This window comes from Niveispirillum sp. FG148 (assembly GCF_057809655.1).
This window is the reverse complement of record NZ_JBMDKJ010000037.1, coordinates 1-57,309: the sequence shown is the minus strand read 5'-3', so window position 1 is coordinate 57,309 and position 57,309 is coordinate 1. Positions and strand designations below refer to the sequence as shown.

At 65.3% G+C, this 57,309-nt stretch carries 46 protein-coding genes and 1 riboswitch; of the genes, 28 read left to right on the top strand and 18 right to left on the bottom strand.

Annotated features, from left to right (window positions below; all coding sequences use genetic code 11):
• The first annotated feature begins 805 nt into the window (after nt 1-805).
• Genes ACODTW_RS25210 through ACODTW_RS25200 form a run of 3 tightly spaced genes read left to right on the top strand, consistent with a single transcriptional unit; the run spans nt 806 to nt 1,593 of the window.
• Nucleotides 806-1,009: a hypothetical protein gene (locus ACODTW_RS25210; RefSeq protein ID WP_488948899.1), complete on the top strand. Its 204-nt coding sequence runs from the start codon at nt 806-808 to the stop codon at nt 1,007-1,009.
• 56 nt (nt 1,010-1,065) lie between these two features.
• Nucleotides 1,066-1,278: a hypothetical protein gene (locus ACODTW_RS25205; RefSeq protein ID WP_488948898.1), complete on the top strand. Its 213-nt coding sequence runs from the start codon at nt 1,066-1,068 to the stop codon at nt 1,276-1,278.
• Between the two features lie 21 nt (nt 1,279-1,299).
• Nucleotides 1,300-1,593 carry a Fic family protein gene (locus ACODTW_RS25200; RefSeq protein WP_488948897.1) on the top strand — a complete coding sequence of 98 codons (294 nt, stop codon included), beginning with the start codon at nt 1,300-1,302 and terminating at the stop codon, nt 1,591-1,593.
• 2 nt (nt 1,594-1,595) lie between these two features.
• On the opposite strand, the gene ACODTW_RS25195 is transcribed toward ACODTW_RS25200, so the two are convergent.
• Entirely contained in the window at nt 1,596-2,084 is a 489-nt protein-coding gene (locus tag ACODTW_RS25195; RefSeq protein ID WP_488948896.1) for an Lrp/AsnC ligand binding domain-containing protein, read from the bottom strand.
• A gap of 132 nt (nt 2,085-2,216) precedes the next feature.
• On the opposite strand from ACODTW_RS25195, the gene putA reads away from it, so the two are divergent.
• Nucleotides 2,217-5,345: a bifunctional proline dehydrogenase/L-glutamate gamma-semialdehyde dehydrogenase PutA gene (gene putA, locus ACODTW_RS25190; RefSeq protein ID WP_488948895.1), complete on the top strand. Its 3,129-nt coding sequence runs from the start codon at nt 2,217-2,219 to the stop codon at nt 5,343-5,345.
• A gap of 275 nt (nt 5,346-5,620) precedes the next feature.
• Complete coding sequence (locus ACODTW_RS25185) at nt 5,621-6,343, top strand: response regulator (protein ID WP_488948894.1); 723 nt, start codon at nt 5,621-5,623, stop codon at nt 6,341-6,343.
• Here the strand turns inward: ACODTW_RS25185 and ACODTW_RS25180 are convergent.
• Complete coding sequence (locus ACODTW_RS25180; protein ID WP_488948893.1) at nt 6,334-7,803, bottom strand: Hpt domain-containing response regulator; 1,470 nt, start codon at nt 7,801-7,803, stop codon at nt 6,334-6,336. The two genes, ACODTW_RS25185 and ACODTW_RS25180, sit on opposite strands and share 10 nt — an antisense overlap.
• A 202-nt stretch (nt 7,804-8,005) precedes the next feature.
• Here ACODTW_RS25180 and ACODTW_RS25175 point away from each other — a divergent pair, with 202 nt between their 5' ends.
• Both ACODTW_RS25175 and ACODTW_RS25170 read left to right on the top strand, forming a co-directional pair.
• Complete coding sequence (locus ACODTW_RS25175) at nt 8,006-8,926, top strand: peptidoglycan-binding domain-containing protein (protein ID WP_488948892.1); 921 nt, start codon at nt 8,006-8,008, stop codon at nt 8,924-8,926.
• 238 nt (nt 8,927-9,164) lie between these two features.
• Nucleotides 9,165-10,229, top strand: coding sequence for a Glu/Leu/Phe/Val family dehydrogenase (locus ACODTW_RS25170; protein ID WP_488948891.1), 1,065 nt, complete (start codon nt 9,165-9,167; stop codon nt 10,227-10,229).
• Nucleotides 10,230-10,514: 285 nt separating this feature from the next.
• Here the strand turns inward: ACODTW_RS25170 and ACODTW_RS25165 are convergent, their stop codons facing one another.
• The 3 genes from ACODTW_RS25165 to ACODTW_RS25155 form a co-directional block, all read right to left on the bottom strand.
• Nucleotides 10,515-12,068: a SpoVR family protein gene (locus ACODTW_RS25165; protein ID WP_488948890.1), complete on the bottom strand. Its 1,554-nt coding sequence runs from the start codon at nt 12,066-12,068 to the stop codon at nt 10,515-10,517.
• Nucleotides 12,065-13,387 carry a YeaH/YhbH family protein gene (locus ACODTW_RS25160; RefSeq protein ID WP_488948889.1) on the bottom strand — a complete coding sequence of 441 codons (1,323 nt, stop codon included), beginning with the start codon at nt 13,385-13,387 and terminating at the stop codon, nt 12,065-12,067. Before ACODTW_RS25160 ends, ACODTW_RS25165 begins: the two co-directional genes overlap by 4 nt.
• A 182-nt stretch (nt 13,388-13,569) precedes the next feature.
• Entirely contained in the window at nt 13,570-15,519 is a 1,950-nt protein-coding gene (locus ACODTW_RS25155) for a PrkA family serine protein kinase (RefSeq protein WP_488948888.1), read from the bottom strand.
• Between the two features lie 1,085 nt (nt 15,520-16,604).
• On the opposite strand from ACODTW_RS25155, the gene ACODTW_RS25150 reads away from it, so the two are divergent.
• Nucleotides 16,605-16,799 carry a hypothetical protein gene (locus ACODTW_RS25150; protein ID WP_488948887.1) on the top strand — a complete coding sequence of 65 codons (195 nt, stop codon included), beginning with the start codon at nt 16,605-16,607 and terminating at the stop codon, nt 16,797-16,799.
• A gap of 278 nt (nt 16,800-17,077) precedes the next feature.
• Nucleotides 17,078-19,105 carry a putative bifunctional diguanylate cyclase/phosphodiesterase gene (locus ACODTW_RS25145; RefSeq protein ID WP_488948886.1) on the top strand — a complete coding sequence of 676 codons (2,028 nt, stop codon included), beginning with the start codon at nt 17,078-17,080 and terminating at the stop codon, nt 19,103-19,105.
• A gap of 95 nt (nt 19,106-19,200) precedes the next feature.
• On the opposite strand, the gene ACODTW_RS25140 is transcribed toward ACODTW_RS25145, so the two are convergent.
• On the bottom strand, nt 19,201-19,728 hold the full coding sequence (locus ACODTW_RS25140) for a hypothetical protein (RefSeq protein WP_488948885.1): 528 nt from the start codon (nt 19,726-19,728) through the stop codon (nt 19,201-19,203).
• Between the two features lie 181 nt (nt 19,729-19,909).
• Here ACODTW_RS25140 and ACODTW_RS25135 point away from each other — a divergent pair, with 181 nt between their 5' ends.
• From ACODTW_RS25135 to ACODTW_RS25125, 3 genes are all read left to right on the top strand, one after another.
• The gene (locus tag ACODTW_RS25135; protein WP_488948884.1) at nt 19,910-20,296 is read left to right on the top strand and encodes a dihydroneopterin aldolase; all 387 of its coding nucleotides are present in this window, start codon (nt 19,910-19,912) and stop codon (nt 20,294-20,296) included.
• A gap of 237 nt (nt 20,297-20,533) precedes the next feature.
• Nucleotides 20,534-21,001, top strand: a complete 468-nt coding sequence (locus ACODTW_RS25130) for a hypothetical protein (RefSeq protein ID WP_488948883.1) — start codon at nt 20,534-20,536, stop codon at nt 20,999-21,001.
• A 12-nt stretch (nt 21,002-21,013) separates the two neighbouring features.
• Complete coding sequence (locus tag ACODTW_RS25125) at nt 21,014-21,571, top strand: hypothetical protein (protein ID WP_488948882.1); 558 nt, start codon at nt 21,014-21,016, stop codon at nt 21,569-21,571.
• Between the two features lie 48 nt (nt 21,572-21,619).
• On the opposite strand, the gene ACODTW_RS25120 is transcribed toward ACODTW_RS25125, so the two are convergent.
• Nucleotides 21,620-22,864 (bottom strand): threonine ammonia-lyase, encoded by a 1,245-nt coding sequence (locus ACODTW_RS25120; protein ID WP_488948881.1) that lies wholly within the window; start codon nt 22,862-22,864, stop codon nt 21,620-21,622.
• A 133-nt stretch (nt 22,865-22,997) separates the two neighbouring features.
• Nucleotides 22,998-26,615 (bottom strand): hydantoinase B/oxoprolinase family protein, encoded by a 3,618-nt coding sequence (locus ACODTW_RS25115; RefSeq protein ID WP_488948880.1) that lies wholly within the window; start codon nt 26,613-26,615, stop codon nt 22,998-23,000.
• Nucleotides 26,616-26,827: 212 nt separating this feature from the next.
• On the opposite strand from ACODTW_RS25115, the gene ACODTW_RS25110 reads away from it, so the two are divergent.
• Genes ACODTW_RS25110 through ACODTW_RS25095 form a run of 4 tightly spaced genes read left to right on the top strand, consistent with a single transcriptional unit; the run spans nt 26,828 to nt 30,667 of the window.
• Complete coding sequence (locus ACODTW_RS25110; RefSeq protein WP_488948879.1) at nt 26,828-27,628, top strand: LytTR family DNA-binding domain-containing protein; 801 nt, start codon at nt 26,828-26,830, stop codon at nt 27,626-27,628.
• 42 nt (nt 27,629-27,670) lie between these two features.
• On the top strand, nt 27,671-29,077 hold the full coding sequence (locus tag ACODTW_RS25105) for an amidohydrolase family protein (RefSeq protein WP_488948878.1): 1,407 nt from the start codon (nt 27,671-27,673) through the stop codon (nt 29,075-29,077).
• The gene (locus tag ACODTW_RS25100) at nt 29,070-30,227 is read left to right on the top strand and encodes a dipeptidase (protein ID WP_488948877.1); all 1,158 of its coding nucleotides are present in this window, start codon (nt 29,070-29,072) and stop codon (nt 30,225-30,227) included. The genes ACODTW_RS25105 and ACODTW_RS25100 overlap by 8 nt, the downstream gene beginning before the upstream one ends.
• A 2-nt stretch (nt 30,228-30,229) precedes the next feature.
• Nucleotides 30,230-30,667, top strand: coding sequence for a RidA family protein (locus tag ACODTW_RS25095; protein ID WP_488948876.1), 438 nt, complete (start codon nt 30,230-30,232; stop codon nt 30,665-30,667).
• 381 nt (nt 30,668-31,048) lie between these two features.
• Here the strand turns inward: ACODTW_RS25095 and ACODTW_RS25090 are convergent, their stop codons facing one another.
• The 3 genes from ACODTW_RS25090 to ACODTW_RS25080 form a co-directional block, all read right to left on the bottom strand.
• Nucleotides 31,049-31,432 carry a hypothetical protein gene (locus ACODTW_RS25090; RefSeq protein WP_488948875.1) on the bottom strand — a complete coding sequence of 128 codons (384 nt, stop codon included), beginning with the start codon at nt 31,430-31,432 and terminating at the stop codon, nt 31,049-31,051.
• A 214-nt stretch (nt 31,433-31,646) separates the two neighbouring features.
• Nucleotides 31,647-32,180 (bottom strand): GNAT family N-acetyltransferase, encoded by a 534-nt coding sequence (locus ACODTW_RS25085; protein ID WP_488948874.1) that lies wholly within the window; start codon nt 32,178-32,180, stop codon nt 31,647-31,649.
• Nucleotides 32,181-32,185: 5 nt separating this feature from the next.
• On the bottom strand, nt 32,186-33,220 hold the full coding sequence (locus tag ACODTW_RS25080; protein ID WP_488948873.1) for an NUDIX hydrolase: 1,035 nt from the start codon (nt 33,218-33,220) through the stop codon (nt 32,186-32,188).
• Nucleotides 33,221-33,474: 254 nt separating this feature from the next.
• On the opposite strand from ACODTW_RS25080, the gene ACODTW_RS25075 reads away from it, so the two are divergent.
• The gene (locus ACODTW_RS25075) at nt 33,475-38,325 is read left to right on the top strand and encodes an NAD-glutamate dehydrogenase (protein ID WP_488948872.1); all 4,851 of its coding nucleotides are present in this window, start codon (nt 33,475-33,477) and stop codon (nt 38,323-38,325) included.
• A 238-nt stretch (nt 38,326-38,563) separates the two neighbouring features.
• Here the strand turns inward: ACODTW_RS25075 and ACODTW_RS25070 are convergent, their stop codons facing one another.
• Nucleotides 38,564-38,953, bottom strand: coding sequence for a YbaN family protein (locus tag ACODTW_RS25070; protein ID WP_488948871.1), 390 nt, complete (start codon nt 38,951-38,953; stop codon nt 38,564-38,566).
• A 150-nt stretch (nt 38,954-39,103) separates the two neighbouring features.
• On the opposite strand from ACODTW_RS25070, the gene ACODTW_RS25065 reads away from it, so the two are divergent.
• A complete protein-coding gene (locus ACODTW_RS25065) occupies nt 39,104-39,475 on the top strand; it encodes an ArsR/SmtB family transcription factor (protein ID WP_488948870.1) in 372 nt (123 codons plus the stop codon).
• On the top strand, nt 39,453-40,370 hold the full coding sequence (locus tag ACODTW_RS25060; protein ID WP_488948869.1) for an SRPBCC domain-containing protein: 918 nt from the start codon (nt 39,453-39,455) through the stop codon (nt 40,368-40,370). Before ACODTW_RS25065 ends, ACODTW_RS25060 begins: the two co-directional genes overlap by 23 nt.
• A gap of 60 nt (nt 40,371-40,430) precedes the next feature.
• Here the strand turns inward: ACODTW_RS25060 and ACODTW_RS25055 are convergent, their stop codons facing one another.
• Complete coding sequence (locus tag ACODTW_RS25055) at nt 40,431-41,942, bottom strand: UbiD family decarboxylase (protein WP_488948868.1); 1,512 nt, start codon at nt 41,940-41,942, stop codon at nt 40,431-40,433.
• Between the two features lie 207 nt (nt 41,943-42,149).
• On the opposite strand from ACODTW_RS25055, the gene ACODTW_RS25050 reads away from it, so the two are divergent.
• Together ACODTW_RS25050 and ACODTW_RS25045 are read left to right on the top strand one after the other, a co-directional pair.
• Entirely contained in the window at nt 42,150-43,148 is a 999-nt protein-coding gene (locus tag ACODTW_RS25050; RefSeq protein WP_488948867.1) for a sodium-dependent bicarbonate transport family permease, read from the top strand.
• Nucleotides 43,149-44,036: a LysR substrate-binding domain-containing protein gene (locus tag ACODTW_RS25045; RefSeq protein ID WP_488948866.1), complete on the top strand. Its 888-nt coding sequence runs from the start codon at nt 43,149-43,151 to the stop codon at nt 44,034-44,036.
• A 39-nt stretch (nt 44,037-44,075) separates the two neighbouring features.
• Here ACODTW_RS25045 and ACODTW_RS25040 read toward each other — a convergent pair whose 3' ends face one another.
• A complete protein-coding gene (locus tag ACODTW_RS25040; RefSeq protein WP_488948865.1) occupies nt 44,076-44,756 on the bottom strand; it encodes a class I SAM-dependent methyltransferase in 681 nt (226 codons plus the stop codon).
• Nucleotides 44,731-45,780 carry a 4-hydroxybenzoate octaprenyltransferase gene (gene ubiA / locus ACODTW_RS25035; protein WP_488948864.1) on the bottom strand — a complete coding sequence of 350 codons (1,050 nt, stop codon included), beginning with the start codon at nt 45,778-45,780 and terminating at the stop codon, nt 44,731-44,733. Before ubiA ends, ACODTW_RS25040 begins: the two co-directional genes overlap by 26 nt.
• A gap of 211 nt (nt 45,781-45,991) precedes the next feature.
• Here ubiA and ACODTW_RS25030 point away from each other — a divergent pair, with 211 nt between their 5' ends.
• Together ACODTW_RS25030 and ACODTW_RS25025 are read left to right on the top strand one after the other, a co-directional pair.
• Nucleotides 45,992-46,642: a CatA-like O-acetyltransferase gene (locus ACODTW_RS25030; protein ID WP_488948863.1), complete on the top strand. Its 651-nt coding sequence runs from the start codon at nt 45,992-45,994 to the stop codon at nt 46,640-46,642.
• A gap of 37 nt (nt 46,643-46,679) precedes the next feature.
• Nucleotides 46,680-47,843: a cystathionine gamma-synthase gene (locus ACODTW_RS25025; protein WP_488948862.1), complete on the top strand. Its 1,164-nt coding sequence runs from the start codon at nt 46,680-46,682 to the stop codon at nt 47,841-47,843.
• A 95-nt stretch (nt 47,844-47,938) separates the two neighbouring features.
• Here ACODTW_RS25025 and ACODTW_RS25020 read toward each other — a convergent pair whose 3' ends face one another.
• Both ACODTW_RS25020 and apbC read right to left on the bottom strand, forming a co-directional pair.
• On the bottom strand, nt 47,939-48,235 hold the full coding sequence (locus tag ACODTW_RS25020) for a hypothetical protein (RefSeq protein WP_488948861.1): 297 nt from the start codon (nt 48,233-48,235) through the stop codon (nt 47,939-47,941).
• A gap of 165 nt (nt 48,236-48,400) precedes the next feature.
• Entirely contained in the window at nt 48,401-49,546 is a 1,146-nt protein-coding gene (gene apbC / locus ACODTW_RS25015; protein ID WP_488948860.1) for an iron-sulfur cluster carrier protein ApbC, read from the bottom strand.
• Between the two features lie 173 nt (nt 49,547-49,719).
• Between apbC and hflK the strand changes: the two genes are divergently transcribed.
• The 4 genes from hflK (at nt 49,720) to ACODTW_RS24995 (ending at nt 53,688) form a co-directional block, all read left to right on the top strand.
• The gene (hflK, locus tag ACODTW_RS25010) at nt 49,720-50,880 is read left to right on the top strand and encodes an FtsH protease activity modulator HflK (RefSeq protein WP_488948859.1); all 1,161 of its coding nucleotides are present in this window, start codon (nt 49,720-49,722) and stop codon (nt 50,878-50,880) included.
• A gap of 12 nt (nt 50,881-50,892) precedes the next feature.
• Nucleotides 50,893-51,768 carry a protease modulator HflC gene (hflC, locus tag ACODTW_RS25005; protein WP_488948858.1) on the top strand — a complete coding sequence of 292 codons (876 nt, stop codon included), beginning with the start codon at nt 50,893-50,895 and terminating at the stop codon, nt 51,766-51,768.
• 58 nt (nt 51,769-51,826) lie between these two features.
• Nucleotides 51,827-52,012, top strand: a complete 186-nt coding sequence (locus tag ACODTW_RS25000; protein ID WP_488948857.1) for a DUF2065 domain-containing protein — start codon at nt 51,827-51,829, stop codon at nt 52,010-52,012.
• 158 nt (nt 52,013-52,170) lie between these two features.
• On the top strand, nt 52,171-53,688 hold the full coding sequence (locus ACODTW_RS24995) for a DegQ family serine endoprotease (RefSeq protein WP_488948856.1): 1,518 nt from the start codon (nt 52,171-52,173) through the stop codon (nt 53,686-53,688).
• A 9-nt stretch (nt 53,689-53,697) separates the two neighbouring features.
• Here ACODTW_RS24995 and ACODTW_RS24990 read toward each other — a convergent pair whose 3' ends face one another.
• On the bottom strand, nt 53,698-55,128 hold the full coding sequence (locus ACODTW_RS24990) for an ankyrin repeat domain-containing protein (protein WP_488948855.1): 1,431 nt from the start codon (nt 55,126-55,128) through the stop codon (nt 53,698-53,700).
• A 109-nt stretch (nt 55,129-55,237) separates the two neighbouring features.
• Nucleotides 55,238-55,366, top strand: a riboswitch (TPP riboswitch).
• A gap of 66 nt (nt 55,367-55,432) precedes the next feature.
• Between ACODTW_RS24990 and thiC the strand changes: the two genes are divergently transcribed.
• Nucleotides 55,433-57,274 carry a phosphomethylpyrimidine synthase ThiC gene (thiC, locus tag ACODTW_RS24985; protein ID WP_488948854.1) on the top strand — a complete coding sequence of 614 codons (1,842 nt, stop codon included), beginning with the start codon at nt 55,433-55,435 and terminating at the stop codon, nt 57,272-57,274.
• The last annotated feature ends 35 nt before the right edge of the window (nt 57,275-57,309 follow it).

Sequence of the window (57,309 nt, the reverse complement as noted above, 5' to 3'; positions counted from 1 at the left end):
CCTCCAGGTCTGACCCGGCGCCAGCGCTCCTACACCACGCACGGGGACGTGATCTTCATCAGACCTATTGGCGAGCACGCTAAGTCAGGTGCGCTATCTAGTCGGAATTCTAGACACAATATTTCAGTCTATCCACCCAGCACCGGAAAATATGGCCTGTTATGGGAACTCGATTCGTAATCTTCTCATTTTGGCTTGTACGGAATGCGAAGCGCAGTGGCGCGGTGTTCTCGTGGCGAATGGAGTTACCATAAAGAATCCGACCACAAATCAGTATGTCAAGCTCGCGTCCGCTATGCGTCTTTCAGAGTATGCCATAAAGCTACGTCATTGTCCGTGGCTTGACCCAGTGAGGCCTTTTAGCGATTGGAGTGCCACAGACCCAACCAAGACAATACCGTGGTATAATAGTTACCACTCCACCAAACATGACCGAGAAGGTGAATTCACCAAGGCGACACTAGGCGTCGCAATTGAGGCTGTATCAGCTTTATGGATAATGGTAGCAGCTCAGTTCGGAATCAATGGAGTACTTGAGTTTGACGACCTCAGCCGTTACTTCCAAATAGCCCAAGCTCCAAGGTGGCGCCACTCCGAAGTATATATAAATATTTATATCGGCTTTGAAGACAGCGCAGGGCCTCGCCGGTATCCATTCTAAAACTACTGCATCGCATCAAGCCCTGTGGGACTGCTGTCCCACAGTCACTCAGCTGCTGCGGTATGCCCACTTGCCACTCACAAGCAAATCCTGCCCCCGTCTGCGGGAATGGCACCCGCCGCCCCCTCGTGATAAGCTCAGGCCATGAAAGCTGACCGTCACCACCTTAAGCGCGCCGTCAAGTCCGGCCGGTTCGTTCTGACCAGCGAACGCGGGGAGAAGATCAGTGCTGTCGAGGGGTTGACCCTGTCACCCCGGATGGCGGCGGCGTTGCGGCAGGGGGCGACCCAAGGGTTGTCCGGGGACGAGCGGCGGGCACTGGTTCTGGAAACGCTGCGCCGGAAGTAGGAACCTTGCTCTATACCGCCGACAATGACCCGCTTTGGGTGCCTGGAACGTCGGTGTTGCACAACCGGCTTGGCATTACGGATCAGCGGACGTTGGACGAGGTCGAACTGGCCCTGTTTCTGATCCGCGCAGATGAACCATTGCCGGCGGGCAATCTGGATGCCGCACATTATCTGCGCATCCACCATCATCTGTTCCAGGATGTCTATGCCTGGGCCGGGCAGATACGATCGATCCGCATCGGCAAGGGCGGCAACTGGTTCTGTTAACCCGAATATATTGAAGCCGAGTTGGCGCGGGCCTTCCGGCATTACGGCGGCGCGGACCAGGTTGCCGGCCTGCCGATACACGAATTTTCCGCCCGCACCGCCCGTCTGCTGGCGGACATCAACGCCGTGCATCCGTTCCGCGAGGGCAATGGCCGCACCCAACTGGCGTTCCTGACACTGCTGGCAGCCAATGCCGGGTATGCCGTGAATAACGATGCCCTTGATCCGGATGAAGTTCTGTCCGCCATGATCGAGAGTTTCGCCGGCAGCGAGGACAGGTTATCCCGCCTGATCCTGGCGCTGCTGGCCGGCTGATCTCACCGCCCCGGCACGGGCACCACATGGGTGTTCTTCACCTCCTCCATCACCATGTAGGTGTGGGTCTGGGCCACGCCGGGGATGGAGGAGAGCTTGTCGCCCAGGAAGGCGCGGTAGGCCGCCATGTCGGCGACGCGGACCTTGATCAGATAGTCGAAACCGCCGGCCACCATGTGCGCCTCCTGGATCTCATCCACCCGGCGCACGGCGTCGGCGAAGATCTGGAAGACGTCGGGGTTGGTGCGGTCCAGCCGCACCTCGATAAACGCCGCCAGCGACCGATCCAGACGGTCGGGGTCCAGCAAGGCCACGTATTGGCGGATATAGCCGTCGCGTTCCAGGCGGCGCACCCGTTCCAGGCATGGCGTGGGCGACAGGTTGACCCGGCGGGCCAGTTCCACATTCGAGATGCGGCCATCTTCCTGCAGGATGCGCAGGATGTTCAGGTCGATGCGGTCCAGCTTCGCGGATGCGGAATCGGCGTTCATGATATCGTCCGGTAAAGTGACGCTTCGACCAGATTATATCCTGTCAAAACCCTTAATTTGGAGAAAAATCATCCAGGCTTTTTGCCATACTCCGGGCAATTCCACCGATTGCCCTGACGGAGTGATGGCCCCATGTCCACGGCCAGCCTGAATGATGTGCGCGACAGCCTGCGTGCGGCCAAGCATGCCGACGAAGTGGCGGTCGTCACCCAGCTGCTGCGCAGCCATGGTTTGAGCAATACGGAACGCACCGGCATCCATGACCGCGCCGTCGCCATTGTCGAGGCGGCCCGCCTGCGCCGCAGCGAGCTGGGCCCGCTGGATAATTTCCTGCAGGAATTCGGCCTGTCGAACAATGAGGGCATCGCCCTGATGTGCATCGCCGAATGCCTGCTGCGCATCGCCGATCCGGACACGGCCGACCGCCTGATCGCGGAGAAGATCGCGCAAGGCCAGTGGGATGCGCATCTGGGCCGCAGCGACAGCGCCTTTGTCAACGCCGCCGCCTGGGGCCTGATGCTGACGGGCAAGATCACCGATCTGGAACGCGGCGGCGAGCGCGATGCCGGCGGCTTCCTGAAGCGTCTGGTGGCGCGGTCGGGCGAAAGCGTCATCCGTACCGCCATGGGTCAGGCCATGCGCGTCATGGGCGGGCATTTCGTGCTGGGCCGCACCATCAAGGAAGCCATGGCCGAGGCGCGCAAGGCCAAGCCCGCCGGCACCGTCCATTCTTACGACATGCTGGGCGAAGGGGCCCGCACCTGGGAACAGGCCGGCCGTTACCTGGACGCCTATGTCAAGGCCATCGACGCCGTGGGGGCGGAAGCCGCGGGCCGTGGACCCATGGCCGCCCCGGGCGTGTCCATCAAGCTGTCGGCCCTGCACCCGCGCTATGTCCAGGCACAGCAGGAAGATGTCATGGCCAGGCTGGTGCCGGCCGTGAAGGGGCTGGCGCTGCAGGCCAAGCGCTGGGACATCAACCTGACCATCGATGCCGAGGAGGCGGACCGGCTGGAACTGTCGCAGGATATCCTGGCGGCCCTGGCCCATGACCCCGATCTGGCCGGGTGGAGCGGGCTGGGCCTGGCCATCCAGGCCTATTCCAAGCGCACGCATCTGCTGGTCGACTGGCTGGTTGATCTGGCCCGCGCCGCCGGCCGCCGCCTGATGGTGCGGCTGGTCAAGGGCGCCTATTGGGACACCGAGATCAAGATGTCCCAGATCGCCAGCCATGGCGATTATCCGGTATTCACGCGCAAGGCGGCGACGGACCTGTCCTATCTGGTCTGTGCGCGCAAGATGCTGGCGGCCAAGGACGCCATCTATCCGCAATTCGCCACCCACAATGCCTATACGATCGCGGCCATCCTGCATCTGGCCGGTGACAACCGCGATCTGGAATTCCAGCGCCTGCATGGCATGGGCGAGCTGCTGTACACGGCCGCGCGTGAGGTGCTGCCGGCCTTCCCGCGTGTGCGAATTTACGCGCCGGTGGGTACCCATGAGGATCTGCTGCCCTATCTGGTTCGCCGCCTGCTGGAAAACGGCGCCAACAGCAATTTCGTCAACGCCTATATGGACCCGGATGTGCCGGTGTCCGACGTCGTGGCCGACCCGGCCGCTTTCCTGGAGACAGAAGGCATGCTGCGCCATCCGCGCATCCCCACCCCGGCCGACATCTATGGCGCCGAACGCCCCAATTCCAAGGGCTTCGACCTGACCGCCCCCGACAAGGTCGAGGGCTTGCAGGCGCAGATGAATGCCGCCCTGACGCGCACCTGGACCGCCGGCCCCATCGTCGGCGGCCAGCAACTGGACGGCATGGCGCTGGACGTGACCGACCCGGCCAACCGCGCCCGTCATGTCGGCACCGTGGTCAATGCCGACAAGGCTGCCGTTGAACGCGCCCTGACGCTGGCCCACGCCGCCCAGCCGCTGTGGGACCGGGCCGGGGCCGACCATCGCGCATCCTGCCTGGACCGCGCCGCCGACCTGATGGAGGCGGACACGCCCGCCCTGCTGGCTTTGCTGGTGCGCGAGGCGGGCAAGACCCTGCCCGACGCCGTGGCCGAACTGCGCGAGGCCGTGGATTTCTGCCGCTATTACGCCGCCCAGGCGCGCACCGGCCTGAAGCCGGTGCTGCTGCCCGGCCCCACGGGGGAGCGTAACGAGCTGCACCTGACCGGCCGCGGTACCTTTGCCTGCATCAGCCCCTGGAACTTCCCGCTGGCCATCTTCACGGGCCAGGTGGTGGCAGCCCTGGTGACGGGCAATGCCGTCATCGCCAAGCCGGCCGAACAGACCCCGCTGATCGCGGCCGAGGCTGTGCGCATGCTGCACCGGGCCGGCGTGCCGGGTGACGTGCTGCACCTGCTGCCCGGCGATGGCGAGACGGTGGGGGCGGCGCTGGTCGCCGATGCCCGCATCGCCGGCGTCTGCTTCACCGGTTCCACGGAGACGGGCCGCGCCATCAACCGCAGCCTGGCCAACCGTGACGGCGCCATCGTCCCGCTGATTGCGGAGACGGGCGGCCAGAACTGCATGATCGTGGACAGTACCGCCCTGCTGGAACAGGTGGTGGATGATTGCGTCACGTCGGCCTTCCAGTCGGCGGGCCAGCGTTGTTCGGCCATGCGCGTCCTGTTCGCCCAGGATGAAATCGCCGACAAGCTGGCCGACATGCTGGCCGGCGCCATGGACCTGATCCGTCTGGGCGACCCGATGGATGTGGCCACCGATGTCGGCCCTGTCATCGATGATGCCGCCCGCGACATCCTGATTGCCCATGCCAGCCGCATGGACGGGGAGGCCCGCCTGATCAAGGCCGTGACCGTGCCCGACGCGGTGCAGAACGGCACCTTCTTCGGCCCCCGCCTGTACGAGATTGACGGCCTGTCGCGCCTGAAGCGCGAAGTGTTCGGCCCCATCCTGCATATGGTGCGCTTCAAGGCGGCCGATCTGGACAAGGTGGCGGCAGAGATCGCGGCCACCGGCTATGGCCTGACCTTCGGCGTGCATAGCCGCCTGGAAGGCCGCGCCCAGAACCTGTTCAAGGCGCTGCCCGTGGGCAACACCTATATCAACCGCAACATGGTGGGCGCCGTGGTCGGCGTGCAGCCCTTCGGCGGCCAGGGCCTTTCGGGCACGGGGCCGAAGGCGGGCGGTCCGCACTATCTGCATCGTTTCGTTACGGAAAAAACGTTGACCGTCAACACGACGGCCTTCGGTGGAAATGCGTCCCTGCTGGAACTGGGCGCATAAGGGGCCGGGTCAGGTGGGGCATCAATGACCCCGCCGGCCAGGTGGCACGGATGCCAGCAACCAGGGCGGCCGTGCCAAAGAACAAATAAAACGTAAAACAGCAGTCCACATACCGCGCCGTTGGGCGGTGGTCTCCCATGCGGGGGAACATCGCCCAACGGCTTCATTTTTCTGCGAAAAGCGTTTATAGCCGAAAGGTGGAAACGCTGGTGCCACTATGCTGGCCCCTCCCTTGCGATCCTGGTTGCGTGATCCTGGCTGGAGTTCGTTCGCGAATGACGGAAATCGCCGATGCCCCCTTGGTTCTGATCGTCGAGGATGAGCCGGCGACGCGCGCGCTGCTGGCGGGGTATTTCCATGAGGCCGGTTTCCTGGTTGCCGAGGCCGAGAATGGCAAGCAGACGCGCGAGGTAATGCTGCGCCAGCCGCCCGATCTGGTCCTGCTGGATATCGAACTGCCGGACGAGGACGGGTTCACGCTGGCCAAGAGCATCCGCGAGATTTCCAATGTCGGCATCATCATCGTCACCCAGCGCGCCAATGACGGCGACCGGGTCTTCGGGCTGGAGACGGGTGGCGACGATTATGTGACCAAGCCGCCGAACCCGCGCGAATTGCTGGCCCGTGCCCGCAACCTGCTGCGCCGCACCCATCCCAGCAAGATGTACAAGGCCGAGGGGACCGTTCGCTATTTCGCGGGCTGGACCATGGATCTGGCCCGCCGCCGTCTGGTCGATCCACAGAATCAGGAAGTGCGCGTGACGCGTGGGGAGTTCGAACTGCTGGGCCTGCTGGTGCGGTCCGGCGGCCGTGTCGTCACCCGCGACCAGCTGATCGACGCCGTCAGCGGCACCGACCGCAACCCCAATGACCGCACCATCGACGTGCTGGTCAGCCGCCTGCGTCGCAAGATGCAGGACAGCGGCTCTGTCGATGTCATCCTGACGGAGAAGGGCCTGGGCTACCGGCTGGCGGCAGAAGTCACCGATCAGCCCTGATCGCTGCCGGGCAGATTTTCCCGACGATACCGGGACAGTTCCTCCATCCCGCGATTGAAGGCGGCGGCAATGCCCGCGGCATGGACCTTTGCCATGGCGCCATCCTGCTGCTTGGCCGCCGTGTCCGTCGCCTTGGACAGATGCGCCACCTGCAGCAACCCCACGGTCAAAGCGCCTGACGCCAGCTTATGCGCGGCACGGCCCAGCGCCTCCACATCGCCCAGCCCCAGCGCCGCATCGATCTGGGACAAGGTGCCGGGCGCATTGGTCACGAAACTGTCGATAATCTGGGCAACACGATGCGGCCCCAGAATCGCCAGATGCTCCTCCAGCACGGTTTCATCCAGCAGGGCCCCACCCACCGGTCGCCGGAGCGGCGATGGTGGCGATGGCGGCGCTGCCGGAGGGGGCGGGGCGGCATTACCGGTGGACTGGGGCAGCACCATGCCCAGGACGGCCGCCAGATTGTCCGGAGAAGCCGGCTTGCCCAGCAGGGCCGCAACACCGGCCCGCTGTCGCCTGGCATCGGTCACCCGGTCCGCGCGACCGCGCAACAGCACGACAGGCGGCCCCCCGCCCCGGCGGATGCACCAGGCCAGGGCCAGACCGGAATGGGGGCCGACACGGGCGGCGACCAGGGCCACGTCCGGCCCTTCCATCAACGCCATCTCCAGCGCCATCTTGGCATCGTCCGTCTCCTCCACCCAATAGCCGGCCCGTTCCAGCAGCAGCCGGGTCAGTGCGCGCCCCACCGGGTCGTCGTCGACCACCAGTGCCGACAGGCCGTTGGGGGGGGCCGGCACCGGCTTGGCCGACACGGGCGGCGGCGGCGGTGGGGCAGATGGACGGATCGGCGGTGGCGTCAAGCCAACGGCGCCACCCTGCAGGCGCTGGCGCACCAGCGTCTGCATGCCCGCCACTTCCGACCGCAGCAGGCGGAGCTGGACCGACTGCGCCGGGCTCAGGGTTCCCGCCGCCAGCCCCTCCAGCTCCTGCGCGATGGTGTTGAGGCCGCTGTTCAGGCTGTCGGCCGTCAGGCGCAGAATGGGCAGCGGTACGCCCGCCGTCTGCGGCGGGGCGGGCGGCGCGGACTTGGCACGGGACAGCCCCCGGGCGATTGGAGTCGCAATCAGCACGAGCAGAAAGCCGGCCAGCATGCCGCCGGCAATGACAGTGGCACTGACACCGGCGCCGGCCCAGAGATAAGCGGCCCCGACATGGCCGGCCATGGTCAGCGCCATCCAGGCGCCGGCCATCCAGGGCCGGGCCCGTTCCGCCTGCCACACCCAGCCGGCCAGCCACAGGAGCCCCGCCAGCCGCAGCGCCAGCAGCCATGGCGACAGCCCCAGCAGCAGCATGTCCAGCAGGATCATGATGACAAGCCACGCCCCGCCCGCCACCCAGAGATCGGGGGGCGGTGCCGTGTTCTGATCCGCCGGTTGGGTGGGGGGAAGCGACAAATCGGCCTTCGAAAGGACATGATCCCGGGCAAGTATAGGCAGCCGTGACCGGCTGGTCCATCCCCCGGCATCTGCCATGCCGGAGCCGCACCATTGTCGGCCTTGCCATCAACCTGTCACGATGTCATGCCTTTGTTTGTTGCGCCGCCACATGATTGGCCTGGCGCTCTCGTTTTCTGATCCGCCATAGGGGTATCGCGACGTGTCCGCGCCGGTTCGTTCCCGTTCCGTCCGTTCCAACCGCCATCGGGCCGGCGTTGCGGCCCTCTCTCTGCTGCTTCTGGCCGCGGCACCCGTGCGCGCCGCCGACGAACAGCAGCCCAACAGCGCCACCATCCAATGGGCGCAGCAGATCCTGGATCAGCAGGGGCTGTATCAGGGCCGCGCCAGTGGCAAGCTGGACAGCGCCACAGCCGCCGCCATTGCCGCCTACCAGAAGAAGAACGGCCTGAAATCGACGGGCCGGCTGGATCAGACCACCATCGACCTGATGCTGAAGGCACAGCCGGAACGCAAGGGCATCGGCAACCTGCTGGACCCCAACAGCCGCGCCAAGGCCAGCCAGCCCATGCATCTGCGCGAAGCCGACGTGAAGCCGAAAGCCGCCCCGGCCGCGGCATCGGTTGATCGCGGCGAAGGCAGCGAAAGCACGGTGCTGGGCGTGTCGCGCGGCGGCGCCGACCTGCCGGCCGCCGCATCGGCCCCGGCCCTGCGCAACGCCCTGCCGCCCGCCCCGTCCGCCAGCCCGGCACCGTCGGTCAGCGGCGCAGGTATCACCGGTGGCGCTGCCGGCCCCGCCGCCGCTCCGCGCAGTTCGGTGGAAACGGAAGTGACGCCGGAAATGGCGCAGCAGGAGCAAGGCTTCGACCCGTCCAACATCACGGCCCCCGACTGGCTGCGCTATGGCCTGATGGGCGGCATCGGCGCGCTGCTGATCGGCATGCTGGGCTTCTGGTGGGGCAGTGGCCGCCGCTCCGGCAAGCCGTCTGCCCGCCCGGCCGCGGCGGCACCGCCGGCCCCGGTCCGCCGCGAACCGACGCTGGGCGGTTCAGCGCCGTCCGTGGACGGACGGCGCGAGCCGGTCTTCACCGCCCCCGCCCGCAATCCGCAGCGCCGGATCTGATTGCTGTTCTTGTTCTCCCAGGCACCGGTCGGCGCCTGCAGACGGCCGGTGTCAGGGCGGAACCAGGGTCTGCGACAGGAAATTTTCCATCGCCCCCCGATTGGCGTGCGTTTCGTGCAAGACGCCGCCCAACAACGAAATCGACCTGGAAGCCCCCGTCTGCCTAGACTTTGGACCGCAAAACCCGCCCGGAAAACGAGGCGGAGACAGCGATCCACAGGCCCGGAGGCCCCGCCCCATGCTGTTCGATTTCCCCGATTTCGATAATCACGAGCTTGTCCTGTTCGGCCGCGACGCCGAAACGGGTCTGTCTGCCATCATCGCCGTGCATTCCACGGCGCTGGGCCCGGCCTGCGGCGGCTGCCGCATGTGGCCCTATGCCAACGATACGGAAGCCATGCGCGACGCGCTGCGCCTGTCGCGCGGGATGAGCTACAAGAATGCCATGGCCGGCCTGCCCCTGGGCGGCGGCAAGTCCGTGATCATCGGCGACAGCCGCAAGGACAAGTCGGACGAGCTGTTCCGCGCCTTCGGCCGCGTCATCGACAGCCTGGGCGGCAAATATATCGCGGCCGAGGATGTGGGCATCACGGTGGCCGATGTGATGACCATGGGCCAGACCACGCCGCATGTCGCCGGCCTGTCCAAGGGCCACGACGCGTCGGGCGACCCGTCGCCCTTCACCGCCTATGGCGTCTATATGGGCATCAAGGCCGCCGTCCGGCACAAGCTGGGCACCGACAGCCTGAAGGGCGTGCGCGTGGCCGTGCAGGGGCTGGGCAATGTCGGCAGCCATCTGTGCCAGCGGCTGGCCGATGACGGCGCCATCCTGACCGTCACCGACATCCATACCGATGCCGTCCAGCGCGCCGTCGACCGGTTCGCCGCCACCGCCACGGCCCCGGATGCCATCCATGCGGCCGATGTCGATGTCTATGCGCCCTGCGCCCTGGGGGCCGTGATCAACCCGCGCACGCTGGGGCAGATCAAGGCCAAAATCGTGGCCGGCGGTGCCAACAACCAGCTGGAAACCGACCCGATGGGCGAGGCGCTGCGCGCGTCCGGCATCCTGTACGCACCCGACTATGTCATCAATGGCGGCGGCATCATCAATGTGTCTGCCGAAGTGACGCAGGGCTATGACCGCGACGCCGTGCTGCGCCAGGTGGAGCGCATTCCCGTGACGCTGACGGAAATTTTCCGCCGCGCCGACCGGGAGAACCGCCCGACCAGCGCCGTAGCCGACGAGATGGCCCGCGAAATCCTGTCCGCCGGGAAGAATGGGCGCAAGCAGGCGGCGTGAGGGGGAGAAGCTTCCAGGGGGGCGGAATGACCACCCCCTGGAAGCACTTGTTCTTGCCCTCCCGGCGGAAGCCAATAAGCGCGACGTTAATCCCTTGGATTGAGGTGCCTTCCCCGCGTAAGCGGGGAACCAGGGGCCACCAAGAACCACATGTCGGCGCCCCTGGCCCCTGGACCCCCGCTTTCGCGGGGGAGGCAAGGACGGTGCAGATGGCTAAGTTAGCGCCTATGCGTGGAAGCCGCGACGGCGAAAGCGGGTCGGACATGATCCTAACCTGACAAACCCTCACCCCCCGCCCAGCACGATGCGCGGGCTGACGGCGATGCGGCGCAAGGGCGTGCCGCCCGGTGTTTCCACCTCCGCCAGGACCACCTCATAGCCCCAGAGGTCGGCCAGATGCTGCATGACGGCGCGCGCCTCCTCCTCCTCCAGCAGGATCTGGTTCATCACATGATGTTCCAGCATCAGCTTGCGGTCGCCCACCAGATCGACATCGACGATCTGGATATCGGCTTCCGCCCAGGCAATGTCGTACTGCCGGGCCAGGGCCTGACGCACGGCGCGGTAGCCGCGTTCATCATGGATGGAAGCGACCTTCATTTCCGACTGGCGCGCATCATCGGCCACATGGAACAGGCGGAACTTACGGATCAGGGCCGGTGACAGGTACTGCAGGATGAAGCTTTCATCCCGGTAATTGGCCCAGGCCTCCCGCAGCGCGCCCATGGCGTCGCCCTTTCCGGCCAGATCGGGGAACCAGTAGCGATCCTCGTCCGTCGGCCGGGTCACCATGCGTTCGATGTCCTGCATCATGGCGAAACCCAGGGCGTAGGGGTTGATGCCGCCATAGCGCTTGTCATCGAAATCGGGCTGAAACACCACATTGGTGTGGCTGTGCATCGCCTCCATCCAGGCGCCATCGGTGATCTGCCCACGTTCATGCAGGGTGGACAGGATGCGGTAATGGCAATAGGTGGCGCAGCCTTCGTTCATCACCTTGGTCTGGCGCTGCGGATAGAAATATTGCGCCACATGCCGGACGATGCGCAGCACCTCCCGCTGCCAGCCATGCAGGCGCGGCGCCTTCTTCTCCAGGAAATAGAGGATGTTCTCCTCCGGCAGTTCCAGGACGGCGCGGCGGCGGTCGCGGTCGGACAGCGGGCTGGGTCCGCCGGCCTTGGTGGGCACGGTGCGCCACAGATCATTGAAGGTGGCTTCGGCATGTTCCAGCCGTTCGCGCGCGCGTTTCTCCTCGTTGCGCAGATCGGGGCCGCGGCGGCGGGGATAACGGTGGACGGCATGGTTCATCAGGGCGTGGGCGGCATCCAGCACGCGCTCCACCATGGCATGGCCATAGCGTTCCTCGCACTGGGTGATATAGGCCTTGGCGAAGGACAGATAGTCCAGGATGCCGTCGGCATCGGTCCATTGCTGGAACAGGTAGTTGTTCTTGAAGAAATGGTTATGGCCGAAGGCCGCATGCGCGATCACCAGCGTCTGCATCGTCATGGTGTTTTCTTCCATGATGTAGCTGATGCAGGGATTGGAATTGATCACGATCTCATAGGCGAGACCCCGCTGACCCTTGCGGTACATGGCCTCGTCACGGGCAAAATGCTTGCCGAAGGACCAGTGCTTGTAGAATAGCGGCATGCCGATACTGGAATAGGCATCCAGCATCTGTTCCGACGTGATCACCTCGATCTGGTTGGTATAGACGTCCAGCCCCATCTCGCCCACCGCCACCTTCTCGATGGCGTCATAGACGCGGCGGACCTTGTCATAGTCCCAGTCGGCGCCGGTATAGAGGGGGCCTGTGTCAAAGGCGGTCAGGGTCATGCACTCACCTCCGCCGGTTGCCCGGCCTTGTCCTTGGCAAACAGTTCGCGGAAGACGGGATAGATTTCCCGCCGCTCCGTGACACGCCGCATGGCCAGCACGCCGCCGGCCTGGATCTGCTTGTAGGTGCGCCAAAGGTCGGTTTCGCGCGGACCGCCGCCATAGGGCAGGCCCGGCGTCATCCCTTCCTGACCGACCTCCAGATAGGCGTAATACTGGCAGTCGGGCAGGATGGTGTCGGTCATCAGCTGCGCGGTCTTGATATTGTCGGACAGGGCATTGTCGCCGTCGCTGGCCTGGGCCGCGTAGATGTTCCATTCGGCGGGCGGATAGCGCTCCTTGATCACCCGCGCCATTTCCTCCAGCGCGGTCGACACCACGGTCCCGCCCGTCTCCGGACTGTAGAAGAAGGTCTCCTCATCCACCTCCGCCGCCTTGTGGGTGTGGCGGATGAAGACGACGTCCACATGCTTGTACCGGCGCGACAGGAACAGGTAGAGCAGCATATAGAAGCGCTTGGCCAGGTCCTTCATGTGTTCCGTCATGCTGCCCGACACATCCATCAGACAGAACATGACGGCCTGGGCCGCCGGCCGCGGCGTGGCGGCAAACCGGTTGTAGCGGACATCGACGGGGTCGATATAGGGGATGCGCTGGGTCCGGCGCAGGGCCTGTTCCAGCTCCGCCCGCGCCTCGGCCAACCGGTCGCGGTCGCGGCCCGACCGCTCCAGATCCTCGATCTCCTGCCGCAGGGCCTTGATCTCCTCCCCCGTCGGGCGGTTCAGTGCCATACGCCGGGCCAGAGAGTTGCGCATGGTGCGCACGAGGTTGAGGTTGGTGGGCGAGCCGGAGATGGAATAGCCGGCGCGGTGCCAGTCCAGGCTGTCGGTCACGGCCAGCTTGCGCTTGGCCAGATCGGGCAGTTCCAGATCCTCCAGGAACAGGTCGATGAATTCCTCCCGGCTCAGGACAAAGCGGAATTCATCCTGGCCGTCGCCATCATCCGCCCCCTGGTTGCCGCTGCCCCCGCCACCGCCCTGGGGCGGGCGCTTGATCTTGTCACCCGACAGGAACTCCTTGTTGCCGGGCACAACATAGTCACGTTGGCCGCCGGTGCCGGACCGGCGCAGGCTGGGCTCGCGGATGCCGTCGGGGGAAATGGCGATATCGCCACCCATGTCGATATCGCGGATGCCGCGCTTGGCCGAGGCATCGCGCACGGCCCGCACCACCTGTTCCTTGGCACGGCGCAGGAACCGCTGGCGATTAGCCAGGCTTTTACCGGAAGGATTGAGACGTCGGTCGACAATGGTGAACAAGGTTGCACCGTCCTTTCACTACCTGAGGCACCGACCTTTTCCCGTCATCCCGGCGAAAGCCGGGACCCAGGGGCCAGGGGGCGCGACAGTCGCGGTACGCCATCCTCCTCACATGGGTGTGGAGGTCGGGCTTGTGGCCCCTGGGTCCCGGCTTTCGCCGGGATGACGGAAGAGGGTCAACTTCACCCCGCCTGCTTCACCCGCATGTACCATTCAACCAGCCGGCGGACCTGCCGCTCGGTATAGCCGCGCGCCGTCATCCGGTTGACGAATTCGCTGTGCTTCTTCTCCGTGTCGCTGTCCTTCTTGGAACCAAAGCTGATGACGGGCAGCAGTTCCTCCACCTGACTGAACATCCGCTTCTCGATGACGTCGCGCAGCTTTTCATAGCTGGTCCAGGACGGGTTGCGCCCGCCGTTGGAGGCACGCATGCGCAGCGCGAACTTCACCACCTCGTTGCGAAAATCCTTGGGATTGGCGATGCCCGCCGGTTTCTCGATCTTGGTCAGTTCCTGGTTCAGCAGGTCGCGGTTCAGAAGCTGGCCCGTATCCGGATCCTTGAAATCCTGATCCTCGATCCAGGCGTCGGCATAGTCGACATAGCGGTCGAACAGGTTCTGGCCGTAATCATGGTAGCTCTCCAGATAGGCCTTCTGGATCTCATTGCCGATGAACTCCGCATAGCGCGGCGCCAGTTCGGCCTTGATGAACTCCATATATTTCTTCTCGGTATCGTCGGGGAACTGCTCCCGCTTGATGGCCTGTTCCAGGATGTACATCAGGTGGACAGGGTCGGCCCCGACCTCCGTATTGTCATAGTTGAAAGTGCTGGCCAGGACCTTGAAGGCGAAGCGGGTGGAGATGCCGTTCATCCCCTCGTCCACACCGGCCGCGTCCTTGTATTCCTGCATGGTCTTGGCCTTGGGGTCCGTCTCCTTCAGGCTTTCCCCGTCATAGACGCGCATCTTGCTGAACAGGTTGGAATTGCCATGGTCGCGCAGGCGCGACAGCACGGTGAAGCGCGCCAGCATCTCCAATGTCGCGGGCGCACAGGGGGCGCCGGCCAGTTCGGACGTCTTGATCAACTTTTCATAGATGCGCTGTTCCTCCATCACCCGCAGGCAATAGGGCACCTTGACTACACAGATGCGGTCGATGAAGGCCTCGTTATTCTTGTTGTTCTTGAAGCTCTGCCATTCCGCCTCGTTGGAATGGGCCATGATCACGCCCTGGAAGGGCAAGGCTCCGATATTCTCGGTCCCGATATAATTGCCCTCCTGCGTCGCGGTCAGCAGGGGATGCAGCATCTTGATCGGGGCCTTGAACATCTCCACGAATTCCAGCATGCCCTGGTTCGCCCGGTTCAGGCCGCCGGAATAGGAGTAGGCGTCAGGATCGTTCTGGCTGTACAGCTCCAGCTTGCGGATATCGACCTTGCCCACCAGCGAGGAGATATCCTGGTTGTTCTCGTCGCCCGGTTCGGTCTTGGAAATGCCGATCTGGCGCAGGCGCGACGGGCGCAGCTTCACCACCTTGAACCGGCGGATATCGCCGTCGAACTCGTCCAGCCGCTTCAGGGCCCAGGGGCTCATCAGCCCGGTCAGGCGGCGGCGGGGAATGCCGTACTTGTCCTCGATGGCGGCGGCCAGGGTGACGGGATCGAACAGGCCCAGCGGGCTTTCGAACACGGGACTGATCTGATCGCCGGCCTTCAGCGCATAGATGGGCTTGTCCTCCATCAGCGCCTTCAGCCGTTCGGCCAGCGAGGACTTGCCGCCGCCGACAGGGCCCAGCAGGTACAGCACCTGCTTGCGCTCCTCCAGCCCTTGCGCTGCATGGCGGAAGAAGCCGACGATGCGTTCGATCGTCTCCTCCATGCCATAGAACTCGGCAAAGGCGGGGTAGATCTTGATGGTGCGGTTCATGAAGATGCGGGCAAGGCGCGCATCCTTGGCCGTATCGATGATTTCCGGCTCCCCGATGGCGGCCAGCAGCCTTTCGGCGGCGCTGGCATACATCAGCGGGTCGTCGCGGCACCCTTCCAGATAGTCCAGCAGCGACATCTCCACGTCGCGGCGGCTTTCATAGGTGCTGGCGTAACTGGCAAACAGGTCTGTGACCAGACTGCTCATCGGCACTCTCCTTCCTGACGGCCGGTCGGCGGCCGGATCGGCGGGCACGGGCAGGCCATGCGCCGCGCGGCCATGACGGCGGGGGGCACTGGAAAATGGTGGCGGTCGATCCTGATCCGCGGGGCTGTTCCCGCCCCTGCGTGCAGCGGAGAGGCAAGGGCCATCCCCGCGCCTTTTGCGACAATCACATGTTGCGCGGCACCGGTATGTCCGGCGGTGGGCCGCAAGGTTCCGCCCGGTCGATCCGACCGGTCCGATCCGTTCCTGCTGGCTCTACCGTCACCCATCACCGCGCACTCCCCTGGTTGGGGTCAATCGGCAATCAAGCTGTTGGCACCAAAGCGACTAACGAACCTTACAACCAACGAAACACACGAAGGATGTCACGTCATGGGACTGTCACGTCTGACATCGTCATCCCCAATTGGGGCAAGCCCAAGGCATATCAAGGTATGCTGCGGCGCTTATCCCAAAGTGTGGGCGGGCGGTTCCTTCACCTGCCCATCCGGGCTGTTCCGCCCCCTCCGGTACCACCCATCCAGCAGTGGGACCGTAAGAGACAGCATGGACTGAAAACCGGATCACGGTCAAAGCATACGGCGGAAAATCGTTAAGAAACGGTCTCTTCTATCCGTTTTCTCCACCACTGATATGGATATGGACCGTTCATCCCCCCGATCAAAGCCCTGCCGGACCGGTCGCCGGGCCCGGCAGGCATCGAATTTGTCGCGGCTCGACACTGGGAGGTGAACAGATGGGGGTGTCGAATCGGTCCATGCCAAGGGGCCGACGTCCGGGCTTCCCCGGCCCCGACGTCGATCACACACCCGTGCCGCCACCGCAGCGGCACCGTCCCGCAACGCGGAAGGGCCGCCATGCGTTGTTCGCAGTTGCAACAAGTTGCCCGATGATTTGTTCTTGTTCGGCAAATGCCATCGTTTTGGATCAAAGGCTTCGCAATTCGGCCGCAATGGCCAGCGATGCTGCGATGCGTGAGGGAGGAGAGCCAGGACATCTGGTTCTGCCCGCACCGGCCCGGCCCGATGGCCCCCGAAGTGACAAACGTAACCTGTAAGGGTGACAAGATGCACAGCGCCGAATTCCAGTCCGCCTTCAACAAGGCCTGCAGCGACCTGGGCCTGGACCCCGCCAACACGAACATGTTCGCGCTGGAATGCCGCCGCCAGGGCCTGGATCCCCAGCGGACCCGCGCCTTCGACCTGGACAAGAACCCGTCCGACATGTGGGCGCAGTTCCGCAAGCTGAAGAGTGCCTCCTGACGTGTGTCATATGGCCATCCCGGCCCCGGCCGGTTGTAGGTCATGACAGCCTAAAGGCGCAAAAAGGGTCGACCCCATGGGGCCGGCCCTTTTTCTTTGGCACAAGCCGGGTCGGCAACCCGCCCTGGTCTTGGTCTATCCTTCACTGACACCAATATTTGCTTGTGCATCGCTCCCCGTTTTCAGGCATGATGCCCCGCGACCGAATATCGCGGGTCCGGATCAAGACCAGGGTGGGAACCCTGTCGGCAGCCAGACACAAACCGCCGGGGAGGGCGATGCTGAACAGGCTCGGCAGTTCGTTGGCGGCAAAGCAGGCGGCCCGGGCCGTGCTGGCCGCATGCCTGATCGGTCTGATGTTGAGCGGGCTGGAAGTCGCCTGGGCGACCTGGCGCGAACGCGGCAAGGCCAGCGATCTGATCGAACAGATGCTGGACCTGATGGAAGGCAGCGCCGCCGCCGCCGCGTGGAACGTGGATGAAGCACTGGCCCAGCAGATCGGCAATTCCGCCCTGTCCATCGGCGCCATCGCCGGCATCGACATCCGCATTTCAGAAGACCAGCCGCTATGGTCAAGACACCGGTCCCAGGCTGACCGGAGCGGGGGGGACGGGGTGATCGGCCGGCTGGTTTTCGGCGATCTGGCGCATGGCACCCGCATGCTGTACCGCCCCCTGCCGGACGGGCGCGACAAGCCACCCATCGGGCTGCTGCGCATCGACTTGGATATGGCCAAGGTTTCGGCGGACTATATCGCCTTTGTCGTCACGTCTCTGCTGGGCGGGCTGGTCCGCAACATCCTGCTGGGCCTGCTGCTGACCTGGGTCTTCCACCGGTTCCTGACGCGGCCGCTGGTCCAGCTGGAACAGGCCGTCGTCGGCATCGATCCCGACAATCCGCGCGATACGCGCCTGGCCCTGCCGGCAGGGCATGAGGAAGACGAGCTGGGCCGCCTGACCCTGCGCATCAACGAAACGCTGGACAAGCTGGATGAAAGCCAGGGGCAGCTGCGCCAGCTGGCCACACGCGACCCGCTGACGGAGCTGCCCAACCGCGCGCTGCTGCTGGAGCGGCTGGAGCATGCGCTGGCCCGGGCGCAGCGGACGAAGCGCGGCGTGGCCGTGCTGTTCCTGGACCTGGACCGGTTCAAGCATGTCAATGACAGCCTGGGCCACGACCTGGGCGACAAGATGCTGCAGGGCATTGCAAGGCGGCTGGCCGACACGCTGCGCCATTCCGACACGGTAGGACGCCTGGGCGGTGACGAATTCCTGGTGGTGGTGGAGGATGTGGGCGAGCCGAAGGAGGCGATCCAGGTGGCCGACCGGGTGCTGGCCGCCCTGGCCCGCCCCCTGGACCTGGACGGCCATTCGCTGCATCCCAGCGCTTCCATCGGCATCTCGCTGTGGCCGGCCGACGGGCGGGACGCGCGCCAGATTCTGCGCTGTGCCGACGTCGCCATGTATGCGGCCAAGGCCGCTGGTTCCGGCTGCTGGCGCATGTTCTCCGCCGAAATGTCGGAGCAGGCCATGGCCCGGCTGCGGACGGAGGCACGGCTGCGCGCCGCCGAGCTGCGCGGGGAGTTCGAGCTGTTCTACCAGCCCAAGGTCGATCCGCGCAGCCAGACCCTGCGCGGGACCGAGGCGCTGCTGCGCTGGAAGACTGAGGACGGCTATATCGCGCCCGGTGAGTTCATCCCGGTGGCGGAGGAGACGGGCCTGATCGGCCCCATTGGCGAATGGGTCCTGTCAGAGGCCTGCCGGCAGGCCTCGCAATGGCGCAAGCTCTATGGCGACCTGCCCGTGGCCGTGAATGTCAGCCCGCGCCAGTTGACCGATGCCGAATTCCCCAACCGGGTGCGCGCCGCCCTGGCCCGCGCGGCGCTGCCGGCCAATCTGCTGACGCTGGAAATCACCGAAACCGTGGCCATGACCCAGGCGGCGGGTGATTTCGCCATGCTGCGGGTGCTGCGGGAGATCGGCGTGGGCATGGCCATCGATGATTTCGGCACAGGTTATTCATCCCTGTCGCATCTGCGGCGCATTCCCCTGACCGTGCTGAAGATCGACCGTGCCTTCATGCATACCGTACCGCAGGATGTCGCCATCCCGGCCACGATCCTGGAACTGGGTCAGCGCCTGGGGCTGGAAATCGTGGCGGAAGGGGTGGAAACCGAGCAGCAGCGCGAATGGCTATGTTCCATGCATTGCCAGACGATCCAGGGCTTCCTGATCTCCCGCCCCCTGCCCGCGCATGATTTCGAAAATCGCTTCCTGCACCCGGACATGCGCGTGGCCGCCAGCTAAAGCACACGGCAGCGACCATCTGGCCATCGAAGGGATCAGGCCGGGTTGTGGGTGGGGTGGGACCGAACCAGGGTCGACTCTCTGATGGAGACCGGTCAGTCGAAGGTGCGCAGAGCGGCCGGCGCGCCCTTCAGATGTTCGTCCAGCAGATGGACGATCTCTTCCATCTGGCCACGCACCTTGTCCAGTTCCATGGAGGTCTTGTCGTCCAGTGCGGCTTCCATGAGCATCATGTCGAAATCGTTCAACAGGCTCATCAGGCTTGAACGCTCGTCCTGCAGCAGGTCATAGGCGCCCAGCGCGTGGATCAGCAGGTCGGGCGGGTCGCGGAAGAAGGCAAGGCTCATGCGCGTGAAACTGGCGATGGCCCGCAACCGCATGCGCACCAGCCAGCCCTTCAGGTCGCCTGGCACGCCCCGATTGGGTGCTTCCTCCGCCTTGTCGGTGATGGTAAAGATCAAGGCCTGGATTTCAAGATAGCGGGCGCGCGCCTTCTTGTAGTCCGGGAAGGTCGCCAGCTTCACGCCTTCCTGCTTCTCAAACAGGCTGACCGCACCGGCGAGCGATTGCGACAGATGCCGCAATACCGTCGCCCGTTGAGCCGCATCCTGTTCGTACCGCATGACTGCATGGTCCCGTATGCCACCTTCCGTCGACGCGCAATGTAAACGTTCAGCGCGAAGGCCGCCAGCGCCGCAAAGGGATGGGTGTTCCACCCGGAAGGGCGCATTGCAGCACCCCACCCTGGACGACTTGTCGACGGGCCGGGCGCGATGTTACAGCACGGGGGCCATGCACGCCCTGATGCCACGCGCGACCCCCCGCCACCCCGCCGACCTCCCCCAGCGGGAGAGCGCCGAGCTGCGCCTGATCGTCCGCGACCATGTGGTGACAACCTTGATCGGCATCTATGATTTCGAGCATGAGGTGCCGCAGCGTCTGCGCCTGAATCTGGAGCTGCTGCTGCCCCCCGCCCACCATCGCCCCTGGACCCATGGGGAGTTGCTGGCGATGGCGACTGACCTGGTGACGGCGGGCCATACGGGCCTGCTGGAATGCCTGGCCGAACGGCTGGCCGGTGCCATCCTGGACAATGGCCGCGCCCGCCTCGCCCTGATCCGCCTGGAAAAGCTGGACGCGTTTGCCGAATGCGAAGCGGTGGGTGTGGAGATTGTGCGGGCGGCCGCCTGACGCGACGACCAGGCGATCCGAGATCAACCTGAAATCCCCCATGCCACCGGCACGCTCGCCGATTCGGAGGAGACACCAGGGAAAACATACAAATAAATTCGCATATACAGCAGAAATAAAGATGATTATTGATAACTGATATTTAAATTCTCGGCAAATTTGACATAAAAAATTACCTGTGATGACGATCACACCTCATTCCAAATCTGTACTCCGAAAATCAAAAAAGGAAAAATCTTGAAGAAAATCCTCGCCCCCCTGGCAGCGGTGGCGCTGCTTTCCGCATGCTCGACTATTTCCGATGGCACGACCCAGGAAATTCTGGTCAATACGAACCCGGATGGCGCAAACTGCGCCTTGATGCGTGAAGGTATCGCGGTTGCTCGCGTCAACCCAACCCCTGGTTCGGCCATGGTCCAGAAGACCAAGCATGACATCACAATTGTCTGCACGAAGACGGGCTTTACGCAGGCCACCTTCATGAACAAGTCAGGCGTCGCCGCGAATACATTCGGCAATATCATTCTGGGCGGTGGCATCGGCTGGGCCATCGACAGCGCCACGGGTGCCGACAACAAATACACCTCGCCCGTGAACATCACCATGGTGCCGGAGGGGACAACACCCGTGGCCGCGGGCGAAGCCGCCGGCAATGCGGCAGGTGCAGCCACAACCCCCGCCGCACCCGCGACCGGAAACAAGTAAAGGATGCCCAGCATGCACCTGCTTCGTATTCTGGCGGTGGTGTGTCTTGCCCTTCCCCTGGCCGCCTGCGCCTCACGTCCGGAAGCCATGACGGCTTCCGCTCCCGCTGAAGCACGCGGTCTGGTCCATGGCTCACCATTGTTCCAGTCAACCGGCGTCGGCAAGGTCTCCATCGCCAAGGAGAAGGGGGCGTCCTGGGAATTTACGACGGTGGATCTTTACCGCCAGGCGCTGGAGCAGTCGCTGGAAGCGGCCGGTCTGCTGGCAAAGGGCAAGCCCGCCACCTATGTCGTTGATGTGCAACTGATCGATACTGATCAGCCCATCATCGGCATCGACATGTCGGTGACCTCCACCATCGACTATAATGTGCATCCGGTCCTGTCCGACAGCCCAGTCTTCAAGGAACGGATCGTCGCGCCGTTCACCACGAAGTTTTCTGAGGCGTTCGTGGGAGCGGAACGGGCACGCTTGGCGAATGAGGGTTCCATTCGCGCCAATATCGAGAAGTTCCTGGGGGCCGTCCTGCGCGCCGTAAAGGCCAACCCGGCCGGCACCCCGACATCGTAAGCAAGATGTCCGTTGGGGCTTCGCGGGCCCCAACGGACGGTTCTTACATCACTCCACCCCACCGGCCAGCACCTGAACCTTCAGCCCACCCGTGGTGCGCAGGGTGTTAACCACCCTTTCGGCGTGGCGCTTGGATCGGCATTCGATGGTCAGGTCGATGTCGGTGGCCTTCACGGTCGCCGTGGTGAACAGGCGCTGGTGGGAGGCTTCGATGATGTTGCCGCCGGCCTCGCCCACTAGGCTGGTGATCTTGCCCAGCACGCCGGGACGGTCCGGGATGGCGATGCGCACGGCGATCAGCCGGCTTTCACGTACCAGCTGGCGCATGATCACCTGGGCCAGCAGACGGCTGTCGATATTGCCGCCGCACAGAACCAGACCGACCTTCGATCCCTGGAACAGCTCCGGATGGGTCAGCAATGCCGCCAGACCGGCCGCCCCCGCCCCTTCGGCCACCGTCTTTTCGATATTGAGGAACAGGGCCACGGCCTCTTCCACGGCCACGTCGGGCACCAGTACGATCTGGTCGACCAGGGCGCGGCAGATTTCCAGGGTCAGGGCGCCGACATTCTTGACGGCGATGCCCTCGGCGATGGTGTCGCCGCCGACCTCGATCGCTTCCCCCTTCAGGGCCTGGGCCATAGCGGGATAGGCTTCGACCTCCACCCCGATGATGCGGATATCGGGGTTCACGGCCTTGGCCGCCACGGCGATGCCGCTGATCAGGCCGCCGCCGCCCACCGGCACGACCAGCGTGTCCAGATGCGGGGCGGCATGCAGGATTTCCAGGCCGATGGTGCCCTGGCCGGCGATGACGTCGGGATCGTCATAGGGATGGACGAAGACCAGCCCCTCCTCCCGCGACAGACGCTCGGCCTCTGCCGCGGCCTCGGCCAGGACCGCACCCTTCAGCACGACACGGGCGCCATGTTCCTCCGTCCGCTCCACCTTGGTGAAGGGCGTGCCTTCGGGCATGACGATGGTGGCGGGAATGCCCAGCCGGCCGGCATGATAGGCCACACCCTGGGCATGGTTGCCGGCCGACATGGCGACGACGCCGCGGCGGCGTTCATCTTCCGTCAGCTTGCGCAGCTTGTTCAGCGCGCCACGCTCCTTGAAGCTGGCGGTAAATTGCAGATTCTCGAACTTCACCCAGACATCGGCACCCGTCAGCTGCGACAGGGTGCGCGACGGCACACAGGGCGTATCCATGATGTGCCCGGACAGGGCCCGGGCGGCGTCGCGCACATCATCAAGGGTTACGGCCAGGGTGGGTGCAGGCGTGGTGGTCATGGAAGCTGTCTCCTTGGACACGAAGGACGATCCCGGGGCGATACCGCCCCAGGACCCGCGGGTGCCCGTTCAGGTCCAGGCACTTCTCTGCTTCCTTGCTCTCACGACCGGTTGTTGCTGACGAGACGATTTTTCACAGCGCAGACAGGCGTATACCATATCCCCCGCCGCCCGGCGTTTCGATGGTGAAGACATCGCCCGCCGCCATCTCCGCCATCGCCGTGGCCGACAGCACCTCCACGCGGCCATCCACCCGTTCCACCCGGGCCGCCCCCGGCATTGCGTCGCCGCCGCCCGCCAGCCCATAGGGCCGGACGCGGCGATTGTTGGACAGGATGGCCGCCGTCATCGGCTGCAGGAAGCGGATGCGGCGTTCCACACCTTCCCCGCCCCGCCATTGGCCGTCGCCGCCCGACCCGTGGCGCAGACGGAAGCTTTCCAGCAGCACCGGGAAGCGCCATTCCAGCACTTCCGGATCGGTCAGGCGGCTGTTGGTCATGTGGGTATGCACCCCGTCCGTGCCGTCAAAGCCGGGCCCCGCCCCCGACCCGCCGCAGATCGTCTCGTAATATTGATAGGTGTCGTTGCCGAAGGTGAAATTGTTCATGGTGCCCTGGGCCGCCGCCAGCACGCCCAGCGCACCATAAAGCGCGTTGGTCACGGCCTGGCTGACCTCCACATTGCCGGCCACGACGGCGGCCGGATAGCGGGGGTTCAGCATGCTGCCTTCGGGGATGATGATCTCCAGCGGCTGCAGGCAGCCATCGTTCAGCGGGATGTCATCATCGACCAGGGTGCGGAAGACATAGAGCACGGCCGCGCGCACGATGGCCGACGGGGCATTGAAATTGCCCTTCTGCTGGTCCGACGTGCCGGTGAAGTCGATCCTGGCCGACCGGACGACCGGATCAATGGAGACGGCCACGCGCACATGCGCGCCGCTGTCCATTTCGAGATCGAAATGACCATCCTTCAGCACGCCGATGACCCGGCGCACCTGTTCCTCGGCATTGCGCTGGACATGGCCCATATAGGCGCGAACTGTTTCGAGTCCGAAAAGATCGACCATCTTCAACAGTTCGTCCCGGCCCCGCGCATTGGCGGCGATCTGGGCGCGCAAATCGCCCAGATTCTGGGCCGTATTGCGGGCGGGATAGGGGCCGGCGGTCAACAGGTCGACCACTTCCCGTTCCAGCAGCACCCCGTCGCGGACAAGCAGGAAATTATCGATCAGGATGCCTTCCTGATCGATATGGGTGCTGTCGGGCGGCATGGAACCGGGGGTGATGCCACCGATATCGGCCTGATGGCCCCGGCTGGCCACCCAGAACAGGATGTCGGTGCCGGTCTTGTCGAACACGGGCGTCACCACCGTCACATCGGGCAGGTGGGTGCCGCCGCGATAGGGGTTGTTCAGCATGACGGCATCGCCGGGGCGCAGGGTCGCCGCCCGCGCCTCGATCACGGTGCGCACGCTGTCACCCATGGAGCCTAGATGCACAGGGATATGCGGGGCATTGGCGATCAGATTGCCGCCCGCATCGAACAGGGCGCAGGAGAAATCCAGCCGTTCCTTGATATTGACGGAATGGGCCGTGTTCTCCAGCGCCAGGCCCATCTGCTCGGCGATGGACATGAACAGATTGTTGAACACTTCCAGCATGATGGGGTCGGCATCCGTGCCCACGGCCACCCGCGCCGGCAGCGCCACCACCCGGCGCAGGACCAGCCCGCCGCGCGCCGTCACCCGCGCCTGCCAGCCGGGTTCGACCAGGGTGGTGCCCGTCGCCTCCGTCAGGATGGCGGGGCCGTCGATGGTCACACCTGGGGCCAGGGCGTCACGGTCATGCACGGCGACCTTCAGGCATTCCCCGCCCATCCAGACGGGAACCTGGGCGCGCGGTGCGGGGGCCGGCCGGGCCGCCGGTTCATCAACCGGACTGTCGGCCAGTTTCTCCCCGCTGGCCGCCACGGCTTCGGCCGACAGGCTTTCCACCACCAGCGGCCGGTCGGGTACATCAAAGCCGAAACGCTGGCGATGGGCCTCGGCAAAGGCGGCGCGCATCTGGCTTTCCGTGCCGAACGGCACCTCCAGCGCGGCATCGGTGCCCGCCACCTTGATGCGGGCCGTGTGGATCAGACGGATGGCATCGCCGGCCACGCCCTGTTCCTTCAGTTCCGCCGCCGCCTCCCCGCCCAGGGCCGCCAGGACATCGGTCAGTTCGCCCAGCGCGTCCGGACCCAGGGTCAATTCCACCGACCGGTCGCGCAAGCTGCCCAGATCGGCCAGCCCCATGCCATAGGCCGACAGCACGCCCGCGAACGGGTGCAGATAGACGGTGGTCATGCCCAGCGCATCAGCCACCAGACAGGCATGCTGCCCGCCCGCGCCACCAAAGCAGTTCAGGGCATAGCGGGTGACGTCATAGCCGCGCTGGACAGAGATATGCTTGATGGCATTGGCCATATTCTCCACGGCGATCTTCAGGAAGCCTTCGGCCAAGGCTTCGGCCGTCATCGCCCGCCCCGTGGCGGCCGATACCTCTGCTGCCATCGCGGCGAACTTCGCCCGCACGACATCGGCATCCAGCTTCTGGTCAGCGTTCGGGCCGAACACGGCGGGGAAGAAATCCGGATGCAGCTTGCCGACCATGACATTGCAGTCGGTGACGGTCAGCGGCCCGCCCCGGCGATAGGCGGCGGGGCCGGGATTGGACCCGGCCGATTCCGGACCGACGCGCAGGCGCGCCCCGTCGAACCGGCAGATGGACCCGCCGCCGGCCGCAACCGTGTGAATGCGCAGCATGGGCACGCGCAGGCGCACGCCGGCCACGACGGTTTCCAGGCTGCGTTCATAGGTGCCGGCATAGTGCGACACGTCGGTGCTGGTGCCACCCATGTCAAAGCCGATGATACGGTCGAACCCTTCTGCCGCCGCCGTGCGCACGGCCCCGACGATGCCGCCGGCCGGCCCCGACAGGATGGCATCGCGTCCCTGAAACCGCCCGGCCTCCGTCAGGCCACCATTGGACTGCATGAAGTAAAGCGGGATGCCGGGCAGCGCATCGGCCACCTGCGCCACATAGCGGCGCAGGATGGGCGACAGGTAGGCATCGGCCACCGTGGTATCGCCCCGGCCTACCAGCTTCATCAGCGGGCTGACCTGATGGCTGGCCGAGACCTGGGTGAAGCCGATCTGCCGGGCCAGAGCGGCCACGGCGGCCTCGTGTGCGGGATAGCGATAGCCATGCATGAAGATGATGGCACAGGCGCGATAGCCCGCATCAAAGGCCGCCTGCAACCCCCGCCGGGCGGCGTCCAGGTCCAGCGGACGGCGCACGGTGCCATCGGCCATGACCCGTTCCGGCACCTCCAGCACGCTGCTGTAAAGCTGCTCGGGCAGTTCGATCTTTCTTGCGAAGATCTTCGGCCGCGCCTGATAGCCGATGCGCAGCTGGTCACCCAGCCCATCGGTGATGGCCAGCAGGGTCTTTTCCCCTTTACGTTCCAACAGCGCGTTGGTGGCCACCGTCGTGCCCATGCGCACAGCCTCCACCGCGTCGGCCGGCACCGGCGCGCCCGGCGCCACGCCCAGCAGCTCGCGGATGCCCTGCACGGCGGCGTCGCGGTATCGCTCCGGATTCTCCGACAGCAGCTTGTGGGTCAGCAGCGTGCCGTCGGGTCGGCGGGCCACGATGTCGGTGAAGGTGCCACCCCGGTCGATCCAGAATTGCCAGCGCCCACCCGTCATCACATGACCCTTCCCGTCTTCAACCCATCTGAAAAGAGGGGCGGAGTGTGCCGGGAACGGGGGGTTGGCGTAAACCCCTGTTACAGATTGGCCCCATGGCCAGAACGGTTAAGATGGTATGGCGGCAAGCCATCCATTATCGTGCAGCACCATTGCAACAACCGCCCTTTCCCCCATCCATGCCGGCTCCCTTCCGCCCGTCCCGTCTTCTGGTGATCTGGCTTGCCGCGTCGATCGCGGTGGCGATCGCGGGACCGTTCGGCACGATCAACCTGCCGCTGTCCCTGCGCCTGCCTTATTGGCTGGGGCTGATCGGGATCAATACCCTGACCTGGACCCTGTGGTTCCGGTTCGGCGCCCGGTTGCTGGGCTGGAGCCCGGCCGCCCAGGTGCTGCTGGCGCTGGGCGGGATCGTCATCGTCAACCTGCCGCTGCCGCTGGAGGTGGCGCTGGCCAACCGCGCCGTGGGGTCCAGCAACGGCGTCCCCTATTGGCCGGTCTACAGCAGTGCCGCCGGCATGGGTCTGGCCATGATGGCCGGCATCTTTGCCCTGAGATGGCTGCGCGGGAAGGAAGCGCCGGTCAACGCGGATAAGGTGGTCGAGGCGTCGCCAGCACCCGCGGCGATGGAGGCGCCAGCCCCTTCCCCGGACATGGCGCCGGAAACGCCGACCGGCGGCCTGCTGGCCCGCGCCGGGGTCACCGACCCCGCCCAGGTGCTGGCGGTGGAGGCGGAGGACCATTATCTGCGCCTGTATCTGGCAGACGGGCGCAAGCCGCTGGTGCTGTACCGGCTGCGCGACGCGCTGGCCGAACTGACCCCGCTGGACGGCGAACAGGTGCATCGCGGCTATTGGGTCGCGGGCCGGGCCGTGCGCGGCCTGGAACGGCGCGACGGCCGCAAATGGGGCCTGCGCCTGGAATCGGGTCTTCTGGTGCCCGTCAGCGCCACCTTCCTGCCTTCCGTGCGCAAGCGGGGCTGGCGGGAACTGAACCCGGCGTTGGAGTCCTGAAACGGCCTTGCCCCAACATCGTGAACCAAGGAATCGGATGAGATGAGATTTGCGGGCAAGGATCTGATCGGGGCGCTGCTGCTGGGGACATTGCTGTCGACATCGGCCCTGGCCGCGGCGCCGCCGGACGCCATGCCGCGCCCCTTCGCCCCGGCGGAGAAAGGCACCCGCATCCTTTATACCGGCGTCAACCTGATCGACGGGCGCGGTGGACCGATACAGAAGAACATGGCCGTGCTGACCGATGGCGACCGCATCGCCGCGGTTATGGCGATGACGAAGCTGGAGCCGGGTCACCGGGCCGGGGCCAGCATTGTCGATCTGGGCGGGGCCTTCCTGCTGCCCGGTCTGATCGACAGCCACCAGCATATGGCGACACCGCCCAATCGCGTGCGGGCAGAGGCACAGATGCGCCGCGACCTGTTCGGCGGTATCACGGCCGTGCGTGACATGGCCGACGATCTGCGCGCCGTCATGGAATATGCCCGCGCAAGCCGGGTGGGGGAGGTGCCGGGCCCCGATATCTATGCCGCCGCCCTGTTCGCCGGGCCGGATTTTTTCGATGATCCGCGCACGGCCGCCGCAGCCGAAGGGGTGAAGCCCGGCAGCGTCCCCTGGATGCGGGCTGTGGATGACCGGACCGATCTGGCCGAAGCCGTGACACTGGCGCGCGGCACATCGGCCATCGCCGTCAAGCTGTATGACAATCTGCGCCCCGTTGACGTGCAGCGCATCACGGCAGAGGCGCACCGGCAGGGCATGCGGGTCTGGGCCCATGGCATGGTGTTCCCCACCGCGCCCGATGCCGTAGTCGCGGCCGGCGTCGACAGCATCTCCCACACCTGCTACCTGGCCTATCAGGTGTCCGACCCGCGCCCCGCCACCTATAAGGACCGGCGGCTGGTGGAAGTGGAAAAGCTGAAGGGCGGCGACAATCCGGAGATGACAGCCCTGTTCCGCAGCATGGCGGAAAAGGGCATCGTCCTGGACGCCACGCTCCGCGTCTATCAGGAATATGATGCGCGGCTGGCGGCCCATCCCGACATGAAGCCCCGCCCCTATTGCCCGCTGGACGTGGCTGCCGCCCTGACGGCGCAGGCGCGCCGGGCCGGGGTGACGGTGGTGACGGGCACAGATGGCGTACCGCCAGCCGGCCACCCCTGGCCCGCCCTTTATGATGAACTGGACCTGCTGCATGCCCGCGCCGGCATGTCAACGGGTGAGGTCATCCGCGCCGCGACGCTGGACGGCGCCCGGGTCATCGGGCAGGACGCCGACATGGGCTCCATTGAGCCTGGAAAGCCGGCCAATTTCATCGTGCTGGCGGGTGATCCGCTGGCCGATCTGGGCAATCTGCGCAGCATCCGCTTCACTGTGAAGCGGGGGGCCCGCCTGGACCGCAGTGCCTATCGCCCCATTACGCCAGAGGAGATGCCCAAAGATGACTGACATCGCGCGCCGCCACCTGCTGCTGGCGGGGGCGGTCCTGCTGCCCGCCAGCCGCGCCCTGGCCGCTACTGCCCCCATCGACGGGCCGAAGGGCGCAACGACGATCCGCGAGATGCTGGTGGTCAACGCGCTGGGCGGCCTGTCGAACCCGAATGCAAAGCCGGCTGAGAAGGCGTCACGCGAGGAACGCCTGCGCATCGACGGCCGCGCCATCGGCGATGCCCGCCAGTCGGGCATGAACGCCGTCAATGTCACCATCGGCCATGTTGCCGGCCCCGACGAGCCGTTCGAGATGAGCGTGCGGGAGGTGGCGGAAACGCTGACCCAGATCCGCAACCAGGCGCAGGAACTGCGTCTGGTGCTGAAGGCCGCCGATATGGAACGGGCCAAGGCTGCCGGCCAGATCGGCATGATCCTGGGCTTCCAGAACGCCACCATGTTCGGGAAAGACGCGTCGCGCGTCGACCTGTTCGCCGACATGGGCGTGCGGGTCATGCAGCTGACCTATAATGTCCAGAACGATCTGGGGTCCGGCAGCCTGATGCCGGAGGATCAGGGCCTGACCGATTTCGGGCGGGAGGTGATGGCCCGCATCGAACAGAACCGGGTGATGGTGGACCTGTCCCATTCCAACCGCCAGACCTGCCTGGATGCGATCAAGGCGGCGACCCGGCCGCTGTCGGTCAACCATACGGGCTGCCGCGCCATCACCGACCTGGCCCGCAACAAGACGGACGAGGAGATGCGCGGCATCGCCGACAAGGGCGGTTTCATCGGCATCTATTTCATGCCCTTCCTGGCCAAGGGCCGTATCGCCACGGCCAATGATGTAGCCGACCATATCGTCCATGCCGTGAAGGTGGCGGGCGAAGACCATATCGGCATCGGCACCGACGGGGGCGTCACCTCCTATGACGACATGGACGCCTATATGGAGGAACTGCGCAAGGAGAACGCCCGGCGCGTGGCCCTGGGCATCGCGGCGGCCGGTGAAAGCGCCACCACCACGCCCTTCATCATGGATCTGCGCGGGCCCGGACAGTTCCAGAAACTGGCCGACCTGCTGACGGCCCGGGGGATGACCCCGCGCCAGATCGAAAAGATCATGGGCCGGAATTTCCTGCGCTTCGCGCGCGATACCTGGGGTTGATGATGATGAAGACCAAGGCCGCGATCATGCTGCTGACGGCGGGGCTTCTGTCCCTGCCGGCCATGGCATCGGATGATATCCGCTATCACAAGTCCTTCCCGGGTGCGCCATTTTCGGAGGCGACGGAGGTAGACGGCATCCTTTACCTGTCGGGTCAGATCGGTACCGATGCCAATCTGAAGCTGCCGGACGGGATGGAAGCACAGGCCCGCCAGACCATGGACAATATCAAGGCCGCTTTGGCCCGACGCGGCCTGACCATGGATGACGTGTTCAAATGCACCGTCATGATGGCCGACATGAAACAATGGGGCGATTTCAACAAGATCTACGTCACCTATTTCAAACCCGACCGCCTGCCCGCCCGTTCCGCCTTCGGCGCCAGCGGTCTGGCCATGGGGGCGTTGCTGGAGGTGGAGTGTCTGGCCAAACTGCGCTGAAGCGCCCGGAGGTGCTTATTTTGTCGGCATTGCCGGAAAAATGGGCAGCAACCCCCAGGGCTGGTAGGGCGCGCGGCACATAACCCCTTGATGTTGAAGCGCCCCTGCACTTGGCACGCGGATAGCAAAGCACCTTCTGCACATGCGCGGGGATATTGGGCTCTCTCACCGGCTGGCGACAGGCGGGTTGCATGATGTTGAAATTGGGGTTCCCGTTGGAACCTGGCTGGGGATCGACGCCCGGCAGTGGGGTGACCCGCTGTCGGGCGTTGTTTATGGGGGGAAGGTGGCTGCCGCCTGGATCGCCGCGTTTCCGACATCACCATGGCCGAAACCTTATCCACCCTCGTCATCACAACAATTGCAGCAAACTGGACCTGATTAATGTATGTTGTCGAATGTAATGCAGAACGTAATTGCTTTCACATGTATTGAAGACCTTAGGGCCTCGCGATAATCGGGTATGCTGAATACGCCCGCAGTGAAGCACTCAAAAAAACGGCGCACCTCAATTTCTGGCAGATTATAGCAGTCGACCTGGATAGCGATCTTTTTCCCACTCGTAGCAGGAAAAGCCCTCGCCAGTTTCCCGTCTAGAGCCGCATCTATACAACCGTACAGCCGCTCTTGCAGACAAAGCAAACCAGCTTCGATAGATGTACCCCACGGCCCTTCCTCAACAAGGACCATCCTCCATTGTCCCGGGGATGGCCCTTCGGCAATGAAATTAACCAAGGTATTTTGTTCATTTTCCATCAATGCCAACACGATATCCCGTGAATCTCATACTCCTTATGATCGACGAAGGCGCTTGGGGCGTCAATATTGCATTATCGGCATTCTTTTTCACCATTGTTACCGGCACCCATGACTCGATGTCCGCCTCAAGTGAAATTGACCAGCGCCAAGAGATGCGTTTTATGATTTACTTTCAATCCTTATGCCGTACTTTGTCACGAAATCGGCTCGAGTTTTATCCCTAAACCGCCGCCGGCAGCCGGTACAGTACATGCCGGCGCAGCGGATGATCTTCGCCCAGGGACGGATGGTCGAAATCCCCGTCGGCATCATAGACCAGCCCGATCCGTTCCATCACGGCGCGGCTGGCGCGGTTGCCGATAGTGGTGATGGCCACAATGTCCGGCAGCTTCGCCACGTTCAGCCCGAAATCCAGCGCCGCCTGCGCCCCTTCGGTTGCCAGTCCCTGCCCCTGCCATTGCGGCCCCAGGCGCCAGCCCAGATCGACGGTGGGGGTGAAATGCGCCTCGAACCGGGTGGGTTGCAGCCCGATCATGCCGATCAGCGTGCCCCCATTGCGCAGACACGCCGCCCAGTAGCAGAAGCCCAGCGCCGCCTGATAGCCCTGCTGCCGGCCGATCATGGCCGCCGTCGCCTCCCGATTGATCAGCCCGCCCAGCCATTGGTTGACGGCGGGATCGGCATTGATGGCGGCGAAATCATCCAGGTCGCTGTCGCGCCAGGGACGCAGGATCAGGCGGTCGGTTTCGATCATGGCTCTCAATCCACCATCCGCACCTGCGGCAGGCCGATCCCCGCCGCCACCCGTTCGCGCAGCACGTCGCGGCGGAAGCGGTGCAGTTCGGCGGGGCGGCCGCCCGTGCGGGCCTCCTGCGTGCCCGTGGCTTCCACAAGGCCCCCGGCCAGGACCAGGCGGCGGAAATTCTGCTTGTGCAACTGCACGCCCGACAGCGCCTCCACGGTGCGTTGCAGGCGGAACAGGGTGAATTGCTGGGGCAGCAGGTCGAACACCAAGGGCCGGTATTTCAGCTTGCCCCGTAGCCTTCCCAGCGCCACCGCCAGGATGCGGCGATTATCCTGGGCCATGGGCGTGCCCATCTGCGCGGCCAGATCGGGATCGTCCAGATGGCCATTATCCAGGCTGAGGCCCAGTCGCTGTCGGATGGCGCGGTCACGCCGCGCTTCTTCCACCAGCCCGGCGCTGTAGAGCAGTTCATAGCGCTCCAGCACCCGCTCCGTATCCCACAACTCCTCCTCCGCAAACGTGGTGGAGACACGTTCGGCACGGGCGGCGGCGATGGCGGCATCGGGTGCCGCCGCGATCCAGCGCGACAAAGCCGGCATGATGGTGCGGGTCAGGATGTCGGGCTTGCCGTCGCGCCAATCCTCCCACGGGAAGTAATCGTACCAGTCGTGCCATTCGGCGGCCCCGCTGCCCGACAGCGGCGCCTCGCGTACCAGCGCCATATAGCCGACGGAGACGACGCGGGCCCCGCCCTCCAGCTCGCGCGGGTCGCGATACTTGTCGCCGAAGGTGTAAAGCTGTTCGACATAGCGCAGCGGCAGGCCCGTCTGTTCTTCCACCCAGCGGCGCAGACCCTGTTCCAGGGTGCGGTCGCGTTCGGCCGCGAACGGGCCGAAGGGCAGCGCGTCGAGCGCCGCCGTCGGGTCGCGCTGTTCGGGGGCCGCCAGATTGTGGGTCATGCGCCGCACGACCAGCACGCGCGGCACCTCGTCCGTCACCGCGACGATGACGGCGGTCAGACCCAGCACGGTCGAGTCGGCCACGGGCACGGGGGGCGGTCTCCCTGGTTGACGGGGTATCGAAACAGACACGGATTCGAAAAGAAAGCCGCAGTCGCTTGTAAAGCAATGGAATGCCGTATTCCAGCCCCCCGGCAGCACAAGCGTTTCAGTTCGTGAAACTGTCACCTCCGGGACTTTCTGCCGCAGTCCAAAAAGCGCAGAGTGGGCCCCGCGAACCGTGCCGGGGCCTTTGCAAACAACCGCCCCGACCCAAGACGCGGTGCCATTGTGGGAGATACGTCATGGCGTTCAAGCTCGAACAGCGTAAGTCCGAGCTGGTGGATCAGGTTGTCGCCAAGCTGCGCGCGCGCCTGTCCAAGGATAAGGCCGGCCTGGCCGAAGCATTCGTCCGGGCCTTTTACCGCAACGTGTCGCCCGACGACATGCTGCGCTCCACGGCGGACGAACTCTATGGCGCCGCCATCGCCATCATGCAATTCGGTGGCAGGCGCCAGACGGGCGAGGCTTTGGTCCGCGTCCTGAACCCGCGGGTCGACAGCGACGGCTGGCATGCCCACCACACGGTGGTGGAAATCGTCAATGACGACATGCCCTTCCTGGTCGACAGCGTTTCGGCCGAGCTGAACCGCCGCGGCCTGACGGTCCATCTGATCGTCCACCCCGTCATCCGCGTCAGCCGCGATGGTGACGGCCGTCTGACCGCCATCCATGACAATGGCCACACGCCCGACGATGCGCGGGCCGAATCCATCATGCATATCGAGGTGGACCAGCACACGGACCCGGCCGAGCTGGACGCCATCCGCGCCGGCATCGCCACCGTGCTGGCCGATGTGCGCGCGTCGGTCACTGATTTCCGCGCCATGCGCGCGCGCCTGGCCGAAACACTGTCAGCCACCAAGTCCACCACCCTGCCGCTGGCGCAGGAAGAGGTGAATGAGGGCCTGTCCTTCCTGCGCTGGATGGACGAGGACCATTTCATCTTCCTTGGCATCCGCGAATACCGGCTGGGCCGGGAAAAGGATGAGGAGGTGCTGGACATCCTGGCCGGTGAGGGGCTGGGCCTGCTGCGCGACGACAATGTCAGTGTCTTCGACGGGCTGCGCTATTTCTCCACCCTGCCGCCGGAGGTGAAGGCCTTCGTCCGCCAACCCCGCTTCATGATGGTGACCAAGGCCAACAAGGACAGCACGGTGCATCGCCGCGCGGCCCTGGATGCGGTCATGGTCAAGCTGTTCAACGACAAGGGGGAAGAGATCGGCGAGCGGCTGTTCGTCGGCCTGTTCACCAGTACCGCCTATAACCGGTCGGCCCGCGACATCCCCTTCCTGCGTCAGAAGGTGACGCAGGTGATCGAGCGGTCGGGCTTTGATCCGCATGGTCATGACGGCAAGGCCCTGGTCCATATCCTGGAAAGCTATCCGCGTGACGAGCTGTTCCAGATCGGCGAACAGGAATTGTCCGACATCGCCATGGGCGTGCTGCATCTGCAGGAACGCCAGCGCGTCGCCCTGTTCGTGCGCAAGGACCCGTTCGAGCGCTTCGTCTCCGTCCTGATCTATGTGCCGCGCGACCGGTATGACACCGATCTGCGCCGCCGCCTGCAATCCATCATCGAAAAGGCCTATCACGGCACCAGCAGCCAGGCCAATGTCTCGCTGTCGGAAAGCATGCTGGCCCGCGTCCATCTGATCGTCCAGACCAATGCCGGCAAGGTGCCGGACGTGGATGTGGCCGACCTGGAAAGCCAGTTGATCGAGGCCGCGCGCGGCTGGCGCGACCGGCTGACCCAGGCGCTGGTGGAGGATAAGGGCGAGGCGGCCGGTCTATCGCTGGCCCGTAAATATGCCGCCGTCCTGCCCGCCTCCTACCAGGAGGCCTATACGCCTGACCAGGCGGTCGTCGACATCGCCCGGATCGAGCAGGTGCTGACCAAGGGCGGTATCGCCCTGAACCTGCACCGCCCGGTGGAGGCCGACGCCAACCAGTTGTATTTCAAGGTCTACCAGACCGGCGGCCCCGTGGAACTGTCCAAGGTGCTGCCCATGCTGGAGCATCTGGGACTGCGCATCCTGGCCGAGGGCGGCCCGTTCGAGGTGGAATTCCCCGGCGACGCACCCAATGTCTTCATGCAGGATTTCGACATGCGCACGGCCGATGGCCGCGCCGTCGAACTGGACCGCGTGAAGGCGGCCTTCGAGGACGCGTTCCTGCGCGTCTGGACGGGCGAGGCACAGTCGGACGGGTTCAACCGCCTGATCGTACAGTCCGGCATGGACTGGCGCGAGGTGACGGTGTTCCGCGCCTATGCCAAGTACCTGAAGCAGGCCAAGTTCGATTTCACCCAGGAATATATCGAAAACACCCTGTCCACCCATTCGCGCATCGCCCGGCTGCTGCTGGACCTGTTCCGCACCAGCCATGATCCGGCGGTGCTGGCCCGGCTGGGCCGGGACGAGGTGGATACGAACCGCAAGGGCCTGATCCTGGAGATCGACCACGCGCTGGACGCCGTCACCAACCTGGATGAAGACCGCATCCTGCGCCGGATGCTGAACGTGATCCGCGCCACGCTGCGCACCAACTTCTTCCAGATGGGCGCCGACGGGAAGCCCAAGAGCTATATCAGCTTCAAGCTGGACAGCGGGTCGATCGACGACCTGCCCCTGCCGCGCCCGTGGCGGGAAATCTGGGTCTATAGCCCGCGGGTGGAGGCCATCCATCTGCGCGGTGGCAAGGTGGCGCGCGGCGGTATCCGCTGGTCCGACCGCAAGGAGGATTTCCGCACCGAGATCCTGGGCCTGATCAAGGCGCAGATCGTCAAGAATGCGGTGATCGTGCCGGTGGGCAGCAAAGGCGGCTTCATCGTCAAGAACCCCGTGCCGGCCAGTGCGGGCCGCGAGGCCGTGATGGCCGAAGTCATCGAATGCTACAAGACGATGATGCGCGGGTTGCTGGACATCACCGACAACCTGAAGAACGGCACGGTCGTCCCGCCCACCGATGTGGTGCGCCTGGACAGTGATGATCCCTATCTGGTCGTCGCCGCCGACAAGGGCACGGCCACCTTCAGCGACATCGCCAACGGCGTGTCGCGTGAATATGGCTTCTGGCTGGACGATGCCTTCGCCTCTGGCGGGTCGGCCGGCTACGACCATAAGGGCATGGGCATCACGGCCCGCGGCGCGTGGGAGGCGGTGAAGCGCCATTTCCGCGAGTTGGGCAAGGATATCCAGAACCAGGATTTCACGGTGGTCGGCGTGGGCGACATGTCGGGTGACGTGTTCGGCAACGGCATGCTGCTGTCCCGGCATATCCGTCTGGTCGCCGCCTTCGACCATCGCCACATCTTCGTCGACCCCAATCCCGACGCGGCCGTGGGCTGGGCAGAGCGCAAGCGCCTGTTCGATCTGCCGCGGTCATCCTGGGCCGACTATGACGCGACCAAGCTGTCGGCGGGCGGCGGCATCTTCGACCGCGGGGCCAAGTCGATCCAGTTGACCCCGGAAATCCGTCAGGCCCTGGATATCCAGGGCGAGCGGGTGACCCCGGCTGAACTGATGCGCGCCGTGCTGCGGGCCAGGGTGGAACTGCTGTGGCTTGGCGGCATCGGCACCTATGTGAAGTCCACGGATGAGAGCAACGCCGACGCCGGCGACAAGGCCAATGACGCCATCCGCCTCTCCGGCCGTGATCTGCGGGTGCAGGTGGTCGGCGAAGGCGCCAATCTGGGCTTTACCCAGCGCGGCCGTATCGAGGCTGCCCAGGCCGGCATCGCCATCAACACCGACGCCATCGACAATTCGGCCGGTGTGGATACGTCCGACCATGAGGTGAATATCAAGATCCTGCTGCGCGACGTCATGGATGGCGGCGGCATGACGCGCGAACAGCGCGACGTGCTGCTGGCCCAGATGACGGACGAGGTGGCCGACCTGGTCCTGGCCGACAATTACAAGCAGACCCAGGCGCTGACCATCGCCCAGGCCATTTCGGTGGAAACGCTGGAGGATCAGGCGCGCTTCGCCCGCACCATGGAAAAGGCCGGCAAGCTGTCCCGCGCCATCGAGTTTCTGCCCGATGACGAGGAGATATCCTCCCGCGCCAATGCCAAGCGCGGCCTGACAAGGCCGGAAACGGCCGTGCTGCTGGCCTATGCCAAGATCGACCTGTATGACCGGCTGCTGGCATCCGACCTGCCGGAGGATCCCACGGTCGCAACCGACCTGATGCGATACTTCCCCAAGGCGTTGCAGGAGAAGTTCCCCGACGCCGTGGGCCGGCACCAGTTGCGGCGGGAGATCATCTGCACCGCCGTCACCAACGGCATGGTCAACCGCGTCGGCCCCACCTTCACCTGGGAGATGGTGGAACAGACCGGCCGCAGCGAGGGCGACGTGGCCCGCGCCTATCTGATCGTCCGCGACGCCTTCGGCCTGCGCCGGCTGTGGGACGCGGTGGAGGCCCTGGACACGGCTGTGCCGGCAGCCGTGCAGACGGCCATGATGCTGTATACCGGCCGTCTGATGCGCCGCGCCGTGCCCTGGGTCCTGGCCCATGGCGCCTATCCGTTGGATATCGCGGCGGAATGCGCCCGTCTGGCCCCGGTGGTCGATGCGCTGACCGGCCATTTGCCCGATGTGCTGTCGCCGGCAGCCCTGAAGTGGCTGGCGGAAACGGCGGGCAACTGGTCCAAGGACGGCGTGCCGGGCGATCTGGCCCGCCGTGTGGCCGCCCTCCCCCTGCTGGCGGCCAGCACGGACATCGCCGAAATCGCAGTGGAGGCGGGGCGCGACCCGTCCGACGTGGCCGGCCTGTATTTCGACCTGGGCGACCGCCTGGGCCTGGAATATCTGCGGGAGCGCACGGGCGAGGTGAAGACCGACAACCACTGGCAGCGTCAGGCGGTCGCCGCATCGCTGGATGACCTGTTCAACCTGCAGGCCCGCCTGACGGCCCGCGTACTGACCCAGGTCAAGGGCGGCGATCCGTTCGACGCCTGGGCCGCCCAGCGCCAGGGACCGCTGGAGCGCATCCAGTCGCTGCTGACCGAACTGCGGGCCGTGGCCAAGCTGGACATTGCCATGCTGGCCGTGGCGGGACGGCAGCTGCGCGGGCTGCTGGCGGGGTGAGAAGCGTTGTCGGGGTTCGGCAAGAGCGTGTTTCCGTTGACCGGAATCACGCTCTTGCTTTCAGTTCCTCAGACGCCAGCGCCGCATCCGCGGCTTGGCTTCACGCGGCACGCGCCGCGCGGCGGCAGTCGCCGCCGGAGCGGTTTTCCAGTCAAAGGAAAACCGCTCTAAGCCTCACCCGCGACCTACAAAATTCCCGCAGGTCGCGGGTGAGCGATAAGCGAACCCCGACAGGGTGTCACCCCCGCTTGGGCGCCGGACGTGTGGCCACGAAGGTGGCCGTGCAGCACAGGATGGCGCCCACCAGCACCGGCACCCAGGCCTGCTTCGCCGTGAAAAAGACGAACAGCCAGGACAGGGCCATGACACACAGGGCCGCGATCTTGGCCCGCGTCGGGATGGCCCCCTGTTCGCGCCAGTCACGCAAGGGCGGGCCCCAACGCGGATGGTCCAGCAGTTTCTGCGCCTTTTCAGGATGGGAGCGGAAATAGGCCCAGAGCGCCACCAGCAGGAAAGGCGTCGTCGGCAGCACCGGCAACACCGCGCCGGCCATGCCCAGGCCAACACAGACATAGCCGAGCGCAATATAGAAAGGCCGCCAGCGGCGGCTGCTTGTCGGCTCGTTCATTCCGCCGCCTGCTGCCAATCGCAAATCATTCGCAACACTTTGGCCCGGCCGGTGACGCTTGGCAAGGGTGTGTGGTTTTAGGCCCCATGATAGTTAGGCACTTACCAAAGTGATAATTGCCCCCACCCCACCTTCCTGATACTTAGGCACATGACTAACCTTCAAGCCACCTCCAGCCTCGACCGCATGTTCCACGCCCTGGCCGACCCGTCGCGCCGGGCCGTGCTGGAACGGCTGGCGGAGGGGCCGGCCAGCGTGGGGGAGCTGGCCAAGCCCCTGCCCATGGCCCTGCCCAGTCTGATGCAGCATCTGCGGCTGCTGGAGGATTGCGGCCTGATCCGCACGGAAAAGGTGGGGCGTGTGCGCACCTGCCGGCTGGAACCCCATGCCATGGACGCGGCCGGGGAATGGATCGCCCATCAACGGGCGATCTGGGAGGCCCGGTTCGATCGGCTGGACGCCTATCTGCAGATCTTGAAAAAACAGGAGGAAGTGCCCGATGACGACCCCGCCGCCCGCTGATCGCAGCATGGTGATCACCCGCACCCTGAACGCCCCGCGCCCGCTGGTGTGGAAGGTGCTGACCGACCCCAGGCACATCCCCTTCTTCTGGGGCCCCAACGGCTTTTCCACGACCGTGCATGAGATGGATGTGCGGGTCGGCGGCTATTGGCGCTACACGATGCATGGATGGGGGAAGGATTTCGCGAACTGGATCCGATACCGCACGGTAGAGGCGCCGGCACTGCTGGAATATGACCATGGCGGTGACGATCCCGATCACGCCCTGTTCGACGGGTCGATCCGGTTGGAGGAGGTCGGGCCGGACAAGACCCTGGTCACCCTGACCATGATCTGTCCGACGCCGGAAGCGCTGGCAGAAATCCGCCAGTTCGGGGCGGAGGAAGGCGGTCGGCAGAACCTGGAACGGCTGGAACGCCAGGTGCTGGTCAGCGACCGCGACCTGGGCATCACCCGCATCCTGGACGTGCCCCGCGCCCTGGTCTGGAAGGCCTGGACCCAGCCCGAACATCTGGTCCATTGGTGGTGCCCCCGCCCCTGGCGCACGACCCTCTGCCGCATGGATGTGCGGTCGGGTGGGGAGTTCTACACCCGCATGGAAGGTCCCGATGGTGGCGTGTCGGACAATCCCGGCAGCTATCTTCTGGTGGAGGAAGGCCGGCGCCTGGTCTTCACCAACATGATGGGGCCGGATTTCCGCCCCGTGGCCCCGGGCTTTCTGCCCTTTGTGGCCGAGATCACCTTCGAGGATCACCTGGGCGGCACGCGCTATACCGCGCGCGCCATGCACCTGGACGCCGACGGTGCCCGCCAGCATGCGGAGATGGGATTCTATGACGGCTGGTCGACGGCCATCGACCAGTTGCGGGACTATGTGAAGGGCCTGGCGGCGTAAGCGGTTCGGCGGTAATGCTCGCCCGCTGTGGTGTGGGGGGGATCGACGGGTCGCGATCCCTCACTTCCAGATCGGCTTGCCGCTGCCCGGCAGGCCCAGCTTGCCCCACATGGCGCTGACCTTGTCGACCACGCCCGGATCCATGAACAGCTTCTGCCCCCATTCGCGGTGGGTTTCCGGCGGCAGCTTGTTGGTGGCGTCCAGGCCGACTTTGCCACCCAGCCCGCTTTCGGGGCTGGCAAAGTCCAGATAGTCGATGGGCGTGCCCTCGATCATGGTCAGATCGCGGACGGGGTCCATGCGGGTGCTGATGGCCCACATCACGTCCTTCCAGTCGCGGACATTGATATCGTCATCCACGACGATGATCCATTTCGTGTACATGAACTGGCGCAGGAAGGACCAGACGCCCATCATCACCCGCTTGGCATGTCCCGGATAGGCCTTCTTCATCGACACCACGGCGATGCGATAGGAACAGCCCTCCGGCGGCAGCCAGAAATCCACGATCTCGGGGAATTGCTGCTGCAACAGCGGCACGAACACATCGTTCAGCGCCTCGCCCAGCACGCTGGGCTCGTCCGGGGGACGGCCGGTGAAGGTGGACAGGAAGATGGGGTCGCGGCGCATGGTGATGGCCGTGACGGTGAAGGTGGGGAACTTCTCCACCGAATTGTAATAGCCGGTATGGTCGCCATAGGGCCCCTCATCCGCCTGTTCATCCAGGCTGACGAACCCTTCCAGCACGATCTCCGCCGTCGCCGGCACCTTCAGCGGCACCGTTTTGCAATCCACCAGATCGACCCTTTTCCCGCGCAGCAGGCCCGCGAACTGATATTCCGACAATGTGTCGGGCACGGGCGTGACGGCGGCCAGGATGGTGCCCGGATCAGCCCCCAGCACCACAGCGGCCGGCAGCGGATCGCGCTTGCCCGCCTGTTTCCAACGCTGATGGTGCTGCGCTCCGCCGCGATGTTTCAGCCAGCGCATGATGGTCTTGTTCCGGCCCAGCACCTGCATGCGGTAGATGCCCAGGTTGAAATTATCCTCCCGTGCATCGCTGGGCCCCTTGGTCACCACCAGCGGCCAAGTGATCAGCGGCGCCGGCTCCCCCGGCCAGCAGGACTGGATGGGCAGCAGCGACAGGTCGACATCGTCGCCGGTCAGCACCACCTCCTGGCACGGCGCCTTCGACACCGACCCCGGCCGCATGGCCATCACCTGCTTGGCCAGCGGCAGCAGCTCGAACGCCTCCCGCAGGCCGCGCGGCGGTTCGGGCTGTTTCAGGAAGGCCAGGGTCTCGCCCACCTGGCGCAGTTCGTGCGGCTCCCGGTCCATGCCCCAGGCCACGCGCTCCACCGTGCCGAACAGGTTGACCAGCACGGGCATGGAACTTTTCGTGCCATCGGCCTTGATCACATTCTCGAACAGTACGGCCGGCCCCTGTTCGGCCAGCAGGCGGGTCTGGATCTCCGTCATCTCCAGGACGGTGGAGACCGGCTCCTTGACCCGGACCAGCCGTCCCTCCTGTTCCAGGCGGGCGATGAAATCTCGCAGGGAGGCATAGGGCATGATCGGGCGGCCTTCAGGTTCCGGACGATGGTCGGGGCGTAACATCGGGGCCGGAACCGTGCCGGTCAAGCCCGCGACCGGCAACGGGACAATCGGTCCCGGCAATGATCATTGAATTTTCCAATGGATTGTCGAAAATATATCAATTTTACAGCATAGCCCTCGCTCCCTATGGTCGCGCCGGTTCGCCTTTTGGGGGTATTTGCCATGGATGTCTTGTTGTCGGCGCCGATCCTGTTCTTCGGCCTGGGGGTTCTGATCGCGCTGGCCGGCAGCCGCCTGCCCTTTCCCGACGGGTTCGGCAAGGCGCTGGCCGCCTTTCTGCTGGTCGCCATCGGGTTGAAGGGCGGGGCGGCCCTGTCCGGCGCTTCCATCGCGTCGGTGCTGCCGCTGCTGCTGACGGCGGCACTGATCAGCTTCGCCATGCCGGTACTGGGCTTCGCCCTGCTGCGCGGACCGGTCGGGCTGGACCGGGTCAATGCGGCGGCCATTGCGGCGCATTACGGATCGGTCAGCCTGGTTACCTTCGTGACGGCCACCAAGCTGCTGGAAGCGCAGGGCATCGGTTTCGGCGGCCATATGGTGGCCGCCCTGGCGGTGATGGAGGGGCCGGCCATCATCACGGGTCTGGTCCTGGCCGGCCGTGTCGGCGTGGCCGCAAGGGCTGGCGGGGTGCAGGGCGACGGCACCCTGGCCCTGTCCATGGGGGACGGCAATCTGGGGCCGGCCTTTCGGGAAGCGGCCTTGAACGGGTCCATCCTGCTGCTGGCGGGCGCGCTGGTGGTGGGGGTGATCATCGGTCCGCCGGGCATGGCCAAGCTGTCGGGCCTGTTCGTGGCACCCTGGGACGGGGCCCTGTGCCTGTTCCTGCTGGACATGGGTCATCTGGCCGCCAGCCGGTTGCGTCAGGCGGCCGCCCTCAGCCTGCGGCTGGTCGGTTTCGGGCTGGTCATGCCGCTGCTGGGTGCTGCCATCGGCGTGGCGGCAGGGCTGGCCCTGGGCCTGGGGCTGGGCGACATGGTGCTGATGGTCACGCTCTGCGCATCCGCCTCCTACATCGCGGTGCCGGCCGCCCTGCGCCATGCGCTGCCGGATGCGGACCCGGGCCTGTCGCTGCCGCTGTCGCTGGCCGTCACCTTCCCCTTCAACATTCTGGTCGGCGTTCCGCTCTATCTGGCGGTCTGCCGGCACTTGATCGGATCATAAATGCCGGTTCCCCTGCCCCCCTTCGACCTGGACCTGCTGCGCACCTTCATCACCATCGTCGATAGCGGCGGGGTGACGCGGGCGGCAGAACGGCTGGGCCGGACCCAGTCCACCATCAGCCTGCAGGTAAAACGGCTGGAGGAGGGGCTGGGCCGCCGCCTGTTCCAGCGCGAGGGCCGGTCGTTCGAGATGACGGCGGAGGGGGAACAGCTGCTGACCTATGCCCGCCGCCTGCTGGGCCTGGCGGGAGAGGCGTGTGCCGCGCTGATGGAGCCGGAGGTGGGCGGCACCGTGCGGCTGGGCACGCCGGAGGATTTTGCCACCACCCACCTGCCCGACGTGCTGTTCCGCTTCGCCCGTGCCCATCCGCAGGTGGCGCTGGAGGTCCGGTGCGACTTCACTGCCAACCTGCTGGACGGGTTCACCCAGGGCGATTTCGATCTGGTCCTGTGCAAGCGCGAACCGCAGGGCACGGGCGATGGCGTGCGGGTCTGGCGCGAACCGCTGGTCTGGGCCACATCGCCCCGGCTGCTGCTGTCACCCGGACAGCCCGTGCCGCTGGTCCTGGCCCCGGCGCCGGATCTCTACCGCCGCCGGGCACTGGAAGCGCTGGATCGGGCGGGCCTGCCCTGGCGTGTGACCTATACCAGCCCCAGTCTGGCCGGCATCCAGGCCGCTGTCAGTGCCGGACTGGGCGTCACCATCCTGTCGCGGGACATGCTGATGGCGGGGTTCCAGCATGTGGACCCGTCGGTCGGACTGCCCGGCCTGTCGGACATGGAAATTGCGCTGTACCGCCGGCCGGGTGCGCCGTCAAAGGCCGTGGACCTGCTGGCGGACCATATGGTGCGGTCGCTGGAAAACCGGCCTAGAGCTGTTTTCGTTTGACCGGAAACAGCTCCGCCCGCGACTGAGGAAGACGAAAGGTCAGCGGGGCACCCGCCACACATCCGTGACCCGGACCTCCCGGTCCTCCAGTTCCCGCGTCGTCGGCACGGCGTAGGTGGCGACCTTGTCCAGGCCCTGGCCCGGCAGATAGGCGCGGCCGGGATCACCGACCAGCACGGTGACACCCGCCGCCGTCAGGTCCCGGAACCAAGCCAGCGCGGCCTCCGCGAAGGCCCGTTCGTAACAGACATCGCCGGCCAGCAGGATGTCGATGTCCGGCAGCGGGCGGCCGATGATGTTGTCGGTAATGCCGGTGACGGCGACACCGTTCAGATCGGCATTCATTTCCGTGGCCACGATGGCGAAGGCGTCGATCTCCACCGCCGTGACGGCGGTCGCCCCCGCCTTCATGGCGGCAATGGCGATCAGGCCGGATCCGGCCGCGAAATCCAGCACGCGCTTGCCGACCACCAGCGCCGGGTCATCGGCGATCAGCCGGGCGATGGCCTGTCCGCCGGCCCAGGGAAAGGCCCAGAAGGGCGGTGGCACGCCGTTCTTCTGCAGCCAGTCCTCCGTCGCCTGCCAGATGGGGGTGATTTCGGTGGCCTGCCAAAGCTGGATATCGGGCCGCATCGGCACCGGGGCCGGCACGGTATGGGCACGGATGAAGGTGGCGGGATCGGAGGCAGGCGGTTCAGTGACGGCTGGGGATAATGGCAAGATCCGCGACCCGCAGCATCTGCTGCATATAGGGTTTGGGCAGGCCCTGGTTCCCGCCGGGGGCATAGCCACCGCCGCCATGGCTGGCGGGCGGCAGGCTGGCGATGCCGACAATGATGGCGACCAGCAGCGCCATGCCGACGAAACGGGCGGCCTTGAAGGTGGCCAGACTGTCGGCCGGGTCGTTCATGTCCCAGCCCTTCACCTGCATGGCCATCAGCGCGCCGGTGACGGCCAGGGGCACGGCAATGCCCCAGAACATGCCCGTCGGTTCCAGCGCCACCAGCCACAGGGCGAAGGCCCCGGCATAGAAGCCGCCGACCCAGCGGCGCGAATCATTGCCGAACAGCAGGGCCGTGGACTTGATCCCGACATGGGCGTCGTCCTCCCGGTCCTGATGGGCATAGATCGTATCATAGCCCAGCGTCCACAGGATGCCGCCGGCATAAAGCATCAGCGGCTGCCAGCCCAGATCGCCGCGCACGGCGGCCCAGCCCAGCAGGGCACCCCAGTTGAAGGTCAGACCCAGAAAGGCCTGCGGCCACCAGGTGATGCGCTTCATCAGCGGATAGGCGCCGACCAGCAGCAGCGATGCCGCGCCCAGCGCAATGGCGAATCCGTTCAACTGCACCAGGATCAGCAGCCCGACCAGCAATTGCGCGATCAGGAAGGCGATGGCCTGCCGGACAGAGACCTGCCCGCTGGGGATGGGGCGGACGCGGGTGCGTTCCACCCGGGCGTCCAGCTTATGGTCCAGGATGTCGTTGACGGTGCAACCCGCCCCGCGCATGACCACGGAGCCCACGCCGAACAGGGCCATCAGCCACAGGTCGGGCCAGCCACCGGCCGGAGCGGCCAGGGCGATGGACCACCAGCCAGGCAGCAGCAGCAGCCAGGTGCCGATGGGCCGGTCCAACCGCATCAGCCGTGCATAGGGGCGCCACGCCACCGGCAGGTAGCGGTCGATCCAATCGCCGGCCCGAATATCGGTATGGCCGGTTCCAGTGTCCGTGGCGTGCGTCATGGGCGCATTCTACGCTCTCTGCCTGCCGGCGGAAAGTGCTGCCCGTCACAGCGGTGCCGTTTGGGTCGATTGCCCGTCCTGCGGCCGCCATGGCTTGACCTGCGACATCATCGCCGTTAATCAAAACCTGCTCTGGCGGAGCCGTGGGGTGCAGGCCACCCCGTCAACTAAGTGCCCCGGATCGGGTCGGGAACCCGGCAAGGGAGGCACCGTGACAGGCCAGAACAACAATACCACAACCATCGACCGCAGCCGCCAGGTGGCGCTGTTCAGCCGCTACGACCAGCCGGCCGTGAATATCGCGGCCATCGCCGACTGTGCCGATTTCGTGCCGGCGGCCAAGGCGGCGGGCATCCCGCCCTTTGCCCGCGTGCTGCATGCCATTGGCCGCGTCAGCCTGGAAATGCCGAATTTCCGCCTGCGCCTGCTGGAAGGGCGCGTGTCGGAGGTGAAGGAATTGACCCTGTCCTATACGGTCATCGGCCGGGACGGGAACCTGAACTTCTCCTCCATCCCCTACCGGCCGGACTTCCAGGCCTTCCTGGCGGATTATCTGACCGACCGGGAACTGGCGCGCAATGCCGTGGAACTGCGCCTGAAGCCGCTGACCACGCGGGATTTCATCTTCACCACCTGCCTGCCATGGCTGCGTTTCACCTCCATCCAGCATCCGATGGCGCGATTCGGGGATTGTTCCATTCCCAACATCGCCGTCGGCAAGTTCCGACATGGGAACGGGCGGGTGGATTTCCCCGTTGCCATTCAGGCCCATCACGGTCTGGTGGATGGCATCCACATCGCCCAATTCATCGCCCGGCTGGAACAGGTGCTGGGCGATGCCGTCAACGATCCGACCCGCTAGAGGCCGGACGTCTTTTCAAAAAACAAGGATGTTCAGCATGACCGACCGTTCCAACCGCCAGGGCTTTGCTACCCGTGCGATCCACGCCGGCCAGCAGCCGGACCCGACCACAGGCGCCATCATGGTGCCCATCTACGCCACCAGCACCTTTGTGCAGGAAAGCCCCGGCGTCCATAAGGGCTATGAATATGCCCGCAGCCAGAACCCCACCCGCATGGCCTATGAAGCCTGCGTGGCCGATCTCGAATCGGGTCACCGCGGCTATGCCTTCGCGTCCGGTCTGGCGGCGGAGGCGACGATTCTGGAACTGCTGGATGCCGGGTCGCATGTCATCGCCTCGGACGATCTTTATGGCGGCACCTACCGGCTGCTGCACCGGGTGCGGGGGCGCACGGCCAACCTGTCGGTGACCACGGTCGACCTTTCGGATCTGGCGGCCGTGGAGGCCGCGATCCGGCCGGAAACGAAGATGATCTGGGTCGAAACGCCGACCAACCCGCTGCTGAAACTGGCCGACCTGGAAGCGCTGGCGCAGCTGGCGAAGAAGCGCGGCCTGATCTCCGTCGCCGACAATACCTTCGCCAGCCCCTGGCTCCAGCGACCGCTGGAACAGGGATTCGACATTGTCGTGCATTCGGCCACCAAATATCTGAACGGCCATTCCGACATGGTGGGCGGCATTGCCGTGGTGCGCGAGGCCGGCGAAATCGTCGACCGCATGGCCTTCCTGCACAATGCCGTGGGTTCGATCCAGGGACCGTTCGACAGTTTCCTGGTCATGCGCAGCCTGAAGACGCTGGCGCTGCGCATGGAACGGCACTGCCAGAACGCCGCCCAGGTGGCCGAATGGCTGGAAAAGCATCCGTCGGTCGCCAAGGTCCGCTATCCATTCCTGCCCAGCCATGCCCAGCATGATCTGGCCCGCCGCCAGATGCGGGCCGGTGGCGGCATGGTCACCATCCATCTGAAAGGCGGGCTGGAACCGGCGCGGCGCATGCTGGAACGCACGCAACTGTTCAGCCTGGCCGAAAGCCTGGGCGGGGTGGAAAGCCTGATCGAACATCCGGCCATCATGACCCATGCCAGCATCCCGGCCGAACAGCGCGCCGCCATCGGCATCGATGACGGTCTGGTCCGCCTGTCGGTGGGAGTGGAGGATGTGGCAGACCTGATCGCCGATCTGGATCAGGCGCTGCGATAACAGAACAAAAAAAATGGCGCCCGGATTGGGGCCGGGCGCCAGTTGTTCAGCAATCCATACACATACCGCCTACATGGCGACTCACCACACCAAGTTCAGGGTCGGACTTCCCAAGCGAACTCGACATGGCAAGGGGTGTTCGGCATGGCCGCGATGGGGTTCATCTGCAACCACGTCCAGAATTCCTTGAACGCCAGCTGGGGACGGGCCTGAGCATAGGTACCCAGACGGCTCGCGACCCGGTCGCTTAGCGTGCGCGTCACTTCCTCGTAAGCGACTTCCGGTACGCCATGGGCGACCTGGACATCACCGGTACGGGGATCAGCAGCCCGGAAAGAATGGGCGCCGTCGCGAAACGCATATGCAACTCTGATCGGTTCGTCTTGATACATCCTGTCCGTCCTCCGCCGGAGCACGAATTTTATGTACCAAATCCCCCTCAAGACGGAAAGGAAAAATCCATTGCGCGATACGCAGTGCAGCAATCCGTCTTCCGGCGGTCTGATATTGAAAGACAGTTTCAAACGAGCGTGCGTTTCCGGAAACTGGAAACGTTCTCAATCGATGACGATCCGGGGTGCTGCACGGCGGGCACCGCCACTGATCTTGTCCCAGACGCGGGCCGCGATCGTGCGGTAAACCTTTGCATGTTCACTGTTTTGCTGGGACATCACGATGGGCGCGCCGCCGTCGCTGGTCTCCCGGATGACGATATCCAGCGGGATTTCGCCCAGGAAGTCGATGCCCAGCTTTTCGGCCTCTGCCCGGGCGCCGCCATGGCTGAAGATGTCACTGCGGTGTCCACAGTTCGGGCAGCAGAAATAGGACATGTTCTCCACGATGCCCAGCACGGGCACATCTACCCGCTTGAACATGTTCAGGCCCTTGCGGGCGTCCAGCAGGGCAATGTCCTGCGGCGTGGACACGATCACCGCCCCGGCCAGCGCGACATTTTGCGCCAGCGACAACTGGGCGTCGCCCGTGCCGGGCGGCATGTCGACCACCAGCACATCCAGCTCGCCCCAGGCCACATCGCGCAGCATCTGCTGAATGGCGCCCATGACCATGGGGCCGCGCCAGATCATGGGTGTGTCTTCCGCCACCAGGAAGCCCATGGACATGACCTTGACGCCGTAATTGACCAGGGGCTTCAGCACCTTGCCGTCCATCGTCTCCGGCTTACCCGACAGGCCCATCATGCGCGGCAGGGACGGGCCATAGATATCGGCGTCCAGCAGACCAACGCGCAGCCCGTTGGCCGCCATGCCCAGGGCCAGGTTGACGGCGGTGGTGGATTTGCCCACGCCCCCCTTGCCCGAGGCCACGGCGATGATGGCGCGCACGCCGGGCACACCCGCCTTGGTCGGGCGCGGCGGGTGGGTGGGGGTCGGGCCGTGGCTGTGGCCCTTGTGGTCATGCCCCTTGTGGCTGTCGCCCCCCAGCTTGGGCGGGGCGCGATGGGCCGTCAGCATGGCCGTGACCGAGGTGACGCCGGGCAGCACGTCCACGGCCCTTTCCGCCGCCTGCCGCAGCGGTTCCAGGGCCGCACCCCTGGCGGGGTCCACTTCCACGGCGAAGGCGACATTGCCTTCCTTCACCACCAGGCCCGAAATCATGCCCAGCGACACGATGTCGGCACCCCGGTCGGGGTCCTTCACGGCACGCAGCGCGTTCAGAACCTGTTCTTCATTGACGGTGGCCATGGTTGAAAACCCCGCTTTCTTCCCAATATCTGCAAGCACCGACAGGCCATGGGCCTTTCGCTGGCGCGCCGCGATATATAGGGTGGCAACGGCAGCATAGAAAGCGTCCTGTCCTTGCGGGCAGGCCTGTCGGTTTGGCAGTTTGTGGGTCCAATCACCAAAGGGTCGGGAATATGCCCTGGAATAATCAAGGTGGCGGCAATGGCGGCGGACCCTGGGGCTCACCCCCGGGGGGCGGCGGCAATGGCAACGGCAACAACCCCTGGGGTCGTCCGCCGGGCGGCGGGCAGCAGCCCGGAGGCCCGGACCTGGAGGAATTGCTGCGCAAGGGCCAGGAGCGGTTCAAGAACCTGACTCCCGGCGGCTTGGGTGGCGGCAAGGGCATCCTGCTGGGTGTTGTGGCGCTGGGCCTGATCTGGGGCCTTTCCGGCATCTATCGCGTACAGCCGGACGAGCAGGGTGTGGTCCTGCGATTCGGCCAATATACGCGTACCGAGCAGCCGGGTCTGCGCTATCACCTGCCCGCGCCGATTGAAACGGTGGAGACGCCGAAGGTCACCCGCGTCAACCGGCTGGAGATCGGCTATCGCTCCGCCGTCGACAATCGCCGCGGCGGTGGCGACGTCATCGACGAAAGCCTGATGCTGACCGGTGACGAGAATATCATCGACATCGACTTCACCGTCATGTGGGTGATCAAGGATGCCGGCAATTTCCTGTTCAAGATCCGCGAGCCGGAACTGACCGTGAAGATGGCGGCCGAAAGCGCCATGCGCGAGGTGATCGGCCGCACTGACATCCAGCCGGCCTTGACCGAGGCACGCCAGGATATCGAACAGCAGACCCGGTTGCTGTTGCAGACCATGCTGGACGAATACCAGTCGGGCATCGAAATCAGCCAGGTGCAGTTGCAGAAGGTGGACCCACCCGGTCCCGTCGTTGACGCCTTCAACGATGTGCAGCGCGCCCGCCAGGATCGCGAGCGTCTGCGCAATGAGGCAGAGGCCTATCGCAACGATATCATCCCCCGCGCCCGCGGCGAGGCCGAGCAGCTGATCCAGCAGGCCTCCGCCTATCGCGAGCAGGTGGTCAGTCTGGCCCAGGGTGACGCGCAGCGCTTCGCCCAGGTCATGGCCGCCTACAACCAGGCGCCGGAAATCACGGCACGGCGCATGTATCTGGAAACCATGCAGGAAGTGCTGAGCGGTTCCAACAAGATCATCATCGATCAGGGCAAGGGCGGACCGGGCGTCGTGCCCTTCCTGCCCTTGCAGGAACTGACCAACCAGCTCCGCCAACAGACGCCGGCCGCACCGGCCGCGCCGCGCCAGTAAGGGGGACGCAGCATGAGCAGCAAACTGATCGCCGCAGGCGTCGCCATCGCCGCCGTCGCCATCCTGGCCTCCTCCTCCCTGTTCGCCGTCAACCAGACGCAGCAGGCGCTGGTGCTGCAATTCGGTGAATGGAAGCGGACAATCCAGGAACCGGGTCTGCACGCCAAAATCCCGTTCGTGCAGAATGTCGTTTTCCTGGATGCGCGCGTTCTGGATGTCGATCCGCCCGTCGAACAGGTCATCCTGGCCGACCAGAAGCGGCTGGAGGTCGATGCCTTCGCCCGCTACCGCATTACCGACCCGCTGCAATTCTACCAGTCGGTTGGCAATGAGATTGTCGCCGAACAGCGTCTGGCCGCGACCGTGAATTCGTCGCTGCGCCGCGTGCTGGGCAATTCCACCCTGCTGGCCGTCCTGTCCAAGGAACGCGCCAAGGTGATGACCGACATCAAGGCACAGGTGAACCAGGAAGCTGCGCGCTTCGGCGTGGAAATCGTGGATGTCCGCATCCGCCGCGCCGATCTGCCCGATGCCACGTCGGCCGCCGTCTATGAGCGCATGCGGTCGGAACGTGAGCGCGAGGCCCGCGAAGCCCGCGCCCAGGGCAGCGAGCAGGCCCAGCAGATTCGCAGCCGCGCGGAACGCGAACGCACCGTCATCCTGGCGGAAGCGCAGCGCGATTCACAGGTGCTGCGCGGCGAAGGCGACAACCAGGCCATCCGCATCCTGGCCGAGAGTGCCGGCAAGAACCCGGAATTCTATGCCTTCTACCGTTCGCTGGAAGCCTACAAGGTGGCCATGAAGGGGGAGAACACGCAGATGGTCCTGTCGCCGGACAGCGAGTTCTTCCGCTATTTCAACAACACCACCGGCGTCGCCAAGCGTTGATGGAAAGGCCGCGCGGGCGATTTTTCGCCAGCGCGGCCTTTTAATTGCGGGTTCTGCCTTGAAAGATTTCCTGACCGCGCTGGCGCTCGTCTTCGTCATCGAGGGGCTTTTATACGCCGTGGCCCCCAATTCCATGCGCGACATGGCCGGGCGCATTACCGGCATGGACCCGGTGATGTTACGCCGGGTGGGGCTGGCCGCGGCCATTCTGGGCGTTCTGGCCGTGGCCGTGGTGCGCGGATAGGGCCGCCTGGGACCAACCTTTCCAGTCCGCGACGAAGGAAGGCTTCGCAGCGGGGCTTCGGCAGCCTATATTCCCTGGTGTCGGTGGTCCCCTTTGGGCCGGGCTGCCGGTGCGCGCCTCCGATCCGGGGCGCGGATGACTGGCCCCTGGAGATTGACGTGACCGCGTTCTTCCGCTCCCGTCCCGCCGCCCGTCTGGCGGCCGCCTTTGCGGCTTTGCCGCTGGTCGCGACCCTGCTGGTCGCCACCCCGGCCCCGGCGCTGGCCCAGCGCGGTGCGCCCGAGAGTTTCGCCCCCCTGGCCGAAAAGACCCTGCCGGCCGTGGTCAATATCTCGACCAGTCAGACCATCCAGGCCAAGCCGGGTGGACGCGGCGCCGTGCCCATGCCGGACTTCCCGCCTGGTTCCCCGTTCGAGGATTTCTTCCGCGACTTCATGGAACGCCAGCAGGGCCAGGGTGCCCCGCGCAAGGCGCAGTCGCTGGGTTCCGGCTTCATCATCGATGCGTCGGGCTATATCGTCACCAACAACCACGTCATTGATGGTGCCGACGAGATCACGGTCATCTTCCAGGATGCCGACCAGACGGAGCTGAAGGCCAAGCTGATCGGCACGGACAAGGAAACCGATCTGGCGCTGCTGAAGGTTGAAACCAAGCAGAAGCTGACGCCCTTGAAATGGGGTGACAGCGACGTGCTGAAGGTGGGCGACTGGGTCGTGGCCATCGGCAACCCGTTCGGCCTGGGCGGCACCGTCACGGCCGGCATCGTCTCGGCCCGCGCCCGCGATATCGGCGCCGGCCGCTTCGATGATTTCATCCAGACTGACGCCGCCATCAATCAGGGCAATTCCGGTGGCCCGCTGGTCAATCTGGCCGGCGACGTGGTGGGCATCAATTCCGCCATCTACAGCCGCACCGGCGGTTCCGTCGGCATCGGCTTCGCCATCCCGTCCAGCATGGCCCGCACCGTGATCGAGGAGATCCGCAAGGCCGGCAAGGTGCGGCGCGGCTGGCTGGGCGTGCAGATTCAGTCGGTGACCCCGGAAATCGCCGAAAGCATGAGCCTGCCCAGCCACAAGGGCGCCCTGGTCGGCACCGTGACGGAGGGCAGCCCCGCCGCCGCCGCCGGCCTGAAGCCCGGCGACGTCATCCTGACCTTTGACGGCAAGGAGGTTGCCAATAACCGCACCCTGCCGCGCATGGTGGCCGGCACGCCGGTGGGCACCAAGGTCAATGTCGGCATCTCCCGCAAGGGCGCGCCGATGAATGTTGCCATCACGCTCGCCGAATTCCCGGAAGATCAGATCGCCGCCGCCGAGGAAGGCGAGGAGGAGGGCGAGCCCGCGCCCAAGCCCGGCGCCGTGCAGCAGCAGATCGACGCGCTGGGCCTGACCGTCTCCACCATCACCCCCGACCTGCGCAAGCAGTTCGAGGTGGCGGAAGGCGTGAAGGGTGTGGTCATCACCAAGATCAACCAGAATGCCCCGGCCCAGACGCGCCAGCTTCGTCCCGGTGACGTGGTGCTGGAGGTGAGCCAGGCCCCGGTGACCACGCCCACGGACGTGCAGGACCGCGTCGCCAAGGCCCGTCAGGCCGGCCAGAAGGCCGTATTGCTGCTGGTCGAACGCAAGGGCGAGCAGACCTTCCTGGCCCTGGCGCTGGAACAGGACAAGTAAGCACCGGCCTTACGGCTTGTTGAGAAGGGCCCTGGCCCTGTCCAGTTCCGCGCCGGAAAGGCGGGGATTGGGCGGGACAGGGCCCTTTCCATTCAGATAGTCCAGGGGCGTCACCCCTTCATCATCCTTGACGGTCGGATCGGCCCCGGCCTTCAGCAAGGCCTCGATGACGGCCAGTCCGGCATTGGCGGCGGCGTAATGCAGGGCCGTGCGCTTCCCGTGCTTGGGGAGGGTGAATTCATCGGTCACATCCGTCGCAGCCCTGACGTCAGCACCATGGGCCAGCAGCCAGGCCACAGCCTCTGCCTGGTCCGCTTGGGAAGCCGCCATCAGCGGCGTCTTGCCGAAGCCGTTACGAACGTCCACGCCGTCGATCGCCACGGTATCGGCCAGCAATTCCGGCCGCAGGGCTGCCGACAGATGCGACAGCGGGTCGATGCCAGCGGTAACCGCGCAACGGCTGAAGGCATCCTTGCCATCGCCCCGCCGGACAATGGCGGCACGCACCGTGTCCAGAGGCGCGCCATCGACCAGCAGGGTGCGGGCATGGTCGGCCGGCGGCGGTCCGCCCCCGCAATCGGCGCCCCAGGCCAGCGCGAACAGGGCGTTGCGTGCCCTTTCGCCGGCCCTGTCACCCTGCAAGGGGCGATAGAAATCGGTCAGCGCGAGAAGGGCCGCCTGATAGACGGGCAGGATGCGCGACAGGGCAACCCGGTTGCCGACCGACAGATAGGACCAGGTCTGATAGGGCAGCAGCCCTTGCCTGGGGGCTGGCGGCAATTGTGACGGGTCCAGCCTTGCCTGTTCCAGGATGGCAGCCTGCTGTCCTGCCAGGGCATAGCGCAGGCTGCCCCCATGGTTGGCCAGGAAGCCGCCGTCCGCCAGGGTGGCAGCGCGGATGAAATCCTGCACTTGCCCGTCGGGGAACCCCTCCACATGGCCGCGCCCCCAGTCGCAGCCCGATCGCGGCAGAAAATTGTCCCGGTTGCTGCCGAACTGCGGTTCCGTCGCGGCCAGCAGACCCGGCCGCCGCCGCAATACATCGCAGGGAATGGCATAGAAGGCCGATTGCGTCTGCACCACCCCGGCACTGGACAGCAGCCGCAGCAGCGCCACCAGACTGTCGTCCGTGCCGTCATAGGTAGCGGGGGCGCCCAGCACCTGTTCCAGATAGGGATCGTTCTGACCGGTCAGCGCCGCGGTCAGGTCATGCACCAGCCGGTCGATCTCCGCCTTCGCGTCGGGTCGGAAGGCATGCAGGAACAGCAGCCGGTCCAGGCTGATCAGCGGCGTGGACGGGTTGCGGGTGGCGGCATCGGCGGCAGCCGGGTCGCGGCCCATCCGGGCAATCGCCTGTTCATACCCCTCATCGGCGGCGACCGGCATCGTGATCAGCAGCAAGCCGGCGGCCAGCATGGCCAGGGTGCGGCGCAGGGTCATCTGAAACGGTTCTCCGTTGGGTATCCGCGGTGCAGCCTATCAGCACGCCAACCGTGCGGATACCGAAACACCCGCCCTTGACACCTTGCCTGTTTCTCCCGCAGTTTCCATCCCGTCCAAGGGGAACCCCGGCAAGGGGCTGAGACACCGCATGGACCGCCAATGGGCGGCACCGGCGCGGGAACCCTTCGAACCTGATCCGGGTCGTACCGGCGTAGGGATGGAAGCATAGGGCCCCGTTTGCCCCCGATGTGCCGCCGCACCTTCGTGCCAAGCCCGGATCTCCATTCAACGGGAGGTCCAGATGCCAGATACCACCATTACCGATCCTGAGTTCCGCGTCACCACCGGCCCGCTGCCCGCCAGCCGCAAGGTGCATGTGGCGGGGGAGCGGTTCCCCGATATCCGCGTCGCCATGCGCGAGATCGACCTGTCGCCCAGCGCCAACGAGGCGCCGGTGCGTGTCTATGACCCGTCCGGCCCCTATACCGATCCCGCCGTGCGCACGGATATCCGCCAGGGCTTGGCCGAGTTGCGCCGGTCCTGGGTGGAAGCGCGCGGCGATGTGGAGACCTATGACGGCCGCAGCGTGAAGCCGGAGGATAATGGGCTGCGCGAAGGCCAGGAAAGCCCCGTGCCCCTGTTCAACCGCGCCGGCCGCCGCCCCTTACGCGCCAAGGTCGGGGCAAACGTGTCCCAGCTTCACTATGCCCGCAAAGGCATCATCACGCCGGAGATGGAATATGTCGCCATCCGCGAGAATCTGGGCCGGCAGCGCCGGGCCGAACAGGCGGCGCGTGACGGGGAGGATTTCGGGGCATCCATCCCCGATTACGTGACGCCGGAATTCGTGCGGGACGAGATTGCGCGCGGCCGCGCCATCATCCCCAACAATATCAACCACCCGGAAACCGAACCGATGATCATCGGCCGGAACTTCCTGGTGAAGATCAACGCCAATATCGGCAATTCCGCCGTCACCTCCTCGGTCGCGGACGAGGTGGACAAGCTGGTCTGGGCCATCCGCTGGGGGGCCGACACGGTCATGGACCTGTCCACGGGCCGCAATATCCACACCATCCGGGAATGGATCATCCGCAATTCCCCCGTCCCCATCGGCACCGTCCCTATCTATCAGGCGCTGGAAAAGGTGGATGGCAAGGCGCAGGACCTGACCTGGGAGATTTTCCGCGACACCCTGATCGAACAGGCTGAACAGGGGGTGGATTATTTCACCATCCATGCCGGCGTGCGGCTGGCCCATATCCCGCTGACGGCAAAAAGGGTGACGGGGATCGTCAGCCGGGGTGGGTCCATCATGGCCAAATGGTGCCTGGCCCATCACCAGGAGAACTTCCTCTACACCCACTTCGATGAAATCTGCGAGATCATGAAGGCGTACGATATCGCCTTCTCCCTGGGCGACGGGCTGCGCCCCGGCAGCATTGCCGACGCCAATGACGCCGCCCAGTTCGCGGAGCTGGAGACGCTGGGGGAACTGACCCATATCGCCTGGAAGCATGACGTGCAGGTGATGATCGAAGGGCCGGGCCATGTGCCCATGCACAAGATCAAGGCCAACATGGACAAGCAGCTGAAGGTCTGCGGCGAGGCGCCCTTCTATACGCTGGGGCCGCTGACCACCGATATCGCGCCGGGGTACGACCACATCACCAGCGGTATCGGGGCGGCCATGATCGGCTGGTTCGGCACCTCCATGCTCTGCTACGTCACGCCCAAGGAGCATCTGGGCCTGCCCGACCGCGACGATGTGAAGGTGGGCGTCATCACCTATAAGCTGGCCGCCCATGCCGCCGATCTGGCCAAGGGCCATCCGGGGGCGCAGGAACGCGACGACGCGCTGTCGCGCGCGCGGTTCGAATTCCGCTGGCGCGACCAGTTCAACCTGTCGCTGGACCCCGAAACGGCGGAAAAATACCACGACCAGACCCTGCCGGCGGAAGGCGCCAAGCTGGCGCATTTCTGTTCCATGTGCGGTCCGAAATTCTGTTCCATGAAAATCACGCAGGAAGTGCGGGACTATGCCGCCGCACAGGAGGGGATGGCTTCCATGTCGGCGGCATTCAAGGAGAAGGGCGGGCAGGTCTATCTATCGGACAAGCCCATCCCAGAGGATCATCACTGAACCGGGGGGGGGGGGGGGGGGGGGGGGGGGGGGGG

Excerpts from the sequence above, each read along its gene's own strand:
- ACODTW_RS25210 (WP_488948899.1), top strand. The coding sequence starts at position 806 with ATGAAAGCTGACCGTCACCACCTTAAGCGCGCCGTCAAGTCCGGCCGG.
- ACODTW_RS25195 (WP_488948896.1), bottom strand. The coding sequence starts at position 2,084 with ATGAACGCCGATTCCGCATCCGCGAAGCTGGACCGCATCGACCTGAAC.
- putA (WP_488948895.1), top strand. The coding sequence starts at position 2,217 with ATGTCCACGGCCAGCCTGAATGATGTGCGCGACAGCCTGCGTGCGGCC.
- ACODTW_RS25185 (WP_488948894.1), top strand. The coding sequence starts at position 5,621 with ATGACGGAAATCGCCGATGCCCCCTTGGTTCTGATCGTCGAGGATGAG.
- ACODTW_RS25170 (WP_488948891.1), top strand. The coding sequence starts at position 9,165 with ATGCTGTTCGATTTCCCCGATTTCGATAATCACGAGCTTGTCCTGTTC.
- ACODTW_RS25165 (WP_488948890.1), bottom strand. The coding sequence starts at position 12,068 with ATGACCCTGACCGCCTTTGACACAGGCCCCCTCTATACCGGCGCCGAC.
- ACODTW_RS25155 (WP_488948888.1), bottom strand. The coding sequence starts at position 15,519 with ATGAGCAGTCTGGTCACAGACCTGTTTGCCAGTTACGCCAGCACCTAT.
- ACODTW_RS25150 (WP_488948887.1), top strand. The coding sequence starts at position 16,605 with ATGCACAGCGCCGAATTCCAGTCCGCCTTCAACAAGGCCTGCAGCGAC.
- ACODTW_RS25145 (WP_488948886.1), top strand. The coding sequence starts at position 17,078 with ATGCTGAACAGGCTCGGCAGTTCGTTGGCGGCAAAGCAGGCGGCCCGG.
- ACODTW_RS25140 (WP_488948885.1), bottom strand. The coding sequence starts at position 19,728 with ATGCGGTACGAACAGGATGCGGCTCAACGGGCGACGGTATTGCGGCAT.
- ACODTW_RS25135 (WP_488948884.1), top strand. The coding sequence starts at position 19,910 with ATGCCACGCGCGACCCCCCGCCACCCCGCCGACCTCCCCCAGCGGGAG.
- ACODTW_RS25125 (WP_488948882.1), top strand. The coding sequence starts at position 21,014 with ATGCACCTGCTTCGTATTCTGGCGGTGGTGTGTCTTGCCCTTCCCCTG.
- ACODTW_RS25120 (WP_488948881.1), bottom strand. The coding sequence starts at position 22,864 with ATGACCACCACGCCTGCACCCACCCTGGCCGTAACCCTTGATGATGTG.
- ACODTW_RS25115 (WP_488948880.1), bottom strand. The coding sequence starts at position 26,615 with ATGACGGGTGGGCGCTGGCAATTCTGGATCGACCGGGGTGGCACCTTC.
- ACODTW_RS25105 (WP_488948878.1), top strand. The coding sequence starts at position 27,671 with ATGAGATTTGCGGGCAAGGATCTGATCGGGGCGCTGCTGCTGGGGACA.
- ACODTW_RS25100 (WP_488948877.1), top strand. The coding sequence starts at position 29,070 with ATGACTGACATCGCGCGCCGCCACCTGCTGCTGGCGGGGGCGGTCCTG.
- ACODTW_RS25095 (WP_488948876.1), top strand. The coding sequence starts at position 30,230 with ATGATGAAGACCAAGGCCGCGATCATGCTGCTGACGGCGGGGCTTCTG.
- ACODTW_RS25085 (WP_488948874.1), bottom strand. The coding sequence starts at position 32,180 with ATGATCGAAACCGACCGCCTGATCCTGCGTCCCTGGCGCGACAGCGAC.
- ACODTW_RS25075 (WP_488948872.1), top strand. The coding sequence starts at position 33,475 with ATGGCGTTCAAGCTCGAACAGCGTAAGTCCGAGCTGGTGGATCAGGTT.
- ACODTW_RS25070 (WP_488948871.1), bottom strand. The coding sequence starts at position 38,953 with ATGAACGAGCCGACAAGCAGCCGCCGCTGGCGGCCTTTCTATATTGCG.
- ACODTW_RS25065 (WP_488948870.1), top strand. The coding sequence starts at position 39,104 with ATGACTAACCTTCAAGCCACCTCCAGCCTCGACCGCATGTTCCACGCC.
- ACODTW_RS25060 (WP_488948869.1), top strand. The coding sequence starts at position 39,453 with ATGACGACCCCGCCGCCCGCTGATCGCAGCATGGTGATCACCCGCACC.
- ACODTW_RS25055 (WP_488948868.1), bottom strand. The coding sequence starts at position 41,942 with ATGCCCTATGCCTCCCTGCGAGATTTCATCGCCCGCCTGGAACAGGAG.
- ACODTW_RS25050 (WP_488948867.1), top strand. The coding sequence starts at position 42,150 with ATGGATGTCTTGTTGTCGGCGCCGATCCTGTTCTTCGGCCTGGGGGTT.
- ACODTW_RS25045 (WP_488948866.1), top strand. The coding sequence starts at position 43,149 with ATGCCGGTTCCCCTGCCCCCCTTCGACCTGGACCTGCTGCGCACCTTC.
- ubiA (WP_488948864.1), bottom strand. The coding sequence starts at position 45,780 with ATGACGCACGCCACGGACACTGGAACCGGCCATACCGATATTCGGGCC.
- ACODTW_RS25025 (WP_488948862.1), top strand. The coding sequence starts at position 46,680 with ATGACCGACCGTTCCAACCGCCAGGGCTTTGCTACCCGTGCGATCCAC.
- ACODTW_RS25020 (WP_488948861.1), bottom strand. The coding sequence starts at position 48,235 with ATGTATCAAGACGAACCGATCAGAGTTGCATATGCGTTTCGCGACGGC.
- apbC (WP_488948860.1), bottom strand. The coding sequence starts at position 49,546 with ATGGCCACCGTCAATGAAGAACAGGTTCTGAACGCGCTGCGTGCCGTG.
- hflK (WP_488948859.1), top strand. The coding sequence starts at position 49,720 with ATGCCCTGGAATAATCAAGGTGGCGGCAATGGCGGCGGACCCTGGGGC.
- hflC (WP_488948858.1), top strand. The coding sequence starts at position 50,893 with ATGAGCAGCAAACTGATCGCCGCAGGCGTCGCCATCGCCGCCGTCGCC.
- ACODTW_RS24990 (WP_488948855.1), bottom strand. The coding sequence starts at position 55,128 with ATGACCCTGCGCCGCACCCTGGCCATGCTGGCCGCCGGCTTGCTGCTG.
- thiC (WP_488948854.1), top strand. The coding sequence starts at position 55,433 with ATGCCAGATACCACCATTACCGATCCTGAGTTCCGCGTCACCACCGGC.